The sequence below is a fragment of the Sphingosinicella xenopeptidilytica genome (assembly GCF_042676985.1).
Classification (GTDB): Bacteria; Pseudomonadota; Alphaproteobacteria; order Sphingomonadales; family Sphingomonadaceae; genus Sphingosinicella; species Sphingosinicella xenopeptidilytica.
This window is the reverse complement of sequence record NZ_JBHTIK010000005.1, coordinates 165,265-219,498: the sequence shown is the minus strand read 5'-3', so window position 1 is coordinate 219,498 and position 54,234 is coordinate 165,265. Positions and strand designations below refer to the sequence as shown.

Annotated in this window: 58 protein-coding genes and 1 tRNA gene (2 of these 59 cut by a window edge); 41 read left to right on the top strand and 18 right to left on the bottom strand. The window is 66.0% G+C overall.

All coding sequences use genetic code 11. The annotated features are described in order from the left end of the window. Window positions 1–299 carry the final stretch of a hypothetical protein gene (locus ACFQ00_RS09125; RefSeq protein ID WP_381489301.1) on the top strand. It extends 439 nt beyond the left edge of the window, so only the last 299 of its 738 coding nucleotides appear in the window; the start codon falls outside the window, past its left edge; it ends in the stop codon at window positions 297–299. Between the two features lie 91 nt (window positions 300–390). After that, window positions 391–475 (top strand) — tRNA-Tyr (locus ACFQ00_RS09120). A 35-nt stretch (window positions 476–510) separates the two neighbouring features. Here the strand turns inward: ACFQ00_RS09120 and ACFQ00_RS09115 are convergent. Together ACFQ00_RS09115 and ACFQ00_RS09110 are read right to left on the bottom strand one after the other, a co-directional pair. After that, a complete protein-coding gene (locus tag ACFQ00_RS09115; protein WP_381489298.1) occupies window positions 511–3,138 on the bottom strand; it encodes a LuxR C-terminal-related transcriptional regulator in 2,628 nt (875 codons plus the stop codon). A gap of 100 nt (window positions 3,139–3,238) precedes the next feature. Then, window positions 3,239–3,712 (bottom strand): Lrp/AsnC family transcriptional regulator, encoded by a 474-nt coding sequence (locus tag ACFQ00_RS09110; protein WP_381489296.1) that lies wholly within the window; start codon window positions 3,710–3,712, stop codon window positions 3,239–3,241. A 122-nt stretch (window positions 3,713–3,834) separates the two neighbouring features. On the opposite strand from ACFQ00_RS09110, the gene ACFQ00_RS09105 reads away from it, so the two are divergent. Next, window positions 3,835–5,022, top strand: a complete 1,188-nt coding sequence (locus tag ACFQ00_RS09105; protein ID WP_381489293.1) for a cytochrome P450 — start codon at window positions 3,835–3,837, stop codon at window positions 5,020–5,022. 18 nt (window positions 5,023–5,040) lie between these two features. Here ACFQ00_RS09105 and ACFQ00_RS09100 read toward each other — a convergent pair whose 3' ends face one another. Together ACFQ00_RS09100 and ACFQ00_RS09095 are read right to left on the bottom strand one after the other, a co-directional pair. Next, complete coding sequence (locus tag ACFQ00_RS09100; RefSeq protein ID WP_381490880.1) at window positions 5,041–6,030, bottom strand: ornithine cyclodeaminase family protein; 990 nt, start codon at window positions 6,028–6,030, stop codon at window positions 5,041–5,043. Between the two features lie 85 nt (window positions 6,031–6,115). Then, window positions 6,116–8,200 carry a TonB-dependent receptor gene (locus ACFQ00_RS09095; protein ID WP_381489290.1) on the bottom strand — a complete coding sequence of 695 codons (2,085 nt, stop codon included), beginning with the start codon at window positions 8,198–8,200 and terminating at the stop codon, window positions 6,116–6,118. 250 nt (window positions 8,201–8,450) lie between these two features. Between ACFQ00_RS09095 and ACFQ00_RS09090 the strand changes: the two genes are divergently transcribed. The 19 genes from ACFQ00_RS09090 to ACFQ00_RS09000 all read left to right on the top strand — a co-directional run bounded on the left by ACFQ00_RS09090 (window position 8,451) and on the right by ACFQ00_RS09000 (window position 25,817). Then, on the top strand, window positions 8,451–10,499 hold the full coding sequence (locus tag ACFQ00_RS09090) for a hydantoinase/oxoprolinase family protein (protein ID WP_381489287.1): 2,049 nt from the start codon (window positions 8,451–8,453) through the stop codon (window positions 10,497–10,499). 17 nt (window positions 10,500–10,516) lie between these two features. Then, on the top strand, window positions 10,517–12,253 hold the full coding sequence (locus ACFQ00_RS09085) for a hydantoinase B/oxoprolinase family protein (RefSeq protein ID WP_381489284.1): 1,737 nt from the start codon (window positions 10,517–10,519) through the stop codon (window positions 12,251–12,253). Further along, window positions 12,250–13,401: an NAD(P)/FAD-dependent oxidoreductase gene (locus tag ACFQ00_RS09080; RefSeq protein ID WP_381489281.1), complete on the top strand. Its 1,152-nt coding sequence runs from the start codon at window positions 12,250–12,252 to the stop codon at window positions 13,399–13,401. The genes ACFQ00_RS09085 and ACFQ00_RS09080 overlap by 4 nt, the downstream gene beginning before the upstream one ends. Window positions 13,402–13,499: 98 nt before the next feature. Continuing rightward, entirely contained in the window at window positions 13,500–13,898 is a 399-nt protein-coding gene (gene hspQ, locus ACFQ00_RS09075; protein WP_374597457.1) for a heat shock protein HspQ, read from the top strand. Between the two features lie 133 nt (window positions 13,899–14,031). Further along, window positions 14,032–14,475 carry a 50S ribosomal protein L21 gene (rplU, locus tag ACFQ00_RS09070; RefSeq protein ID WP_374597455.1) on the top strand — a complete coding sequence of 148 codons (444 nt, stop codon included), beginning with the start codon at window positions 14,032–14,034 and terminating at the stop codon, window positions 14,473–14,475. 16 nt (window positions 14,476–14,491) lie between these two features. Beyond that, window positions 14,492–14,761 carry a 50S ribosomal protein L27 gene (rpmA, locus tag ACFQ00_RS09065; RefSeq protein WP_121047484.1) on the top strand — a complete coding sequence of 90 codons (270 nt, stop codon included), beginning with the start codon at window positions 14,492–14,494 and terminating at the stop codon, window positions 14,759–14,761. A 134-nt stretch (window positions 14,762–14,895) separates the two neighbouring features. Further along, the gene (locus ACFQ00_RS09060; RefSeq protein WP_381489275.1) at window positions 14,896–15,462 is read left to right on the top strand and encodes a GNAT family N-acetyltransferase; all 567 of its coding nucleotides are present in this window, start codon (window positions 14,896–14,898) and stop codon (window positions 15,460–15,462) included. Next, the gene (gene obgE, locus ACFQ00_RS09055; protein WP_381489270.1) at window positions 15,459–16,502 is read left to right on the top strand and encodes a GTPase ObgE; all 1,044 of its coding nucleotides are present in this window, start codon (window positions 15,459–15,461) and stop codon (window positions 16,500–16,502) included. Before ACFQ00_RS09060 ends, obgE begins: the two co-directional genes overlap by 4 nt. Beyond that, entirely contained in the window at window positions 16,487–17,614 is a 1,128-nt protein-coding gene (proB, locus tag ACFQ00_RS09050) for a glutamate 5-kinase (protein WP_381489267.1), read from the top strand. The genes obgE and proB overlap by 16 nt, the downstream gene beginning before the upstream one ends. Then, window positions 17,611–18,867: a glutamate-5-semialdehyde dehydrogenase gene (locus ACFQ00_RS09045; protein ID WP_381489264.1), complete on the top strand. Its 1,257-nt coding sequence runs from the start codon at window positions 17,611–17,613 to the stop codon at window positions 18,865–18,867. Before proB ends, ACFQ00_RS09045 begins: the two co-directional genes overlap by 4 nt. A gap of 7 nt (window positions 18,868–18,874) precedes the next feature. Then, the gene (locus ACFQ00_RS09040) at window positions 18,875–19,852 is read left to right on the top strand and encodes an LLM class flavin-dependent oxidoreductase (protein ID WP_381489261.1); all 978 of its coding nucleotides are present in this window, start codon (window positions 18,875–18,877) and stop codon (window positions 19,850–19,852) included. Next, window positions 19,852–20,457, top strand: a complete 606-nt coding sequence (locus tag ACFQ00_RS09035; protein ID WP_381489259.1) for a nicotinate-nucleotide adenylyltransferase — start codon at window positions 19,852–19,854, stop codon at window positions 20,455–20,457. Before ACFQ00_RS09040 ends, ACFQ00_RS09035 begins: the two co-directional genes overlap by 1 nt. A gap of 3 nt (window positions 20,458–20,460) precedes the next feature. Next, entirely contained in the window at window positions 20,461–20,856 is a 396-nt protein-coding gene (rsfS, locus tag ACFQ00_RS09030) for a ribosome silencing factor (protein WP_121047477.1), read from the top strand. Window position 20,857: 1 nt separating this feature from the next. Further along, window positions 20,858–21,280: a 23S rRNA (pseudouridine(1915)-N(3))-methyltransferase RlmH gene (locus ACFQ00_RS09025; protein ID WP_381489255.1), complete on the top strand. Its 423-nt coding sequence runs from the start codon at window positions 20,858–20,860 to the stop codon at window positions 21,278–21,280. After that, entirely contained in the window at window positions 21,280–22,392 is a 1,113-nt protein-coding gene (locus tag ACFQ00_RS09020) for a murein hydrolase activator EnvC family protein (RefSeq protein WP_381489252.1), read from the top strand. The genes ACFQ00_RS09025 and ACFQ00_RS09020 overlap by 1 nt, the downstream gene beginning before the upstream one ends. A gap of 96 nt (window positions 22,393–22,488) precedes the next feature. Continuing rightward, window positions 22,489–23,814 (top strand): S41 family peptidase, encoded by a 1,326-nt coding sequence (locus tag ACFQ00_RS09015; protein ID WP_381489250.1) that lies wholly within the window; start codon window positions 22,489–22,491, stop codon window positions 23,812–23,814. 56 nt (window positions 23,815–23,870) lie between these two features. Continuing rightward, window positions 23,871–24,827, top strand: coding sequence for a divergent polysaccharide deacetylase family protein (locus ACFQ00_RS09010; protein ID WP_381489247.1), 957 nt, complete (start codon window positions 23,871–23,873; stop codon window positions 24,825–24,827). Then, entirely contained in the window at window positions 24,820–25,284 is a 465-nt protein-coding gene (locus tag ACFQ00_RS09005; protein ID WP_381489244.1) for a disulfide bond formation protein B, read from the top strand. Before ACFQ00_RS09010 ends, ACFQ00_RS09005 begins: the two co-directional genes overlap by 8 nt. A 41-nt stretch (window positions 25,285–25,325) precedes the next feature. After that, entirely contained in the window at window positions 25,326–25,817 is a 492-nt protein-coding gene (locus ACFQ00_RS09000) for a demethoxyubiquinone hydroxylase family protein (protein WP_381490877.1), read from the top strand. Here ACFQ00_RS09000 and ACFQ00_RS08995 read toward each other — a convergent pair. The 5 genes from ACFQ00_RS08995 to dnaK form a co-directional block, all read right to left on the bottom strand. After that, complete coding sequence (locus ACFQ00_RS08995; RefSeq protein ID WP_381489241.1) at window positions 25,814–26,299, bottom strand: GDYXXLXY domain-containing protein; 486 nt, start codon at window positions 26,297–26,299, stop codon at window positions 25,814–25,816. The two genes, ACFQ00_RS09000 and ACFQ00_RS08995, sit on opposite strands and share 4 nt — an antisense overlap. Beyond that, the gene (locus ACFQ00_RS08990) at window positions 26,296–27,417 is read right to left on the bottom strand and encodes a DUF2157 domain-containing protein (RefSeq protein ID WP_381489238.1); all 1,122 of its coding nucleotides are present in this window, start codon (window positions 27,415–27,417) and stop codon (window positions 26,296–26,298) included. The genes ACFQ00_RS08995 and ACFQ00_RS08990 overlap by 4 nt, the downstream gene beginning before the upstream one ends. 33 nt (window positions 27,418–27,450) lie before the next feature. Further along, window positions 27,451–28,092, bottom strand: coding sequence for a glutathione S-transferase family protein (locus tag ACFQ00_RS08985; RefSeq protein WP_381489235.1), 642 nt, complete (start codon window positions 28,090–28,092; stop codon window positions 27,451–27,453). Window positions 28,093–28,114: 22 nt separating this feature from the next. Next, window positions 28,115–29,248 carry a molecular chaperone DnaJ gene (gene dnaJ, locus ACFQ00_RS08980; RefSeq protein WP_381489232.1) on the bottom strand — a complete coding sequence of 378 codons (1,134 nt, stop codon included), beginning with the start codon at window positions 29,246–29,248 and terminating at the stop codon, window positions 28,115–28,117. 62 nt (window positions 29,249–29,310) lie between these two features. Then, on the bottom strand, window positions 29,311–31,224 hold the full coding sequence (gene dnaK / locus ACFQ00_RS08975) for a molecular chaperone DnaK (protein WP_381489229.1): 1,914 nt from the start codon (window positions 31,222–31,224) through the stop codon (window positions 29,311–29,313). A gap of 255 nt (window positions 31,225–31,479) precedes the next feature. Here dnaK and ACFQ00_RS08970 point away from each other — a divergent pair, with 255 nt between their 5' ends. The 3 genes from ACFQ00_RS08970 (at window position 31,480) to ACFQ00_RS08960 (ending at window position 33,668) form a co-directional block, all read left to right on the top strand. Continuing rightward, the gene (locus ACFQ00_RS08970) at window positions 31,480–31,977 is read left to right on the top strand and encodes a copper chaperone PCu(A)C (protein WP_381489225.1); all 498 of its coding nucleotides are present in this window, start codon (window positions 31,480–31,482) and stop codon (window positions 31,975–31,977) included. Window positions 31,978–32,002: 25 nt separating this feature from the next. Then, the gene (locus ACFQ00_RS08965; RefSeq protein ID WP_381489222.1) at window positions 32,003–32,449 is read left to right on the top strand and encodes a vgr related protein; all 447 of its coding nucleotides are present in this window, start codon (window positions 32,003–32,005) and stop codon (window positions 32,447–32,449) included. 340 nt (window positions 32,450–32,789) lie between these two features. Next, a complete protein-coding gene (locus ACFQ00_RS08960) occupies window positions 32,790–33,668 on the top strand; it encodes an OmpA family protein (protein ID WP_381489219.1) in 879 nt (292 codons plus the stop codon). Window positions 33,669–33,734: 66 nt separating this feature from the next. On the opposite strand, the gene ACFQ00_RS08955 is transcribed toward ACFQ00_RS08960, so the two are convergent. From ACFQ00_RS08955 to hrcA, 3 genes are read right to left on the bottom strand one after another with little or no spacing between them, the layout of a single operon-like run. Beyond that, the gene (locus tag ACFQ00_RS08955) at window positions 33,735–34,118 is read right to left on the bottom strand and encodes a hypothetical protein (protein WP_381489216.1); all 384 of its coding nucleotides are present in this window, start codon (window positions 34,116–34,118) and stop codon (window positions 33,735–33,737) included. Beyond that, entirely contained in the window at window positions 34,118–34,648 is a 531-nt protein-coding gene (gene grpE / locus ACFQ00_RS08950) for a nucleotide exchange factor GrpE (RefSeq protein ID WP_381489213.1), read from the bottom strand. Before grpE ends, ACFQ00_RS08955 begins: the two co-directional genes overlap by 1 nt. Beyond that, window positions 34,645–35,697, bottom strand: coding sequence for a heat-inducible transcriptional repressor HrcA (gene hrcA / locus ACFQ00_RS08945; RefSeq protein WP_381489211.1), 1,053 nt, complete (start codon window positions 35,695–35,697; stop codon window positions 34,645–34,647). Before hrcA ends, grpE begins: the two co-directional genes overlap by 4 nt. 108 nt (window positions 35,698–35,805) lie before the next feature. Here hrcA and rph point away from each other — a divergent pair, with 108 nt between their 5' ends. Genes rph through hemW form a run of 3 tightly spaced genes read left to right on the top strand, consistent with a single transcriptional unit; the run spans window position 35,806 to window position 38,237 of the window. Next, entirely contained in the window at window positions 35,806–36,522 is a 717-nt protein-coding gene (gene rph, locus ACFQ00_RS08940; protein ID WP_381489208.1) for a ribonuclease PH, read from the top strand. A 3-nt stretch (window positions 36,523–36,525) separates the two neighbouring features. Beyond that, window positions 36,526–37,122 carry an RdgB/HAM1 family non-canonical purine NTP pyrophosphatase gene (rdgB, locus tag ACFQ00_RS08935; RefSeq protein ID WP_381489205.1) on the top strand — a complete coding sequence of 199 codons (597 nt, stop codon included), beginning with the start codon at window positions 36,526–36,528 and terminating at the stop codon, window positions 37,120–37,122. Beyond that, window positions 37,110–38,237 (top strand): radical SAM family heme chaperone HemW, encoded by a 1,128-nt coding sequence (gene hemW / locus ACFQ00_RS08930; RefSeq protein ID WP_381489202.1) that lies wholly within the window; start codon window positions 37,110–37,112, stop codon window positions 38,235–38,237. Before rdgB ends, hemW begins: the two co-directional genes overlap by 13 nt. Before the next feature lie 13 nt (window positions 38,238–38,250). Here the strand turns inward: hemW and ACFQ00_RS08925 are convergent, their stop codons facing one another. Then, window positions 38,251–39,543, bottom strand: a complete 1,293-nt coding sequence (locus ACFQ00_RS08925; RefSeq protein ID WP_381489199.1) for a penicillin-binding protein activator — start codon at window positions 39,541–39,543, stop codon at window positions 38,251–38,253. A 4-nt stretch (window positions 39,544–39,547) separates the two neighbouring features. Here ACFQ00_RS08925 and rsmI point away from each other — a divergent pair, with 4 nt between their 5' ends. Genes rsmI through ACFQ00_RS08905 form a run of 4 tightly spaced genes read left to right on the top strand, consistent with a single transcriptional unit; the run spans window position 39,548 to window position 42,350 of the window. Then, window positions 39,548–40,411, top strand: coding sequence for a 16S rRNA (cytidine(1402)-2'-O)-methyltransferase (gene rsmI / locus ACFQ00_RS08920; RefSeq protein WP_381490874.1), 864 nt, complete (start codon window positions 39,548–39,550; stop codon window positions 40,409–40,411). Continuing rightward, a complete protein-coding gene (locus ACFQ00_RS08915) occupies window positions 40,408–40,767 on the top strand; it encodes a YraN family protein (protein WP_381489196.1) in 360 nt (119 codons plus the stop codon). The genes rsmI and ACFQ00_RS08915 overlap by 4 nt, the downstream gene beginning before the upstream one ends. A 34-nt stretch (window positions 40,768–40,801) precedes the next feature. Beyond that, a complete protein-coding gene (gene gshB / locus ACFQ00_RS08910) occupies window positions 40,802–41,749 on the top strand; it encodes a glutathione synthase (protein WP_381489193.1) in 948 nt (315 codons plus the stop codon). Window position 41,750: 1 nt separating this feature from the next. Further along, the gene (locus ACFQ00_RS08905) at window positions 41,751–42,350 is read left to right on the top strand and encodes a DedA family protein (protein ID WP_381489191.1); all 600 of its coding nucleotides are present in this window, start codon (window positions 41,751–41,753) and stop codon (window positions 42,348–42,350) included. Here ACFQ00_RS08905 and ACFQ00_RS08900 read toward each other — a convergent pair. Genes ACFQ00_RS08900 through fsa form a run of 3 tightly spaced genes read right to left on the bottom strand, consistent with a single transcriptional unit; the run spans window position 42,347 to window position 44,540 of the window. Continuing rightward, window positions 42,347–43,291 (bottom strand): tyrosine recombinase XerC, encoded by a 945-nt coding sequence (locus ACFQ00_RS08900; protein WP_381489189.1) that lies wholly within the window; start codon window positions 43,289–43,291, stop codon window positions 42,347–42,349. The two genes, ACFQ00_RS08905 and ACFQ00_RS08900, sit on opposite strands and share 4 nt — an antisense overlap. Beyond that, window positions 43,270–43,833 carry a DUF484 family protein gene (locus ACFQ00_RS08895; RefSeq protein ID WP_381489186.1) on the bottom strand — a complete coding sequence of 188 codons (564 nt, stop codon included), beginning with the start codon at window positions 43,831–43,833 and terminating at the stop codon, window positions 43,270–43,272. Before ACFQ00_RS08895 ends, ACFQ00_RS08900 begins: the two co-directional genes overlap by 22 nt. A 53-nt stretch (window positions 43,834–43,886) precedes the next feature. Further along, on the bottom strand, window positions 43,887–44,540 hold the full coding sequence (fsa, locus tag ACFQ00_RS08890) for a fructose-6-phosphate aldolase (protein ID WP_374597390.1): 654 nt from the start codon (window positions 44,538–44,540) through the stop codon (window positions 43,887–43,889). A gap of 107 nt (window positions 44,541–44,647) precedes the next feature. Between fsa and ACFQ00_RS08885 the strand changes: the two genes are divergently transcribed. Genes ACFQ00_RS08885 through msrA form a run of 4 tightly spaced genes read left to right on the top strand, consistent with a single transcriptional unit; the run spans window position 44,648 to window position 48,367 of the window. Next, on the top strand, window positions 44,648–46,831 hold the full coding sequence (locus ACFQ00_RS08885) for a primosomal protein N' (RefSeq protein ID WP_381489181.1): 2,184 nt from the start codon (window positions 44,648–44,650) through the stop codon (window positions 46,829–46,831). A gap of 54 nt (window positions 46,832–46,885) precedes the next feature. Next, on the top strand, window positions 46,886–47,377 hold the full coding sequence (gene msrB, locus ACFQ00_RS08880) for a peptide-methionine (R)-S-oxide reductase MsrB (protein ID WP_381489179.1): 492 nt from the start codon (window positions 46,886–46,888) through the stop codon (window positions 47,375–47,377). Window positions 47,378–47,390: 13 nt separating this feature from the next. Beyond that, on the top strand, window positions 47,391–47,783 hold the full coding sequence (msrB, locus tag ACFQ00_RS08875) for a peptide-methionine (R)-S-oxide reductase MsrB (RefSeq protein ID WP_381489176.1): 393 nt from the start codon (window positions 47,391–47,393) through the stop codon (window positions 47,781–47,783). After that, a complete protein-coding gene (msrA, locus tag ACFQ00_RS08870; protein ID WP_381489173.1) occupies window positions 47,780–48,367 on the top strand; it encodes a peptide-methionine (S)-S-oxide reductase MsrA in 588 nt (195 codons plus the stop codon). The genes msrB (ACFQ00_RS08875) and msrA overlap by 4 nt, the downstream gene beginning before the upstream one ends. Before the next feature lie 9 nt (window positions 48,368–48,376). Here the strand turns inward: msrA and ACFQ00_RS08865 are convergent, their stop codons facing one another. After that, window positions 48,377–48,673, bottom strand: a complete 297-nt coding sequence (locus tag ACFQ00_RS08865) for a hypothetical protein (protein ID WP_381489170.1) — start codon at window positions 48,671–48,673, stop codon at window positions 48,377–48,379. Window positions 48,674–48,886: 213 nt separating this feature from the next. On the opposite strand from ACFQ00_RS08865, the gene ACFQ00_RS08860 reads away from it, so the two are divergent. Genes ACFQ00_RS08860 through ACFQ00_RS08840 form a run of 5 tightly spaced genes read left to right on the top strand, consistent with a single transcriptional unit; the run spans window position 48,887 to window position 53,823 of the window. Continuing rightward, entirely contained in the window at window positions 48,887–49,504 is a 618-nt protein-coding gene (locus ACFQ00_RS08860; RefSeq protein ID WP_381490871.1) for a F0F1 ATP synthase subunit delta, read from the top strand. A 6-nt stretch (window positions 49,505–49,510) separates the two neighbouring features. Then, window positions 49,511–51,040 carry a F0F1 ATP synthase subunit alpha gene (gene atpA, locus ACFQ00_RS08855; RefSeq protein ID WP_374597376.1) on the top strand — a complete coding sequence of 510 codons (1,530 nt, stop codon included), beginning with the start codon at window positions 49,511–49,513 and terminating at the stop codon, window positions 51,038–51,040. Between the two features lie 13 nt (window positions 51,041–51,053). Further along, complete coding sequence (locus tag ACFQ00_RS08850) at window positions 51,054–51,938, top strand: F0F1 ATP synthase subunit gamma (RefSeq protein ID WP_381489167.1); 885 nt, start codon at window positions 51,054–51,056, stop codon at window positions 51,936–51,938. Window positions 51,939–51,966: 28 nt separating this feature from the next. Continuing rightward, entirely contained in the window at window positions 51,967–53,415 is a 1,449-nt protein-coding gene (gene atpD / locus ACFQ00_RS08845; RefSeq protein WP_381489165.1) for a F0F1 ATP synthase subunit beta, read from the top strand. Then, window positions 53,416–53,823, top strand: a complete 408-nt coding sequence (locus ACFQ00_RS08840; RefSeq protein WP_381489162.1) for a F0F1 ATP synthase subunit epsilon — start codon at window positions 53,416–53,418, stop codon at window positions 53,821–53,823. Between the two features lie 32 nt (window positions 53,824–53,855). Here ACFQ00_RS08840 and ACFQ00_RS08835 read toward each other — a convergent pair whose 3' ends face one another. Continuing rightward, window positions 53,856–54,234, bottom strand: the 3' portion of a protein-coding gene (locus ACFQ00_RS08835) for a DUF6265 family protein (RefSeq protein ID WP_381489160.1). Its footprint extends 53 nt past the window's final position; the window shows 379 of its 432 coding nt (coding positions 54–432); its start codon lies off the right edge, out of view; its stop codon occupies window positions 53,856–53,858.

Sequence of the window (54,234 nt, the reverse complement as noted above, 5' to 3'; positions counted from 1 at the left end):
GCCGCACGCCCCAGACGCACAAGCGGCTGATGTTCATCGCGATGATCGGCATGATGAGTCCGGCGATCGGGCGGATGCCCCTGGCCCCACCCTTCGTGGGCCCGGTAGCGATCTTCGTGTTGCCGGACCTCTTCCTGTTCGCGCTTGTGCTCTTCGACCTGATGACAATGGGCCGCGTCCACCAGGCGACCGTCTGGGGCGGGCTGCTGCTCGTCGGCTCGCAGGTTCTGCGCGTTCTTATCTGGGAAACGGAGGCTTGGCTCGCCTTCGCACGCTGGGCTTCGGGGCTCGTTGCGTGAAGCTGCACATCACGCGTTGACATCGCCGCGGCCATTCGCCATCTAGCCCGCCTTGCCGCGCCCGGCTCCACTGCCGGGCCGCCCGCCCTGTGGAGGGGTGGCCGAGTGGTTAAAGGCAGCAGACTGTAAATCTGCCCGCATAGCGTACGCTGGTTCGAATCCAGCCCCCTCCACCACACACCATCGGCGCACGAGAGGCACAGCCCGCCGTTCAAGGTGAATCGGCGTGTCTCTTCCAGGCTTCCACAGCCTGTTGCCGGGTGTGGACATGCAACTTGTGATAGATTCGCTTCAGATGATGCCGGACCGTCTCATACGAGAGGTTGAGGTGCCGGGCGGCGACCTTCGTGGGATGCCCGAGGTACAGTTCGGCCATCACCTCCTGCTCGCGCGGACTGAGGAGCCTGGCGACGCCGCGATCCGCATCGTGGGCGATGCGCGCGGAAAAGTGATTCAGGATTTCGCTCCCCGTTCCGGACCGTTCGTCCCCCGATATCTCCTGAAGCACGGCCTGAACGTCCTCATCGGCATCCAGGAAGAGACGCACCGCGCCGGTGCCTTCCACCTGTTTCATGGCCTGACGAATCGCGGCATCGGCCTTGCCACGATGACCAGAGGCCAGCGCCGCAGCGGCAGCATCGAGAAGCCCGCCGGCACCCATCAGAAGACGCCCGCTTTGCGAGGCGCGAATGGCGAATTCATGCGCGAGATTATAAGCGCGCTCGGCGTCGCCCGCGTGTAGCCAGTAGCGGGAAAACAACCGCACCAGCGCTTCTGTTTCAAGCCACGGGCGAACGAACCATGTGCGATGCTGATCGAGCACGGCATCGAGCTTTGCGGACCGGATCAGCTGCTCGCACCCGCTCCTGTCCCCGGCCGCCAACCGCAGTTCAGCACCGACCGCCGGCGCGATGACGGACATATGCGGCAAGGCCTCTTCGAGTGCGTACTGGTAGTCGTCGTCGAGATCCGACAGCGCCTGATCGACTTCGTCCGCAAGGAACAGACAGCGCGCGCGCGTGCAGATCGCATACACCTGCGTGCTGAGCAGCGAATAGGCCGTCTGCCTCGGCACGGCGTCGAAATGCGCCAGCGCCACGTCGGGCATATTCTGCTCGAAAAAGCTCTGGCCGAGAATTGCGGTGCAGTGCCTTCTCATGAAGGTGTTGCGCATCTCTCCGGTGTCCGCAAGGCGTTCCAGAACGACGCGCGAGTAATGCTCCGCATCGCGTGATTGGCCTCTGGTGACGGCGATGAAAGACAGGTGGTTGGTTATCCAGACGGTGTTGGGCGCATAATGTTCGGTCTCGAACAGGGACTGCAATTCCTGCGTCCGCCGTTCAGCGAGGCTGACCGATCCATAGTCGCATGTTAGAATCTGCTCTGCGGGCAGGCAGATGCCAAGATAGCGCGGTTCTTCATATCGCAGCGCAAGGGCTTTTTCCCGCAGCTTCGCAAGCTCAGCCCAAGGTGCGCTCAGCACGGCGTAACGTGTTTCGGAGCAATTGCGGATTGCCCTTACGAGATCCGTCGTGAACTGGAACGTCTCGTCGGCGGAATCCGCGTGCGTGATGCTGCAGAGATAGTCCAGCCGCTCGAAATCGCCCAGCCAGTCCGGCGAGGTGCCCTCCATCGCTTGCTGTATCACCCGCAGCTGTCGCAGCTTGGGCCTGGCTGTCACGACGCTCGCCGGAAGCGTGGCAAGAAAGGCTCCGGCCGCAGCGACGCCTTCACTGATCACGAGAAGTGCGCCGCCTGCCTCCTCAAGAATGTTCACAGTCAGATCATTCTGGCCCGACAGACTCGCGTGGTGAACGGCCTTGTGCAGATCGTTCAATGCGGCAAAATGCTTAGCGGCTCTGCCGTGCAGCGCATTGGGCGCAGCGGGCATCCTCACGGCAAGTTCCTGACGCAGGAAATCCCGAAACAGCGGATGCAGGCGCAGGGACAGCGGCTCTTCGGCAATCGAGGTGACGATCGGGCTGAGATTGAGCGCCGCGCGCAGGAGCCTTTCCGAGGCATCGCTTTGCGTAACGGCGCGCGCGGAAGCCACATCGACATCCGAAAGGATTGAAATCTGCAGCAGGAACTCCTGTAGCCCTTCCTCCTGCCGCGCCAGCACCTGCTCGGCGATATAGTTGAAGATGCTGACCCGGTGCTGACCTGCAGTGGGCGGGAGCCCCGTCTTCTGCAGCGCTTGCCCTTCAAGGCGCAGCAGCTGCAGGATGACCGGCCAGCCATCGCACTGCTCCAGCAGATCGCCATATTGATCCGCATCCCCCTTGTCGGCCATGAGGCACTTCGTTTCCGCCGGGTTGAACTGCAGCTCGTTCGCCTTCACCAGCCGCGTTCGTGCATCGACGAGCAGCTTGGATAAGCTGATCTTCGGAAGCTCGCGGGTCGCCACGAACAGCTTGCAGTGCGATGGCAACATGCGAATGAAGAATTCGAGGAAGCTGTCCGTCTCGTCCGAACTCGCGCACTCATACTCGTCGATGAATATCGAGACGGGGCCGCATTCGGAAAGCGACGACACGATATCGCTGAGGCCGAATTCCGACATGGACGGAAACATGCCCGCGCGCTGGAAACTTGCCGCGATATCAACAAGAAACGCTGCGGGCTGGACATGATCGACTGTGCAGTTGAGCCATGCGGACCGGAAGCCCAGAAGCTCAAGCTCATCCCTGATCTGCACAAGCAGTGTCGTCTTGCCGTATCCGGCAGGCGCCGTGATGATCGTGGAGCCTGCCGCGGCCGGGGCGCCCGTCAGCGCAAGATCGATCAGCCGCCGTCTGTCGATGGCATCGGACGCGGTTCCGAGCGGCAGGAATTTCATGCCGCCGCGGGCCTCGGGAAACCGCCGACCGTGCCAGCAGGCATGGCGCGATGGGAACGCACGGTGCGGAACAAGCCCTGGATCGGCATTCCTTTCCCCTTCATGGCGATCGCGAGGCAGCCCGTTTGATCGAGCGCATCACGATGCTCGACGTGATGCTCCTCACGCTCGGCAGTTTCAGCAACGTATCCATGGTCAGCTGCGCCATGTCTGCCATGTCGCGGACCACCGCCCTGATCAGTATGTCGTGGTTTCCCGTCAGTGCAACGCATTCGACAATACGGTCGTCGCGGGCGATCCTGTCGAAGAACATCTTGGCATCGGTTTCGATACGCTGATCGAGATCGATCATGATGTAGAGCGAAATGCTCGGCCCAAGCGCTGCCTGATCGACGACGGCGACATAGGCGCTGATGATCCCCGCCTCTTCGAGAGCGCGCGTGCGGCGCAGGCACGTGGACGGAGACATGCCGACGCGCGCTGCAAGGTCGATGTTGCTGAGCCGGGCGTTCCGCTGCAGCTCTCGCAGAATTTTCCGGTCACCTGCGTCGAGCGTTATGGCTATTTTCGTCATTTCTGACACAGATTTGATCCATATTCTCCGAAAAATAGAAAAAATATGGCATATCTGGTGGGACTCTTCAATCCACACCTCCTAATCTCGCTGAAACAACGGGATGAGGACTTCGCACCACCATGACGCACGATCGAACGCCTTGCCTTGAGATCACGGCGGAGGCCCTCGACCGCGATCCGTACCCGGCGTTCCGGGCGCTGCAGGAGGAGTCCTCCGTGGGCTGGGTGCCGGAGTTGGGCATGTGGCTCGTCGCCGGTTACCGCGAGGTGGAAGCTATCCTCCGCAACTCCGACGATTTCGTAACGGGAACCCCGGATTCGCTGATTTTCGATACGTTCGGCGAACACATGCTGACCACGGAAGGCGCGCAGCACGAGCGGTTCAAATCGCGCTTCCGCGGCGCCTTCAGCCCGGCCCGCATACGCGCGTCCATGGAGCAGAAGACGGAGGCCTGTTCGCGGCTGCTTCTCGACGGAATCGTGGGCAGCGGCAAGGCCGAGTTCCGCAAGGCCTATGCCAGCCGGCTGCCCGTGCTCTCGATCCTTTCCCTGTTCGACATTCCCTTTGAAGAAGAGCCAAAACTGCGCCTCTGGTATGATGGGTTCGAACAGGCGCTTTCGAATTTCGCGCGGCGCGAAGACGTTCGGGCGCGTGCACATGGGTACGTCAGCGAATTCCATGTCCTTATCCGACACCACATCGCGCGGGTACGAGCAGCACCCGACGACAGCCTTCTCAGTCAGGTCGTCAACGACCGTAGCGATGACCGGCTGGACGATGCAGAGGTCTGCAGGAATGCATCCATCGTCTTCTTCGGCGGCATCTCGACGGTGGAAGCGGTCGTTCTCAATTGCCTTTACGCACTCTGCACACATCCCGATGCACTTTCCAGCGTGCAGCGGAACACGGATCTCATTCCGCAGGCCATTGAGGAGACGCTGCGCTGGCTTTCGCCAGTGCAATCCGCCACACGTCACGTCGTGCGGGATTTTTCGCTCGGTGAATCCACCTTTCGCGAAGGCGACATCGTCAATTGTATGCTCGGCGCAGCCAATCACGACCCGCGTGTTTTCGATGAGCCCACTGCGTACCGGCTGGACCGTACGAACGTGCGGAAGCATCTGGGTTTCGCACTCGGCCCGCATTTCTGCCTGGGATCGAACCTTGCGCGTCTCGAAGCCATCACCGCCATTCGGCATATCCTCGAACGCTGCCCGGATATCCGCCTTTCGGCCGATCACTCCACGGATGTTCGCGGCTTCGAATTCCGGCAGCCGGCTGCGCTGCATCTTGAATGGCGTGTGTAGGCGCTTTCGCATCAGCCTTCACAAACGGATGCTTCGAAGCGCCGCCCCACTCGCCAGATCAACGAGAGTGCGTGCCGCAGCGAGATCCTGAACGATATGGCCCAGCGAGCGATAGAGCGTGATATCGTCACCACACGTTCTTCCCGCCGCGCGGCCCGAGTAAACTTCGCCGATCTCGGCAACGATGTGTGCGTCGGTAATCGTGCCGTTTCGAAGCAGCGAACGGAACTCGCCAGCTTCGGCAAGAACGGACGCGCGGCTATCCGCGATATAACGCGCGCGAAGCACCAGATCGGCATCGATTTCCGCCGCATCGCTTCCGGCGAAGCCGACGACGTTGATGTGGGCTCGGGGCGCGATCCAGCGGCCGTAGAGGATGGGTTCGACTGCCGCCGTCGTCGTGCAGACGATATCGGCAGCGGCCACAGCGCGCGCGATATCGGCAGCAGGCGTACACGGAACAGCGCACGCCGCCGCGATACGATCAGCAAAGCGCGCGCAGCGTTCGGGATCACGGCCCCACACGCGGATGTTCTCGATCGGGCGCACGGCGAGGATCGCGCGGATATGTGTCTCTGCCTGCTCGCCGTATCCCAGCACGGCAAGCGTTCGGGCATCCGGCCGGGCAAGGGCATCTGTTGCGGCAGCGCTCGCCGAAGCCGTCCTGATCGCAGTGAGCGCCGCCGCGTCGATGAGGCTGGAGAGGCTGCCATCCAAGGGATCAAACAACGCAACGAGGCCAAGGTGCGAGGGCTTGCCATGCCTGGTATTGCCGGGGAAAAGGCTGATCAGCTTGGCACCGAACACGTCGCCGCTACCAAGACTGCCCGCCATCGCGCCGAACATATTGCCGCCCGCAAGATCGAGAAAGGTTCGGGGGACACTGGGCGCGCGTCCTTCGGAGAACGTCACCATGGCATCGCGCATCGCCGCGATGCAGGCTTCGTAAGAAAGATGCTCCCACACATCGCCCGCGCCGAAAATGCGCACGTCCCGCCCCTCATGCATGGTCAAGGAACCTTCCGCATCCGGTGGAAAACGCATGGTGCCTCCGCCACGCTTGCGACGAAGGCACCATGATTGGATCTGGAAATCAAAACTTGTAGGAACCCTGAACGCCGAACTGACGCCTCGGGCTCGGAATGCGCGAATGCAAACCGTCTCCGAAGGAATTGGCGAGCGCCTGTGTCGGATAGCGCGCGTTCGTCAGGTTATCCACGTAGGCGCCGATCGAAAGCCCGCTGCGTTCGACAAACAGGCGCGCGTTGATGAGGTTCTTCGCGGGCGTCCGTAGTGTATTGGCGGCATCCCACATGATCGAGCCGCGCCGCACGAAGCTGCCGTTGAAGCGAACGTCGAACTCGTCCGCCAGCGGGATCACATAATCCATGCTGAGGCTCGCCGTGTACGCGGGGCTCTGTGGCGCGCGATTGTCCTTGTAGAGCGCAGGCGCGGCGTCGCTGAACCGTTTGATCGTCGCATCCGAAAGACCAAAGCCCGCGTTGATGGTGAGCTGCGACGTCGGGCGTGCGGCAAGTTCAACTTCAAGGCCGGAAATATCCACCTTGCCGATGTTCACGACGTTCTGCGACGGCGGGCTCACAGTGATGAAGAAGAACTGCTGATTGTCGAACTTGATGTGGAATGCCGATGCCGAGAACGTCAGGCGGCGATCCAGGAAATCGCCTTTCATGCCGATCTCGAAACTGTCGGAGGTTTCCTTGTCGAACTGACGATCGGTACCGGCGGCAAAGAACGCGTTGAAGCCGCCGGACCGGAAGCCGCGCCCATAGCTCGCGAACACGTTGAGATCGTCGGCGATCTTGTATTTCAGCTGCAGCTTCGGCTGAAAAGCCTCGAAGGTATCGCCAACCTCGGAGGCCGCACCGATCGCTGTATCCACAGACCGGCGCTTGTCACGGTCGTAGCGCATACCAAGCGTGAGTTCGAGGTCATCGGAGACATCGGCGCTCATCGAACCGAACGCCGCAATCGACTTGCTCGTGCCCGCATCGAAGCTCTGAATAGCGAAGGTGCCGTTCGATTGGCCTGTGCCGTCGTCGAAGGGGATGAGCAGGAAGTTATCAGTGTCGCGCTTCTGATAGTAGAGGCCGACGAGCCACCGCAACCAGCCTTCGCCCTGCGAAGACAGCCGCAGCTCCTGCGTGAACGCCTTCACCGTCAGGTCGAGATCCTGAAGCAGGATCGGCGCTGGCGAGAAATCCGCGTCGCCAAACAAATGTGCGTCGCTGCGACTATAGCCGGTGATCCATGTGAGCATCGCGCTGCCGAAATCATAATCGGCTTTGAGCGAGAGATCGTAGATCTCACGCTTGTCGTACGTCAGCACGTTACGGTTCAGCAGCGACGTTCCATAGTCATCGAAATTGGCATTGCCCACCATCTCAAGCGACGGCGCGCCCGCACGCTGGTGCATGTAATTGCCCCTGAGATTGATCTCCAGCCGGTCGGTCGGCGTGAAGATGAGACCCGCCTTCACGAGGTAGTTCTCGTCGTAATCCGCCTTGCGGTCGCCGTCGCGCGCGGTCTGATCGCGCAGCTGCCCTTCATAGTCGCGCATCGAGGCAGCGAGGCGGAACAACAGTTTGTCCTTGACGAGCGGGCCTGAAATCGCGCCGCCGACGCGAATGTCTTTACCGCTGGCGTAGGAGGCGCGAACCATCCCTTCAAGTTCGTTGGTCGGGCGCCGCGTCGTGATGTTGAGCGCACCGCCGATGGCATTGCGGCCATAGAGCGAGCCCTGCGGACCGCGCAGCACCTCGATCTGTTCGATATCCAGCAGTTCCTGATTGACGAAGGTTGGATGCGAAACCTGCACACCGTCGATCACCACCGCGACCGGGGCCTCCCCGCCCTGTGCCGTCGGAATGCCGCGGATCGTCATCTGCATTTCCGCCGGTCTGTACGTCGGCGTGAAGAACATGTTGGGCGTAAGGTTGGCGAAATCCGTGACGTCGTTGATGCCGGCGTTCTCGATGGTCTGTGCCGTGAAGACCGTGACGGCGTCGGGAACCTCGATCTGGCTTTCCGCGCGCTTGCGCGCCGTGATGACAATTTCGCCCTGCTCGGGCTCGGCAGCCACGGCCGGTGCAGCAGCAACAAGTAGGTCAGCCAACGAAACGGCAGCCAGAATCCGCGTTCGAACGGTATCCATCATATTCCCCCTTTTTATGTGCAACCGATACTTGTGAACGAGTATCCGCGAACAATAGTCGGGGCGAACGGCGGGTGGTCCAAGCCAAATTTTGGGTGATCCCCCATAGTCGAGGCACATGCCGGAACGGCTTTGGGGTATCCCCCATGTGCAACCTTGCAATGAGGCCCGCACCCCGCTTCCTTCGATGGACTGAGTTCATAGTTCGCAAGCCCGGCCGGGCTTGCGGACAAACTATCGAGAGCGGGAGCGCATGACACAGGATCGCTACAGGGTCGCCGTAGACGTAGGCGGCACATTCATGGACTTCGTTTTGATGGACGAGGCCACCGGTGCCGCCCGCGTGGAGAAGATTCCTTCGATTCCGGACAAGCTGCACGAGCAGTTCCTCAAGGGCATCGAAAGTCTCGATGTCGATATCGACAGCATCCAGCAAATCTTCCACGGCATGACCGTCGGCGTGAACGCGCTTGTTCAGGAAAAGGGCGCGAAGGTCGGCCTGCTGACCACGAAAGGCTTCCGCGACGTTCTGGAGATGGGCCGCGGCGGCAGAAAACCCGTTTACAATTTCCTGCACAGAGCGGCACCGCCGCTTGTCGAGCGCTCGCTGCGCCTCGAAATTCCCGAGCGTATGGCCTTCAACGGCGAAGTGTTGACGCCGATCGATTTTGAAGCGGTCGATGCACAGGTCGACCTGCTGCTGGCGCGCGGCGCGGAAGCCATCGCGATCTGCTTCCTGCACGCCTATGCCCAGCCCGCACACGAGATCGCGGCAAGGCAGCGCATCCTCGCGCGCCACCCGCACGTGCCGATCTCAGTCTCGCACGAGATCGCCTCGGAATGGCGCGAATATGAGCGGACCTCGACGACGGTGCTGAACGCCTTCATCCAGCCCACGGTCCAGACGTACCTCACCAACCTCGAAAACAAGCTCACTGACGCGAACTACATGCGCTCGCTCGCGATTATGCAATCGAGCGGCGGCGTCGTGGACGCGAAGACCGCGGGCCGGAAGCCGATCCGCACGCTGATGTCCGGGCCCGCCGGCGGCGTGATCGGCGCTAAGTTCCTCTGCGATCGCCTCGGCTATGCGAACGTCATCTGTACCGACGTCGGCGGCACCACCTATGATGTCGCAATCATCGAGGATGGTCGCGTGCTCGAACGCAGCCAGGCCGAGATCGCGCAGCGGCCGATCCTCGGTTCGCTGATCGATGTCATTTCGATCGGCGCCGGCGGCGGCTCGATCGCGTGGCTCGACCATCGCGGCGGCCTTCAGGTCGGCCCGCAGAGCGCGGGCGCTTCGCCCGGGCCGGTCTGTTTCGGGCGGGGCGGCACGGAGCCAACCGTCACCGACGCGCACCTCACGCTCGGTCGCCTCGATCCCGCCTATTTCCTCGGCGGCCGGATGCAGCTCGATACCGAAGGCGCGCGTGCGGCCATCGAAAAGAGGATCGCCGAGCCCTTGGGGCTCGACCTTCAGTCGGCTGCCCAAGGCATCGTTTCGATCGCCGAGACGAACATGGCGAATGCCATTCGCAGCAAGACGGTCGAACGCGGCCTCGACCCCCGCGAGTTCGTGCTGCTCGCCTATGGTGGCGGCGGTGGGCTGTTCGCCTGTTCTGTGGCGGAGGAGCTGGAGGTACCCAAGGTGATCGTACCCAATGCACCCGCGAACTTCTCGGCGTGGGGTATCCTTACCACCGATTACATGGAAGACGAGGTCCGCACCAAGGTCATGCCGTTCGATGCCGCGCACATCGCCGGCGCGCTCGCGACGATGAACGAGCTGGAAACGCGGGCAGCAAGCGGCATCGGCCAGTACGGCTTCGCCGCCGAAGATATCGAGCGTGTGAAACGTTTCGACCTCCGGTTCGAGAATCAGGAATACACGATCACGGTCGATCTGGAGGATGCATGGCAGGATGCCGCGTCTATTCTGGAAGGCGCGCGGCAACGCTTCGTGGACTCGCATATCCGGCTCTATGGCCACGGCGAGCCGGATGCCCCGCTGGAGCTGGTCTCTATCCGCTGCCGCGCGATCGGGCGTGTTCGCGCGCCGGAAATCGCGCCGATGCCGGAGAGGCCGCAGGGTGCGGCGATGCGGCAGCTGGAGGTCTATTTCCCGCGCACCGGCAAGGCCGTGCCGACCGACGTGTTCGACCGCGAGGCGCTTTCGGCCGGTCAGGTCGTCACCGGCCCGGCGATCATCAACGAATGGACCATGACGACGATCGTTCCGCCCGGATGGCAGTCCACCTGCGACACCTTCGGCAATCTCGTTCTCGAACCCACTCTCTAAAGGCGGGAAGACACACCATGCGCAAAGTAGACGTCGTTCTGACGGAGATCATCCGCAACCGCCTCGTGGCCGCGACCGAGGAAATGGCGAAGACCATGATCCGCACGGCCTTCAATCCGCTGCTTTATGAAGTCCAGGACTTCAGCGTCACCATCATGTCAGCGAACGGCGACATGTGGGCGGAAACGCCGGGCGTGATCGTGTTCAGCCAAGCGTTCCCGGAGGCCGTGCGCGCCGGAATCGCCAGGTGGAATGGCAATTTCGCGGAAGGCGACGTCCTCATCGTCAACGATCCTTTCGAAACCGGAACGCACATTTCCGACACCAACGTCTACATGCCGGTATTCTTCGAAGACGAGCTCGTCGCCTTCTGCGGAACCGCCGCGCACTGGGCGGATGTCGGCGGCAAGAATCCGGGCGGCTGGTGCCCGGACACGACGGACACATTTCAGGAAGGCCTCTGCTTCCGGCACCAGAAGATCGTGGAACGCGGTGTCAAGAACCAGGGCCTATGGGATCTGATCGACTGCAACGTCCGCGTGCCGGAAATCGTGAAGGGCGACCTTGAAGCACAGATCGCCTCGTGCAGGCAGGGCTGCGAGCGCATCCAGTCTCTGTGCGCCAAATACGGAACGGCGACGATCCGCGAGGCGATGGACTATGTGATCGACCAGACCGACCGCTCGATGCGCGCGACGATCGCGGCATTGCCGGACGGTGAATACGGCACCTCCATTCGGCTCGACAGCGACGGCGTGCAGGAAGACGGCGAATTCCTCGTCTGCCTGAAGGTCACGATCCAGGGCGACCGCGTGCACTTCTCGCTGAACGGTTCGAGCCCCACGGCGCGCGGGCCGATCAACCTCCCCGCGCCCTGCACCAAGGGCATATTGGCATCGTCGCTGAAGGGCATCCTACTGCCGTTCGATCCCTGCAACGCCGGCCACACGAAGTGCCTGGATTTCGAGCTGCCGCCGGAATCGATCGTCAATCCGGTGTGGCCCGCACCAACCGACTCGTACGGCTATGTCATCGAATGCCTGATGGACATGATGTTCCGGTGCTTCCTGAACATCGTGCCGGACAAGTGCCCAGCGGGCGGCTACCAGCTGACCGGTGCGTTCTTCTCGCGCAGCCAGTCGCGCCACGGCAAGCCGTTCGTGATGATGGACCCGATGCACGGCGGCAATGGCGCGCTGATCGACCGAGACGGTGCGACCAACCAACTCACCGGCAACGGCGATCTGCCCAACACGCCGATCGAGATCACCGAGACGCGTCATCCGTTCCGCGTCGAGCTGTTCGAGTTCGCGCCTGAAGTCGCGGGCGTCGGTAAGTTCCGGGGCGGCATGGGGGTTCGCAAGGACTACAGGTGTCTCACTGACGGCGTCTACGCCTCCTTCGTCATCGAAAACACCGCCGATACCACGGCCGCAGGCTTCAAGGACGGCACGGATGGCGATCACGGCAGCCTCACCGTGATGCCGGTGGACGGCGAGCACATTGTCTACAACAAGCGCATCGGCTCCATCGGGCCGTTCGGCGAGGGCACGCTGTTCCGGGTGATCACCGGCGGCGGCGGGGCGTGGGGCAAGGCCAGCGAACGCGATCCGGAGCTTGTGCTCAGCGATGTCCGCAACGAGTTCCTCACCGCCGAGGACGCCCGCACCCACTACGGTGTCGTCGTCGAGGAACGCAGCGGGGCCTGGTCGCTCGACCTGCAGAAGACGCGGGAGTTGCGGGCCGCTTCATGATCACGGTTCCCGACGCCACATTCGACATTGCCGTAATCGGCGCCGGCATGGCCGGCGCCTCAATCGCAAGCGCACTGTCCTCGACCCACAGGGTGCTGCTCCTCGAACGGGAAGATCAACCGAGTTATCACGCGACGGGGCGGTCCGCGGCGGTCTTCACGGCCATCTACGGCAATGAAACCGTTCGCGCCCTGTCGCGCGCCAGCCGGGACTTTCTCACCACGCCGCCTGACGGCTTCGCCGACCATGCGCTGGCTTCACCGCTCGGCAACATGTTAGTTGCCCGCGCGGACCAACTCGGGCGCCTGGAGGCCTTCTTTGAACGGCCGGATATCGCGCCTCTCACCACGTGGATGGATGCCGCCGCCACGCGGCGCCTATGTCCGCTGCTCGCCGAGCCTTATGTGGCAGCATCGGTTTATGAGCCCGGCGCGCTCGCGATCGATGTCGATGCCCTGCAACAGGGCTATCTGCGCGCATTCCGGCGGAACGGCGGCACCCTGGCGACGCAGTCGGGACTTGAAGGCCTCGACCATCAGGACGGCCGCTGGACGCTACGCTCGGCAGCGGGCGTTTTTACGAGCGCGATCGTCGTGAACGCAGCCGGCGCATGGGCCGACCGCGTCGCCGCCATGGCCGGATCGAGAGCCGGCTATGTGCAGCCGTTTCGGCGCACTGCTGTCCTCGTGGACCCGCCCGCGGACATGGAAATCGCGCGCTGGCCGTTCGTGATGGATATCGACGAAGACTTCTACTTCAAACCGGACGCGGGGGCGCTTCTGCTCTCGCCCGCGGACGAAACGGCCTGCGAGCCATGCGACGCGCAGCCGGACGAATGGGACATCGCCGTCGCGGTCGACAGGATCTGCACAGCGACGACGCTTCAGGCCCGACGCGTTCGGCACAGCTGGGCGGGTCTCCGTACGTTCACGCGGGACCGGCTGCCGATCGCCGGGCCGGATTGCGACCTGCCGGGCTTCTACTGGCTTGCCGGCCAGGGCGGCTACGGCATCCAGACGGCGCCGGCGCTTGCCCAACTGCTTGCGGCGCGGATTCGGGACGAGGCCTGCCCCGAGGCGCTGCGTGCCGAGGGCATTTCCTACGCGGACACGAGCCTCAAGCGCTTTCGTTTGCAGCCTGCAGCTTGAGCGAGTCGGCTGCGGCTGCGACTCTTTCGTATTGAACGGCGCCGGACAGACCGACGGGCGGCCTTTGCAGAGGAGCTGCAGGCCCTTATATTCCCTGTATGCGTACCGCGAAGTCCATTACTGCTCCCCCCGCCGCTCTCACGCCGCGTCTGCTGCCGCCCTTTGGCGAGCCTGTCACCACCGCCAGCTTCGGCATCGGCGAAGTGGTGCGGCACCGCTTTTTCCCGTTTCGCGGCATTATTTTCGATGTCGATCCGGAGTTCGCCAACACCGAGGAATGGTGGGAAGCGATTCCCGAAGACATCCGCCCGGCGAAGGACCAGCCCTTCTATCACCTGCTCGCCGAGAACGACGATCAGACCTACGTGGCCTATGTCAGCCAGCAGAACCTGCTGCCCGACGAGAGCCGCGCGCCTGTGCTGCACCCCGCGGTTTCCGAGATGTTCGAGCGGATGCCGGACGGCAGCTATCGGCTGAAATCACGGCATCGCCATTGATGGCGAAAGCTGTGCTGAATCGGTTGACATTCGCGCCCACGGCCAGTAGCTAGCTGCGCTTTCCGCAGGCATCGGCGTGTTTCCACGCGCGGGTGTCTGTTGTTCAATTTCTGGGCCTAAGGTAGCCAAAGCCATGTTCGCAGTCGTGCGCACGGGCGGCAAGCAGTATCGCGTTGCCGCCGAACAGAAGATCACAGTCGACCGCCTGAAGGGCGAAGTCGGCGAAACCGTCCAGCTGGGCGATATCCTTGCCATCGGCGAGGGCGGCGAACTCAAGGACGTGGCTGGTCAGGTCGTTTCTGCCGAGATCGTGGCGCAGCCCAAGGGCGACAAGGTCATCGTCTTCAAGAAGAAGCGCCGCCACGGCTATCGCCGCCGTAACGGCCACCGCCAGCTGCTGACGGTGCTGAAGATCACCGCGATCGGTAAGGCCGCTGCGAAGGCGCCGAAGGCCGCGAAGGCGGAAGCCGCACCGGCCGTGGAAGCCGCCGCCGAGCCGGCTGAAAAGCCTGCGAAGAAGGCCCCGGCCAAGAAGGCCGCGCCTGCGAAGGCCGCTGCCAAGACCGACGCCGAGTAAAAGAGGAGTTTGAACCATGGCACATAAGAAAGCTGGCGGTTCGTCGCGCAACGGTCGCGATTCGGCAGGCAAGCGTCTTGGCGTGAAGCGCTTCGGCGGGCAGGACGTGCTCGCTGGCAACATTCTCGTCCGTCAACGCGGAACCAAGTTCTACCCGGGCCGTAATGTCGGCATCGGCAAGGACCACACGCTGTTCGCGCTCGTCGAAGGCCGCGTAGCGTTCCACGACGGCAAGCTTGGACGCAAATTCGTCAGCGTCGATCCAATGCCGATGGCAGCGGAATAGCGAGGCGGCCCGCTTGATATACGGCCGCCGGGTAGGCGGCCTCTGAATCTGGTGCATACGCACAGGGAAAGGGAGATGGGTCGCCATCTCCCTTTTTTCGTCTCTCCCCTTCCCGATCGGGCATGGAGCGAGAGATGTTTGCAAGAACGAGACGGCTGTTTCTAAGGCCGGCGTGGCCGGAGGACGCCGCGGCGCTAGCCGCCACGATCGCCGACGCGGCGATCGTCCGCAACCTCGCGACCGCGCCGTGGCCCTACGGCATCGAAGACGCGCGCGAGAAGATCGCGAGGGACGCGGACACGCCCCCGCACGAGGCGAGCAGCCTCATCTTCCTGCGCACGGACGGCGCGCCGGAACTCGTCGGCAGTGTCGGCTTCGGAAGGTGGAACGACAAGATCACCATTCCCGAGATCGGCTATTGGGTGGCGCGGCGCCACTGGGGCAAGGGCATCGCGGTCGAAGCCGCCGAAGCGATCATCGCGGCCGCCTTCCTCGGCGCTCGCAACGACATGCTCGGCGCGGGTCACTTCATCGACAACCCGGCCTCTGGCAAGGTTCTGAGAAAGCTCGGCTTTGTGCCCACGGGAGAGATCGTGCCCCACTATTGCCGCGCGCGCGACTGCGAGATCGACTCGGTGGAATACCGCCTGTCACGCGAACGCTGGCTAGATCGCGTCGGCATGTATAGGGAAGCGGCATGAAGTTTCTCGATCAGGCAAAGATCTACCTGCGCTCCGGCGGCGGCGGCCCCGGTGCCGTATCGTTTCGCCGTGAGAAGTTCATCGAGCAGGGTGGACCGGACGGCGGCAACGGCGGCAGGGGCGGCGACATCATTTTCGAAGCTGTCGAGGGCCTCAACACGCTGATCGACTTCCGCTACCGCCAGCACTTCAAGGCGCCGCGCGGCGAAGGCGGTGCCGGCCGCAATCAGACCGGCGCATCGGCCGAGGATCTTGTGATCCCCGTCCCCGTGGGCACGCAGATTCTTGCCGACGACGAGGAGCATTCTCTGCTCGCCGATCTCACCACGGTCGGCGAGCGTATCACCTTCCTGAACGGCGGCATGGGCGGGCGCGGCAACGCCTCCTACAAGACCTCGACGAACCGCGCGCCGCGCCAGTCGCAGCCCGGCATCCCCGGCGAGGAGATGTGGGTGTGGCTGCGGCTGAAGCTGCTGGCAGACGCGGGCCTGCTCGGCTTGCCGAACGCGGGCAAATCCACCTTCATCAATGCCGTGACCAATGCCAACGCCAAGGTCGGCGCCTATCCGTTCACGACGCTGAAACCGCAGCTCGGCGTCGTGCTGCACCGCGACCGCGAGTTCGTGCTCGCCGACATCCCCGGCCTCATCGCGGGCGCTGCGGACGGTGTCGGCATCGGCGACCGCTTCCTCGGCCATATCGAACGCTGCCGCGTGCTGCTGCATCTCGTCGACGCGAGCGCGCCCTCGCCCACCAAAGCGTACCGCACCATCGTGGACGAGCTGGAGGCTTATGGCGCGGGGCTTGAGGACAAGCCGCAGGTGGTTGCGCTCAGCAAGATCGACCTCATCGACGCGCGCGGGCGTGCCGCCAAGCTGCGTGCGCTCGAAAACGCTTGCGGGCAGAAGGTCCATCTGGTTTCCGCCGCCACCGGCGAAGGCCTGACCGAAGTGCTCGATGCGCTGCTGACCGTGATCGGCGAACCCGCACGCGGAGCACAGAAAGAGGCGGACAAACAGGCAGCATGGTCACCGATCTGAGCCCCTTTTCGCCCGGCAACTGCAAGTGTCTGGTCGTCAAGGTAGGCTCGGCCCTGCTTGTCGACGAGGACGGCAAGCTGCGCCGCGAATGGCTGCAAAGCCTGGCCGCCGACATCGCGGACCGGCGCACGCGCGGCCAACGCATCGTCGTCGTCTCCTCGGGCGCCATCGCGCTCGGCGCCCGGCGGCTCGGGCTACCGAAGGGTGGGCGCGCCTGCCTTGAAGATGCGCAGGCCGCTGCTGCAACGGGCCAGATTCTGCTAAGCCAGGCGTGGGCCGAACTGCTTGGTGACAAGGGCATCACCGCTGCGCAGATGCTGCTGACCCTCGGCGACCTTGAAGACCGCCGCCGCTTCCTCAATGCCGCCGCCACGCTCGAACGGCTGCTCGGGCTCGGTGTTGTGCCGGTGCTCAACGAGAACGACAGCGTCGCGACCGAGGAAATCCGCTTCGGCGACAACGACCGTCTTGCCGCGCGCGTTGGACAGGCCGCAGCCGCAGAGGGCGTGCTCCTCCTTTCCAACATCGACGGTCTGTTCACCGCTGATCCGCGCAGCGACCCGGATGCGGAACTCATCGCGCGCGTCGACGATATCGACGCTGTGCTGAAGCGTGTCACGCTCGGCGAAAGTGCTGCAATGGGCTCAGGCGGCATGGGAGCCAAGGTCGCCGCCGCGCGCATCGCCTGCAAGAGCGGCATTCCGCTCGGCATCGCGCAGGGCACGGCCCCCAATCCGCTCGCACGACTGGAGGAAACCGGCCGCTGCACAGTGTTCGCCGCCGTCTCGGCGAGCCGCGCACGCAAGGCGTGGCTCGCGGGCCGTCTCACCTCCGCCGGGCGCCTCACGATCGATGCGGGCGCGGTAAAAGCACTTCAGCGCGGCGGCAGCCTGCTCGCGGCAGGCGTGCGGCACGTGGACGGCAAGTTCGCGCGCGGCGACGCCATCGAGATCGCCGACGAAAGCGGCCACGTGCTTGCGCGCGGCCTTGCGGGTTACGATATCGCCGATGCGCGCGCCATCGCGGGCAAGCGCACCGAGGCGCAGGCGGAGCTCCTCGGCTATGCGCCGCGCTCCGCCATGGTACACAGGGATCATCTGGTATTGTTATGAGTGAGATCGAAACCCGCATCGCCGAGATGGCCACCGCTGCCCGCGCCGCATCGCGCGCGCTCGCGGCGATGCCGACCGCGCGCAAGGCCGCAGCGCTGAAGGCCGCCGCCGGCGCGATCCGCGCCGCCGCGCCCGCGATCCTCGCGGCCAATGCCGAAGACATGAAGGCCGCCGAGGCGCGCGGCACCTCGGGTGCGATGCTCGACCGGCTGCGGTTGGATGATGCCCGCCTCGAAGGCATCGCGGCGGGCGTGGAAGCTGTGGCCGCTTTGCCGGACCCTGTGGGTGCGCCGATCAAGGGCTGGACGCAGCCGAACGGCCTGAAATTCGAGCAGGTGCGCGTGCCGCTCGGCGTCATCGGCATCATCTACGAAAGCCGCCCGAACGTCACCGTGGACGCAGGCGCACTGTGCCTGATGTCGGGCAACGCCTGCATCCTGCGCGGCGGCTCCGAAGCGCTTAGCACGTCGAAGGCGCTGCACGCAGCGTTCATCGCGGGGATCGCCAGCGAAAGCCTTCCTGCCGACGCTGTGCAGCTCGTGGACACGTCCGACCGCGCCGCCGTGGGCGTGATGCTGGGCGCTGCGGGCCTTATCGACATCATCATTCCGCGCGGCGGCAAGGGCCTCGTCGCGCGCGTGCAATCCGAAGCGCGCGTGCCCGTGCTCGCGCACCTCGACGGCATCTGCCACGTCTACATCGACCGCGATGCGGACGCGGACAAGGCCGAAGCGATCGCGCTCAACGCCAAGCTCCGCCGCACCGGCATCTGCGGCGCGGCGGAAACACTGCTGATCGACAAGGCCGCCGAGGCGACCGGCGCGCGCGTCGTGAAGGCGCTGCTCGACGCGGGCTGCGAAGTGCGCGGCGACGACGCCGTACGGGCCATCGATCCGCGCGTGGTGGCGGCGGACGATGCCGACTGGGGCACCGAATATCTCGATGCGATCATCTCCGCGAAGGTGGTGGACGGGGTGGGCGGCGCGGCCGAACACATCGCCCGCCACGGCAGCGCGCACACCGAGAGCATCATCACCGAGAACGCCGAGACCGCGAACCGCTTCCTTGCGGGCGTGGACAGTGCCATCGTGATCCACAACGCCTCCACTCAGTTCGCGGACGGCGGCGAGTTCGGTTTCGGTGCCGAGATCGGCATCGCCACGGGCCGGCTCCATGCACGCGGCCCGGTCGCGCTCGAAGGCCTCACCACCTACAAGACCGTGGTGCGCGGCAACGGGCAGGTGCGCCCCTGATCGCCGCATGACTCCGCTTTCGATCCTCGACCTCTCGCCCGTCGTTCAGGGCAGCAGCGTCCGGCAATCGTTCGCGAATTCGGTCGCGCTCGCGCAGGCGGGTGAGCAGCTCGGCTACCGCCGCATCTGGCTCGCCGAGCACCACGGAATGCCGGGCATAGCGAGCGCCGCAACCTCCGTGCTGATCGGCCATATCGCGGGCGCGACCTCAACGATCCGCGTCGGTGCGGGCGGCATCATGCTGCCGAACCACGCACCGCTGCTGATCGCCGAGCAGTTCGGCACGCTCGACGCGCTCTACCCCGGCCGCATCGACCTCGGCCTCGGCCGCGCGCCCGGCTCCGATCAGAAGGTCTCGCAGGCGATCCGCCGCGATCTCCACGCCGCTTCCGAGCGCTTCCCGCAGGACGTTCAGGAGGTGATGGCCTATTTCCGGGGTGAAGGCCCGGTCGTCGCCGTGCCGGGCGGCGGCGCGAACGTGGACGTGTGGGTGCTCGGCTCCAGCCTGTTTGGCGCCAGCCTTGCTGCACACCTTGGCCTGCCCTACGCTTTCGCCTCGCACTTCGCACCGCAGGCGCTCAGCCAGGCAATCGAGGTGTACCGCGGCTACTTCAAGCCATCCGCTTACCTCGACAAACCTTACCTGATGCTCGGCTACAACGTCATCGCCGCGGATACGGATGAGGAGGCCGCCGTGCTCGCGACCTCCCAGCAGCAGGCATTCGTCAATCTCGTCACCGGCCAGCCGGACCGCTTGCCGCCACCCATCCCCGGCTACCGCGAATCGCTCCCGGCAGAGCTGCAGGCACACCTCGCCCGCACCCTCTCCTGCTCCGCCGTGGGTAGTGTGGAGACCGTGGCGCGGCAGATGCAGGCGTTCGTAAAAGAAACCGGCGCCGACGAGCTGATGGTCACCGGCATGATCTTCGACCACGCCGCCCGGCTCCGCTCCTACGAAATCGCCGCGCAGGCAGCGGGGCTGTAGTGGCGCGGATCGGGCTTATCGGCGGGTCGTTCAACCCGGCGCATCAGGGCCACCGGCATATCAGCATCGAAGCGCTCCGGCGGCTCGCGCTCGATGAGGTGTGGTGGCTGGTGAGCCCGCAGAACCCCTTGAAAGACAAGGCGGGCATGGCGCCGCTCGCCGCGCGCATGGAGTCCGCGCGCCGCGCCGCGCGCCATCCGCGCATCCGGCCTACCGACATCGAAGCGTCACTGGGCACCGCCTACACCGTCAATACGATCGCCGCGCTGAGGCGCGCGTTCCCGCAGCACCGCTTCGTCTGGATCATGGGCGCGGACAATCTGTTGCAGTTCAGCCGCTGGAAACGCTGGCGCGACATCGCGCGCGAAGTGCCGATTGCCGTTATGGCGCGGGGCGACTACATTGGGCGAGCACGCCGGGCTCCGGCCATGGCGTGGCTTCGGCGGCATATCCGCGGCGAAGCGCGTGCCAAACTCTGGGCTGAATGGGAGTTGCCGGCGATAGTGATCCTTTCGATCCCGCTCGATCCCACCTCCGCCACGGCGATCCGCACGCGCGATCCGGGATGGGCGAGCCGAATTGGTGCAACGAACCCGAAGGGATAAGGATTGTCTCCCAGCAGCGCCGCGGCAACGCCCGGCGACCATGAAGGCGGAAGCTCCGAAGAGCTGCACGCCCTCATCCTGAAGTCGCTCGACGACGATCAGGCCGTCGATGTCATCGACATTCCGCTCAGCGGAAAAACGCAAATCGCCGATCACATGATCATCGCCAGCGGTCGCTCCACGCGGCAGGTGGCATCGATGGCGCAGAAGCTCGCCGAAAAGATCAAGGCGGACCTCGGCCGCGTGGTACGCATCGAAGGCCTGCCGACCGCCGACTGGGTGCTGATCGATGCGGATGACGTGATCGTTCACCTGTTCCGCCCCGAAGTCCGCAGCTTCTACAACCTCGAGAAGATGTGGGCCTTCGACAAGACGCCGGCGGCGGCCGCAACCGCCTGAGGTGCTTCTGCATGTCATCGCGCGCGGACGCATCGGGCGCGGCCCGGAAGCCGATCTCGTCGAACGTTACCGCGCGCGGATGAGCTGGCCGTTTCGCATCACCGAGCTTCCAGACAAAGGCGGTCGTATGCCGCCCCCAACGGGTGACTGTCGCACGGTGGCGCTGGATGAGCGCGGCGAGAGCCTGGCCTCAACGGCGCTTGCCGACCGGCTCGGCCGCTGGCGCGATGACGGCGTGCGCGAAACCCGTTTTCTGATCGGCGCTGCTGACGGCCACGATGCGGACACGCGGGAAGGCGCAGACCTTCTCATCAGCTTCGGCAAGGCGACATGGCCCCACCTGATGGTGCGCGCGATGCTCGCCGAGCAGCTTTACCGGGCGACGTCGATCCTCGCCGGTCATCCCTACCACCGCGAGGGCTGATGCGCGCCGCGGCCCTCGCCTTCCTGTTCCTCGCCGCAGCCGCGCCCGCGGACAAGGCAGAACAGGATGCGCTGAAGGCCGATTCCCGCGCCGCCGCACTGCGCCGCGATGCCGATGCGGCCGACGACAGGGCACGAAGCGCACGGCAGACGGCGATCGACCTTGCCCGGCGCATCCAGAACGGCGAGGCGCGCGTGAGCGCCATCGAGGCCGGAACCGCCCGGCTCGAACGGCTGCGGCGTGAGCAGCGCGCCCGGCTCGCCGCGCAGCACGGTGAGATCAGTCGACTCCTCGCCGTGCTTCAGACCCTGAGCCGCAGGCCGGCGGGCCTCGTGCTCCTCGAGCCTTCGTCGGCGGTCACCACCGCCCGCGTCAGTGCGCTTCTGGAAGCTGTGCAGCCGACGCTTCGGACCCGCACCGCAGAATACCGCCGCGCGCTCGTCGACTCCCGCGCCGTGCAGGCCCGGCTCATCACGTCGAAGCAGCAACTGCTGGCCGCCAACACTGAGCTTTCGCAGGCGATCCGCCAACTCGATGGCGTGCAGGCCGACCTCCGCGCCGAACGCGACTCGCTCGATCGCGAGGCCGACGAGGAGCGCGCGCAGGCGCGCGCGCTTGCCGCAAAGGCGATGGACCTGCGTGGCCTCGCGGGCGCATTCGATGATAGCGCGGGCACGAACGCCCGGCGGCTGGCACCGCCCCGGCCCGTCCGCACAGCCGCCGCGCCCCTGCCCTTCCCCTACCTGCAGCCCGCGGCGGGCAGCATCGTGGAAGGCTTCGAGGACATGAGCCGCGTCGGCGTCCGCGCGCGCGGCATCACGCTCGCAACGCGCAAGGGCGCGCAGGTCGTCGCCCCGGCAAAGGGCCGGATCGCCTACGCCGGGCCGTTCCGCACCTACGGCGATATCGTCATCGTCCAGCATCCCGGACGTCTGCTCAGCATGATGTCAGGCCTCGAACGCGTCGATGTGCTTGTCGGAGAGACCGTATCGGCCGGAACGCCGATCGGCCGCATGGGATCGTTGGAGCCCGAGCTTTACCTCGAACTCCGGCAAGGCGGCCGCCCGATCGATCCCGCGCCGCATGTTCGCAAAACAGGCCGCGATGGCTGAAATCCGTTACTCGCCAATTCATCGGCGCGCGGCTATGATGGCTGCCGATGCGCTGGGACAGAGGGCCGTACCGCCGGTCACGACAAGGAAGAAGTGATGTCTCGTAAGCTTTTGCACACGCTGATCCCCGCCGTGGCGATCGCGCTCATCCCCTCGACGACCGCCGTGCAGGCGGCGAACCCGGCGAGCACCTATCGTCAGCTCGACCAGCTGATGGACGTGTTCGAGCGCGTGCGCGCCGAATATGTGGACGAGGTGACCGACGAGCAGTTGATCGAAGGCGCGATCAACGGGATGCTCTCCAGCCTCGATCCGCACTCGAGCTTCCTCAACATGCGCAACTTCGAGCGGATGCGGACGCAGACCGAGGGCGAATACGGCGGTCTCGGCCTCACCGTGAGCCAGGAAGACGGCGTGGTGAAGGTGATCGCGCCGACCGACGACACGCCGGCCGCACGCGCGGGCATCAAGGCCGGCGACTACATCACGCACATCGACGGCGAACTCATCTACGGTCTGTCGCTTGACGACGCGGTCGACAAGATGAAGGGCCTGCCCGGCACCACCGTGAAGATCAGCGTCGTGCGCACCGGCCAGCAGAAGCCGATGGAACTGACGCTGAAGCGCGAAGTCATTTCGCTGAAGCCGGTGAAGTCCGAAGTGAAGAACAACATCGGCATCCTGCGCATCTCCACCTTCAACAAGCAGACCGGCGAAGCGACGCGGCAGGCGATCGCCAGCATGGAGAAGCAGGCTGGCGGCAAGCTGCTCGGCTTCGTGATCGACCTGCGCTCCAACCCCGGCGGTCTTCTCGATCAGGCGATCGAGGTGTCGGACGCGTTCCTCGAACGCGGCGAGATCGTCTCGCAGCGCGGCCGCCGCAAGGGCGACGTACAGCGCTACTACGCGCGCGAAGGCGACGACACGAAGGGCAAGCCGATCGTCGTGCTCGTCGACGAAGGCTCGGCGTCCGCCGCGGAGATCGTCGCGGGCGCGCTGCAGGATCACCGCCGCGCGCTCGTCCTCGGCCAGCGCAGCTTCGGCAAGGGCTCTGTGCAGACGCTGATCCCGATGACGCAGGACACGGCGCTCCGGCTCACCACGGCGCGCTACTACACGCCCTCCGGCCGTTCGGTGCAGGAAGCGGGCATCGAGCCCGACATCACCGTGCCGCAGCTTTCGGATGCCGATTACAAGGAACGCCGCGTGATCCGCGAGGCGGACCTCCGCCAGCACCTGCGCAACGACGCGGTGAAGGACAACAAGATCATCGAGGAAGACGACAAGGAGAACCCGCGCTTCACGCGGACCGCCGCCGATCTCGAAAAGGCGGGCGTGAAGGACTACCAGCTCGACTACGCGATGAAGGTTATCGGCCGGCTCGGCCCGCAGCCGGTGCAGACCGCAGAGGTGTCCCGCTGAGCGAAGACATCGCCCCGCGTCGGGGCCGGGGACTGCTGCTCGCGCTTGGCGGCGCCGTGCTGTTCATTGGCCTTGCGACCGTGTTCGTCGAGCTGCTGCGGCCGCTCGCGCCGAGCCATGCCGCCGCGCAAACCGGCGATGTGCCGCGCCGCGCGCTGCCGCCGGAAGCCAAGGTGAAAGCGAAAGACGCCGCCGCTGCCGGCACGCTGCGCCCGCCGATCGCGCAGGTTCCCGTCACCGACATCGACAAGCCCGAGATCGACGAGACCCGGCTTGCAGCAGGTGCAACGCCGCCCGCCCGCGCGGCCGTACCCGCAGCGCCGATCCCGGCAGGGCCGATCGTCGCCATCGTTCTCACGGAGCTTGGCCCCAACGCCACCGCCGCGAAGGCTGCGATCGATCGGCTGCCCGCCGCCGTCAGCCTCGCCTTCTCGCCCTATGCCGACGCCTCGCGCGACCTTGCGAAGGCCGCGAAGGCGGGCGGGCACGAGGTGTGGCTCTCGGTTCCGATGCAGCCGAAATCGTATCCGCGCGTCAATCCGGGCAAGAACGTACTCCTTACCGGCGAGGCGCCTGCCGAGAACGTGCGTCGGCTGGATTGGGCGCTGTCGCGCGTCGAGGCGCCGGTCGGCGTCACCAACATGATGGGCAGCGCCTTCACCGAAAACGCTGCTGCGATGCGCCCGGTGCTGGACGCGGTGAAGGCGAAGCGTCTGTTCTACGTGGACGCGCGCTCCTCCGGGCGCTCGGTCGGCGAGACGGAAGCCCGTGCCATCGGGCTTGCCGCCGCCACCAACGACCGCTTCCTCGATGAGCCGGAAACCGCCGCGAATATCCGCAGCAACCTCAATGCCCTCGTCGCCACGGCGAAACGCCGCGGCTATGCAGTCGGCTATGCCCGCCCCGTCTCCACCACGATCGGCGAGATCGAGCGCTGGTCGGCCGAGCTCGAAGCCAAGGGTGTGACGCTTGTGGGTGCCAGCCTCGTCGCCCGAAAGGCCAGCAATGACTGACCGGCTGCGCCTCGCGCACCTCCTGCTGCTGCTTGGGCCGTCCGCGCTTCTCGGCGGCGCCTTCGCGTTCCAATATATCGGCGGGCTTCACCCCTGCGAGATGTGCATCTGGCAGCGCTGGCCGCACGCCATCGCGCTTATCCTCGGCAGCCTTGCGCTGTTCGTGCCGGGCGCAGGCAAGCGAGGGCTGCTTCTGCTCGCCGCGCTCGCGGAGCTCGTCACTGCGGGCATCGGCGTGTTCCACGCGGGCGTCGAGCAGCGCTGGTGGCAGGGCCCAAGCGCATGCAGCGCCACCGACCTCGGCTCCGGCGATTTCTTCTCGAACGTGATGGCGACGCCGGTCGTGCAGTGCGACCAGATCGCGTGGTCGCTGGCGGGCATTTCGATGGCCGGATACAATGCCATACTTTCCGGGTTGATCGCGGGAGTCGCGCTGTGGCTGATCCTGAAACGCTGAAACGCCCCCTTCCGGGCGACCGCGGCGCAGACACCGCCTCAATGCTGCGCGTCGATCAGGCAGGCGAATATGGCGCGGCGCGCATCTATTCCGGGCAACTCGCAGTGATGGGGAACCGTCACCCGGACAGTACCGAGATCGCGCGGATGCGCGCGCAGGAACAGCGCCACCTCGACGTGTTCAACCGCATGGTCGTGGAGCGCGGCGTGCGGCCGACGGCGCTGGCGCCCTTCTGGCACGTCGCAGGCTATGCGCTCGGCGCGGCGACCGCGCTGATGGGACCGCGCGCGGCGATGGCGTGCACCGCTGCCGTCGAAACCGAGATCGACCGCCACTATGCCGAGCAGGCCGAAGCGCTTGGCGACAGCGACCCCGAGCTCAAGGCCCGCATCGAGGAGTTCGCCGAGGAAGAACGCGAGCACCGCGCCACCGCCATCGCGCATGGTGCCGAGCAGGCCCCAGCCTATCCGCTGCTCTCCGCCGCGATCCGCGCGGGATGCCGGGCGGCGATTGCGATTTCCAAGCGGGTTTAGTTTGCCGGTTCGAGCCTGTCGTTGACGAGGCGACCCTGCCGCGTGAGCTGCGCGACGACGACCATCGGCTCGCGACGCAGCATGTCCTCAAGCCTGGGCGCACTCGTTTCGGAAACGAAGATCCGGCTCGAAAACTCCGGCACCTGCCTGGGCACGCCGCCGAAGCGCCTGATGTTGCTGCCGTTCACATCAATGTAGGCTGGGCAGGCCGTGCCCGGCGCCACCATCGTCGCCACCATCTCTCCCGCCTCCTCGGACAGGCAGAGACCGCAGGCCGCACCCGTGCAAAGCGCGGGATCGCCGGCCACGCGCCAGTCGTAGCGGAACTGGATGAAGCGGCCGCGGATGGGATCGCGCGGATCGAAGCCCGCGATGGGAATACGCCATTCGGAGGCACCCGAAAGCCCCGCCTCGCGCGCGGCGATGCTGAGCACGAGCCCCACGAGCGGGAGCAGCAGGGCAAGGGCAAGCCAGCGCTTCATGCCCGCTTCCTCCCGACGAGAGCGAACACCCGCCGCCAGCCGAGCGCGAGCGCGATGAGCAGCACTCCACCGATGATGAGCCCGGCACCCGTCGTCGCCAGCGAACCGAACAGCTCGAAGTAGATGATGAAGATGCGAATGCCGATGGCTGCAATGGCAACGCCGAAGAGTGCACGCCAGCCCGAGGCGATCGCGGCGCGGGCGATGACGCCCCACATCGCCATGTAGATGAGTGCACCGACAAGCCGAGCAGGCCAACCATCCGCATGAGGAACCACGGTCGCGAGTAGCAGCGCCGCCATCGGCGCGGCGACGATCGGCAGCAGCATCGCCTGTGGGACCATTCGCCAGCGGCGGCCGATCCACACTGCCGCTGCGGCGATGACGACCGGCACGACGAGACGAACCGCCATCTCACCGGCTTCGGACGACGTGACGGTGCCCGCCCACACGAAATGCGCGAAGCTGACGCCGCCGAGCCACACGAGGACCCCGACCTCGCGCAGCCCGTCCGCGAAGCTGAGGCGGCTGCGCCACGGCAGCAGCGACAGGCCGATGAGGATCACGGGCCCCGCGATCGCGACTCCGTGGATGAAATACCAGAGGCCATCCGCGTGCTCGTTTTCCAGTGCCAGCGAAGCCAGCGTCCACAGCAGCATGCCCGCCCAGCCGTAGGCCACGAGCCGCGTGCTGCCCGCGATCAGCATCGCGGGCGTCATCAGCACGAGCCAGGGTACGAGCGCCTGCCACATCGGGCCGGTGAGTTGATAAACCTGGGAATGCAGCGCGATGCCAGCGAGGACGAGCGCTGCCAGCAGGAACAGCGCGCCTTCCTTCAGCCAACGATTGCCCCGCGCAGCGCCTATCCAGACGGCGGCAGCAGCAGCGGCGGTGAGCGCCAGATGGACGCCGAGCTTCAGCCAGTCGGCGATAACGTCCCAGTTCGCCGCGACGATGAGCGCGAGGCCGAGCGCCAGCGCGAACAGGCCAAGGCCGACGATGGCCCAGAGCACATAGGGGCGATCGTTCGCCTCCTCGTGAACACGAATACGCGCGGCGGCATCGGCATCGATGAGACCGGCTGCGACCCACGCCTCGAGCTTGCTCTCCAGCGACATGGCGCGGACTGTGGCGAAGTCGCGCTGCCCTGTCTAGGCGGCGAGAAATGCCTTTTCTTCGGCAATGGGCGCCGCGAAAGATGGCCGCGACAGGATCGTCGGCAGCCACGCGCCAAGCCGCGGGTGCGTCGCGCAATCGACATCGAGCGCGCAATGCGAAAGATTCACGAACGGGCTCGCCACAGCGATATCCGCAAGGCTGAGCGCCCCGCCGACGAGGAAACCACCCGGCTCCGGCACGACGCCTTCGAGGTAATCGAACAGCCGGGGCAATTCGGCGATGCCCTGCTGCACCATGTCTTCATTCCCCGCCTGCTTCAGAAAGCGCGGCGCAACGACACGATTGAAGAACACCTTGCCGCCCGTGAGCGCAACGATGGTGTCGCCGAACTCGTCATACCAGACCGCACGGCCGAGATCCTCGGGCGCCTGCGGAATGAGACGGGGTTCGGGATACTTCGCATCGAGATAGTGAACGATGGCGGAGGAATCAGAGATAGCGAAATCGCCGTCGCGAAACGCCGGCATCTTCCCGAACGGCGAGATCGAGAGGAAATCGGGATCGCGCGCCGGAAGGCCCGAGGGAATCAGATCGTAGTCCAGCCCCTTCTCGGCAAGCACCACGACCACCTTGCGAACGAATGGCGACAGCGTCGACCCGTAAACCTTGATCATGCGGCCCTCCCCGATTGCGATTCTACTCGGTCAGCTCATCCCATTTCGCACGAATCTTCGCGAAGAACCCCTGACTTTCAGGACAGCTCCCGGCCTCGGGCTCCAGCGCCTGGAACTCTTCCAGAAGCTCGCGCTGGCGCTTCGAAAGCCGCGTCGGCGTTTCGATCTCGACCTCCACGATGAGATCGCCACGCCCGCCACCGTTCAGCGGCGGCATACCCTGGCCGCGCCGCGAGAACTGCTTGCCGCTCTGCGTGCCGGCCGGGATCTTGAGCTCCACCGCCTCGCGGTCGATCGAGGGCACTTCGATCGCGCCGCCGAGCGCCGCGAGCGTCATCGGCACGGGCACCTTCACGTAGAGGTTGGTACCGTCGCGCTCGAAGATGTCATGCGGTTCGAGGTGCACGAAGATGTAGAGATCGCCCGGCGGTCCGCCCCGCGCGCCGGCCTCGCCCTCGCCCGACAGGCGAATGCGCGTGCCGTCGTCGACGCCCGCGGGGATGCGCACGTCGAGCGACTTGTGTTTGTCGACCCGGCCCGCGCCGTGACATTCCTTGCACGGGTCGGAGATCACGCGGCCCGCGCCGTGGCAGTTCGGGCAGGTCCGCTCCATCAGGAACATGCCCTGCTGCACGCGCACCTTGCCGTGGCCGCCGCAGGTGCCGCAGGTGTTGGCGGTGGCACCCGGCGCCGCGCCCGAGCCGCTGCAGGGCTCGCAGGCCGTGGCGACATCGATCTCGATGGTGCGGGTGTTGCCCGCGAAGGCTTCCTCAAGGCTGAGCTTCAGGTCGAAGCGCAGGTCCGCGCCGCGCATCGCGCTGCTGCGCTGCCGCTGGCGGCCGCCGCCCATGAACTCGCCGAAAATGCCTTCGAAAATGTCGGCGAAGTCGCCAAACCCGGCACCGCCCGCGCCATTGCCGGGTCCGCCGTTCTGGAACGCGGCCTTGCCGTAGCGATCATAGGCAGCGCGTTTCTGATCGTCCTTCAGGCAATCATAGGCTTCGTTGATCGCCTTGAACTTCGCCTCGGAATCGGTGCAGCCACCGTTCTTGTCCGGGTGATACTGCATTGCGAGACGCCGGTAAGCGGACTTGATCGTCGCGCCGTCGGCCGTCCGCTCGACGCCGAGTACCTCGTAGTAGTCCGCTTCAACCATAGACTCTGACCGCCCCCGCTGGCGCGAGGGCTACCCGTTTCCAGGCAGCCCTCGTTTCCAACCTACGCCTTCTTGTCTTCGTCGACTTCCGAGAACTCGGCATCGACGACGTCTTCGTCCGAAGTAGACGAAGTGGAGGCCTGTGCATCGCCTTCGCCCGACGCGGCCGCGGCTTCCGCCTTGTAGATCGCTTCGCCGAGCTTCATCGCTTCCTGCGCGAGCGCCTGCGTCTTGGCGTTGATGTCGTCGACATCGTCGCTGTCGAGTACCGACTTCAGCGCGGCGACGGCGGTTTCGATGCCGCCCTTCGTGGAGGCATCCACCTTGTCGCCATGCTCGGCGAGCTGCTTCTCCGTCGAGTGGATGAGGCTGTCCGCCTGGTTGCGGGCCTCGGCCTTCGCGCGGCGCTTCTTGTCCTCGTCGGCGAACTTCTCGGCGTCCTTCACCATCTGCTCGATGTCGTTGTCCGAAAGGCCGCCCGACGCCTGGATGCGAATCTGCTGCTCCTTGCCGGTGCCCTTGTCCTTCGCCGAGACGTTGACGATGCCGTTGGCGTCGATGTCGAACGTCACCTCGATCTGCGGCACGCCGCGCGGCGCCGGCGGGATGCCGACGAGATCGAACTGGCCGAGCGCCTTGTTGTCGGCGGCCATCTCGCGCTCGCCCTGGAAGACGCGGATCGTCACCGCGCCCTGATTGTCCTCGGCGGTCGAGTAAACCTGGCTCTTCTTCGTCGGGATCGTCGTGTTGCGATCGATCATGCGCGTGAACACGCCGCCCAGCGTCTCGATGCCGAGCGACAGCGGCGTCACGTCGAGCAGCAGCACGTCCTTGACGTCGCCCTGCAGCACGCCCGCCTGAATGGCGGCGCCCATGGCCACAACCTCATCCGGGTTCACGCCCGTGTGCGGTTCCTTGCCGAAGAACTTCTTCACCTCTTCGCGAACGAGCGGCATGCGCGTCATGCCGCCGACGAGGACGACCTCGTCGATCTTGTCCTTGTCGAGCCCGGCGTCCTTCAAGGCCTTGCGGCACGGCTCCAGCGTGCGGGCGACGAGATCGCCGACAAGCTTTTCGAGGTCGGCGCGCGTGATCGTCTTCACGAGGTGCTTCGGGCCGTTCTGGTCGGCGGTGATGAACGGCAGGTTCACCTCCGTCGCCTGCGCGGACGACAGCTCGATCTTCGCCTTCTCGGCAGCTTCCTTGAGGCGCTGCAGCGCGAGACGATCGGAGCGGAGGTCGATGCCTTCGTCCTTCTTGAAACCTTCGGCGAGCGAATCGACGATCTTGGCGTCGAAGTCCTCACCGCCGAGGAACGTGTCGCCGTTCGTGGACTTCACCTCGAACACGCCGTCGCCGATCTCGAGGATCGAGACGTCGAACGTGCCGCCGCCGAGATCGTAGACCGCGATGGTCTTGCCGTCGTTCTTCTCGAGCCCGTAAGCGAGCGCCGCCGCGGTCGGCTCGTTGATGATGCGCAGCACCTCAAGACCGGCGATCTTGCCGGCATCCTTGGTGGCCTGGCGCTGAGCGTCGTTGAAGTACGCGGGCACGGTGATGACCGCCTGCGTGACGGTTTCGCCGAGGTAGGACTCGGCGGTTTCCTTCATCTTCTGCAGGATGAAGGCAGACACCTGCGACGGGCTGTAATCCTCGCCGCCGGCCTTCACCCACGCGTCGCCATTGCCACCCTTCACGATGTGATAGGGGACGAGCGCCATGTCCTTCTTGGTAACCGGATCGTCGAAACGGCGGCCGATCAGACGCTTCACGGCGAACACCGTGTTATCCGGGTTCGTCACCGCCTGACGCTTCGCCGGCTGACCGACGAGACGCTCGCCGTCCTTCGTGAAAGCGACCATCGACGGCGTCGTGCGCGCGCCTTCCGCGTTCTCGATAACCTTGGGCTTGCTGCCTTCCATCACGGCGACGCAGCTGTTGGTCGTGCCAAGGTCGATACCGATTACCTTGCCCATATCTCCCGTGCTTCCTCTTTCAAATTCCAAGCAGGAACAAACGATTGATCCCGCCGCTGCGCAGATTTGCCGCAGCGTCGTTGATCCACGCGGGCGATGTAGGAACAGCGCCAGCGCCATACAAGAGCGTGTGCACACCCCCGATGCGATTTGCGCCTTCGATGAGGACGTGCTGCCGCATGGTGCAAACGCCCCGAGCTGTGGCATGAAGCGTTCGTGCGGAGCGTGGATGTCTCTGGCGAAGGATACAAGATCGTGGCGCGTATCGACAGAAACCTTGGAATTGCGGCGTGTGTGACCGCGCTGTTGCTGCTCGTGGCAGCGGCAGTCGGCGGACGGGCGCTTGCTGCCCCCCCCGTCCCTCCGGCCGTGAGCAATGCCTGGATTCGCCTGCCTGTCGTCGCGGGCCGTCCGGCCGCGCTGTATGCGACGATCGCGGGCGGTGCGATGGCGGACCGGCTGATCGCCGTGGAAGGCCCCAAGCCCGCACGATTCGAGCTGCACGCGACGAAGGCCGAAAACGGCGTGATGCGCATGGTCCCGCTCGTTGGCCTGCCCGTGAATCCGAGCCAGAAGATCGAGCTGAAGCCCGGAGCCATGCACGTGATGGTGTTCGGCCTGCCGGACACGAAGCCCGATTCGCGCGTGCCGCTGACCTTCGTGTTCGAGAAGGCCGGCCGCGTCGCCGTTTCCGCGCACGCGATGAGCGCAACCGCACCGGAAATGAAGGCCGGAGAGCATTCGCATCATTAGACCGCTGACGGACGGTGAGCGGACGATGGCGCGCCGCGCCTTCGGCGACGCGATCGACCTTGCGCGCGTCACCATCCGGCAGGCGAAATGGTGGTGGCTGCAACCGGCATGGGTGGTGATGGCGCCCGACGGGCACATCTGGTTCCATCCCAACAACGCCTCGTGGCGTGACGATTTCAGCCGGGCCTCGCTGTTCCTTCAGGGCCTCATCGTCCACGAGCTTACGCACGTGTGGCAGCACCAGCAGGGTGTGAACCTGATCCTCAGGCGCGGGCCGCTGGCGCGCTACGACTATCTGCCCCTGAAAGCGGGCCTCAGCTTCTCTGGCTATGGGCTTGAACAGCAGGCGGAGATCGTCCGCGACGCCTATGTGAAACGCATGGGCGGCGAGGTGCCGGGAACGCCGCCACTTGCCACGTACGACGCGCTGCTCCCGTTTCGGTCGGAGAGCGGTGGGCGGGGTATTGTCTAGAGCGGACTTGCGTGTCCCCTCATCCCGAACATTCGGGCTCTGAACAGGGTTCTTCCAATACATATCCGAAGCGCCAGCGGCGGCTCCGCCCGCACGCGGCATCGGCTCGCCGCAGGAGACTCTCGAAACGTCTCCGTAATACTAGCGTTAACCAAAATGTTGTGCCCGAGATGCTGGCCCGAACACGCAAGACGTCCGTTGCGGCCGGGTCCGGCGACAGGCCGCACGTCAAGCACGCTTGATGGGGCGGCTCCCGGCACCTGGATCGGCAATGCGTCAGTGGTCGGACGACACGCGTGATAACACGCGGTCGATGGGTCGAGTTTGAAGGAGGAACGCGATGAGTGTCATTTCCAAAAGTCCAAGACTGTTCTTGCTGCTTGCGCTTTCCGGCCTGGTGCCGGCCAGCCTGCACGCGCAGCCGCAGGATATGAACGGGGTCGACCCGTCCATAGACGTGAATGCCTATCCGCCGGCCGACCTCTCGGGGATGCCCGCAGGGCCGGAAGTCGAAGGCTTCATCGCGGCGCGCAAGGACCAGAAAATGCTGGTCACCACCCCCGGCGGCGCGAAGCAGACGGTGTTCATCAGCGAGGCGACCAAGGTGAAATCGAGCGGCGGGTTCCTTGGGGCGAGCAGCAAGAAACTGGCGTCGGACTCGCTGCTGAACGGCCTGCCGGTCACCATCAAGACCGTGCAATGGGGGCAGGGTCTGGTGGCAAGCCAGATCGCGCTCAAGAACAAGGATCTCAAGACCGCGTCGATGATCCACAATGCAACGGACCAGCGCTTTGCGGAGCAGACCGCGGCGACGGAAGCCCTTCGTGGCCGCGTGGCGGATATCGACCAGTATAATGTGAAAAGCACGACGAGCGTGAACTTCGACACCGGCAAGGCCGTGCTGTCGGAGGAGGCGAAGGCCAATCTCTGCTCGGCGGCGAGCGAAGCCGAGGCGATGGACAATGCCCTGCTGCTCGTGGTCGGCTACACCGATTCCACGGGAAGCGAGGAATTGAATCAGGTGCTCAGCGAGAAGCGGGCGGCGCGCGTCGTCAATTATCTCCAGCAGGCCTGCGGCTGGAAGCCGTATCGTATGCTCACGCCCACCGGAATGGCCGAAGCGGACCCGGCGGCAAGCAATGACTCCGTTGAGGGCAAGGCCCAGAATCGCCGCGTTGCGGTGAATATTCTGGTCAGCAAGGGTCTCGACGGGATTTAAGGCACTTGCGGGGTGGGCTGACGCCCACCCCGCGTTTCGTTTTCCCTTTGGGCGTGATCTCTGCGGTTAGACCGCGCGCACCCAGATCAGATCGTGGAAGAACTCGGCGCCCGAGCGGCTGGTTTCGGGAGGCGTGCGGAGCAGAAGCCGACCGTCGCCCGTGGGATCGAACTCAACCACGCGGCGCGTGAGCGTCGTGCCGACCCAGCGCTGGACGGTGGCGTGCTCGACGGCGTGGTGGACGTCGTCGCCCTCGCGCCGCCAGCGGCCCGCGTAGGCGATGACGAGCGGATCGCCGCCGTCCGTCTGCCGCGTCAGGATCGCGCTTACGTGACCATCGGGATGGTAGAAGATGCGCCCGCTCGCATCGAGCACGTAGGGATCGCCGTCGCGAAACTCGACCCACTGGTCGAGCTGCCACACGCCGCAGATGGGATCGGGCTCAGCCATCAGCCTTCCTTCGCAACAGTGACCATCGCGGGGCGCAGCAGGCGATCCTTGAGGACGTAGCCCGTTTGCAGCTCGGCAACGACCGTGCCGGGCTCCGCACCCTCCTGCACCACTTCGAGCATCGCCTGGTGCCGGTTCGGATCAAGCTTCTGGCCGATGCTTTCGACGCGCGCGATACCGTGCTTGTCGAAGGCTTTCAGAAGTTCCTTCTCGGTGATCTCCACGCCGGAGAGCAGCGGGCTGGCCACGACATCGTCCTTCGCGGCGGCATCGAGAGCGCGGCGGAGGTTATCGGCGACGCCGAGCAGATCGCGCGCGAAACCGGTGACGGCGTAGGCCACCGCGTCCGCCTTCTCGCGTTCGAGGCGGCGGCGGACGTTCTCCGATTCCGCGACGGCGCGGAGCAGGCGATCCTTGAGATCGGCGATCTCGGCATCCTTCTCGGCGAGCGGATCGGCCTCCGGTGTCTCCGCCGGCTGTTCGGCCGCGGCGATCTCTTCGGGGGTCAGCTTTTCGTTTTCGTCAATCATCCTATCAACCTGCTGAGTGTTCGGGCGGTATAATCCACCATGGGCACGATGCGTGCATAGTTGAGGCGCGTGGGGCCGATGACGCCCACGACGCCGACGATCCGGCCTTCGGCGCCGCTGTATGGCGCGGCGATAACCGATGAACCGGAGAGCGAGAAGAGCTTGTTTTCAGAGCCGATGAAGATTTTCATCGCCCGCGCTTCGCGCGCGTCATCGAGAACGCGCAGCATTTCGACCTTGTCGTCGAGATCGGCGAGGAGCGAGCGCACGCGCTGCAAGTCCGCCTCCGCCGCATCGTCGAGCAGGTGCGACTGGCCGCGCACGATGAGCACGGCACGGTCGGCATCGTCCGCCGACCAGCTCGCGATGCCGCGCGCGATAAGATCGCGCGTCGCCGCATCGATGAGCGCGCGTTCGGTCTCGATCTCCAGCTTCAGCAGCGCCGCCGCATCGGCGAGCGTGGAGCCGGCGAGGCGTGCGGTGAGATAGTTCCCCGCCTCGATGAGCGCCGCGGGGGACGCCGGATACTCCAGTTCGACGATGCGGTTTTCGACCGTGCCATCGTCGGCGACGAGGATCGCGAGAATGCGCGTCGGCGAAAGCGCCGTGAAGCTCGCCTGCCGCAGCACGCGCTCGGTGCGCGGCACCATGACCACGGCGGCGCAGGACGAGAGGCCGGAGAGCACGGCGGTCGCGCGCGAAAGCACGTCCTCCACGGCACGGTCGGGCGCGCTGAGGCCCGCCTCGATGGCGGCGCGCTCCTCCGCGCCCGCCTCGCTCGCCTGCATCATGCCGTCGACGAACAGGCGCAGGCCGAAATCGGTGGGCACACGCCCCGCCGACGTGTGCGGGCTGCCGAGCAGGCCAACGCGCTCCAGATCGTGAAGCACGCTGCGGATCGAGGCCGACGAGAGACCGAGACTGTCGGCACGCGCCGCGAGCGTCTTCGAACCGACCGGCGTGCCCGAGGCGATATATTCCTCGACCACCTGCCGGAACACGGCGCGCGCGCGGTCGGAAAGCTCTGATATGGTTGGGCCGCTCGTCATCGGGGGGCAATGTAGGGTGGAGCCCCGCCCCTCTCAAGTGATCTGGACCCCGGTGGCGCGAGCCGGTACACGGCGCGGCAGAACCCATTCCCCCGTACAGGAGTTTTCATGCGACCCTCCGGCCGCGCGCCCGACGAGATGCGCACCATCGAGATGACCCCCGGCTTTTCGCGCCACGCCGAGGGCTCTTGCCTCGTGAAGTTCGGCGACACGCATGTGCTGGTGACGGCGAGCGTCGAGGAACGCGTGCCGCCGTTCCTGCGCGGCAAGGGCGAAGGCTGGGTAACGGCGGAATACGGGATGCTCCCCCGCGCCACGCACACGCGCGGCTCGCGCGAGGCGGCGAAGGGCAAGCAATCCGGCCGCACGCAGGAAATCCAGCGCCTCATCGGCCGCTCGCTGCGCACCATCGTGGACCTGAAGGCGCTCGGCGAGCGGCAGATCACCATCGACTGCGACGTGCTGCAGGCAGATGGCGGCACACGCACCGCCGCGATTTCGGGCGCTTGGGTGGCGCTGCGCATCGCGATCGACAAATTAATGGCAGATGGCCTGCTGACCGCGGACCCCATTCGCGCGCAGGTCGGAGCGATCAGCTGCGGCGTTTACGAAGGCACGGCCGTGCTCGACCTCGATTACCCGGAGGATTCATCCGCCGAGACCGACGCCAACTTCGTGATGACCGACAAGGGCGGCATAGTCGAAGTGCAAGGCACCGCCGAGCGCGATCCGTTCGACGAGGAAACGCTGCTGCGCATGCTCCGCCTCGCACGCATCGGCTGCGGCAAGATCTACGCGGCGCAGGCGAAAGCCACCGGGCGCTAGGCGATGGCGCGAAAGCTCCTTCCCGGCACGCTGATCGTGGCGAGCCACAATCCCGGCAAGGTACGGGAAATCCGCGACCTGCTCGCGCCGTTCGGTATCGAGCCGGTATCGGCAGGCGACGCGGGCCTGCCGGAGCCGGAAGAAACCGAGACGACGTTTCGCGGCAATGCCGAGCTGAAAGCCCTCGCCGCCGCGCGCGGATCGGGACTTCCGGCGCTTGCCGACGATTCGGGGCTTAGCGTTCACGCGCTCGGCGGCGATCCCGGCATCTATTCGGCACGGTGGGCGGGGCCGGAGAAGGACTTCGCGCTCGCCATGCGGAAGGTGCACGAGGCACTCGCCGCTGCTGAGGATCGCAGCGCGCATTTCACCTGTGCACTGACGCTGGCGTGGCCTGACGGGCACGTTGAAACCTTCGAAGGGCACGTGCACGGCACACTCGTGTGGCCGCCGCGCGGCGAGCACGGCTTCGGCTACGATCCGATGTTCGTGCCCGAGGATCACACCATCAGCTTCGGCGAGATGGCGCCCGATGCGAAGCACGCGATGAGCCATCGCGCGCGGGCATTCGCGCAGCTGGTTGAGGCATGTCTGAAATAGCGCAGCCGCTCGCGCTTTACGTCCACTGGCCGTTCTGCGTCTCCAAGTGCCCGTACTGCGATTTCAACAGCCATGTGCGCGAACGTGTGGACGAGGCGGCCTGGCGCAAGGCGCTGATCGCGGACATGGAATACGAGGCGCGCCTGACGCCCGGGCGGCGGCTTTCCAGCCTGTTCTTCGGTGGCGGCACACCTTCGCTGATGGCACCCGGAACCGTTGGCGCGATCATCGAAGCCGCCGACCGGCTGTGGGGCTTTGCCGACGCGGAGATCACGCTCGAAGCCAACCCTTCGAGCGTCGAGGCGGAACGTTTTGCGGGCTTCGCGGCGGCGGGTGTGAACCGCGTGTCGCTGGGGCTGCAGGCGCTCGACGATACGTCTTTGAAGGCACTCGGCCGCGCGCACGACCTTGCCGAGGGGCTCGCCGCGCTCGATGTGGCGCAGAGGCATTTCCCGCGCGTGAGTTTCGACCTGATCTATGCGCGCGAAGGCCAGACGCCGGAAGTATGGGAAGCCGAACTCATGCGCGCGCTGGCGTTCGGGACAGAACACCTCTCGCTCTACCAGCTCACGATCGAGCCGGGGACGGCGTTCGCGACGCGCGCACGGCTCGGACGGCTGACACTGCCGGAGGAAGACGCCTCGCTCGGCATGTTCGAGATGACGCGCGCGATGACGGCGGCGGCGGGGCTTCCCGCCTACGAGGTTTCGAACCACGCACGGCCGGGCGCGGAGAGTCGCCACAACCTCACCTATTGGCGCTACGGCGACTACGTGGGCGTCGGCCCGGGTGCGCACGGGCGGCGCGGCGGCATGGCGACGATCCGCGAACGGCTGCCGGAAACGTGGCTGAAAACGCCGGTCGCCAGTGAAACCCCGCTCGAAGCCAATACACGCGCCGACGAGGCCCTGATGATGGGGTTACGGCTGCTGGAAGGCATCGACGAGGCGGCCTTTGCAGCGCGCACGGGTCTTGCCCTGGGCGATGTCATCAGCGCGTCGGGTCTCGCCGAGACCACACGGCTCGGACTGGTGGCGCGCACGAACGGCAGGCTACGGCTGACCGATACGGGTCAGCCGCTGCTCAATGCGGTGATCGCGCGGCTGATGGCCTGATCAGGCGGCCAAATCAGGCACCCGGGCGTTTTGCGAAGGTGCGCGGCGCGGGCGAGACGACGGTGGTGCCCGATGCACCCACCTGCCCCACTTCAAGACCTCGGTCGGCAATCCCCGAGGCGCCGAAGCGGAAGATGCCGTCGACGCCCGCGAAGCCATCTGAATCGCGCAGGCGCGCTTCGGGGAAATTCGCGCCGATCGGCCATTCGCCCGCAATGGCGTTCACCAGCAGCACCGAATCATAGCCGAGGCTGGCAAGCCGCGACGGCGCGCCGCCGAACTTCGCCCGGTAGCGGGAGGCAAGCTGCGTATAACGCGCGTCGGGAACGCTGGCGTACCATGCGCCGTGCAGCCCCTGCACGCTGCGGATGCCCGGCTCGGCGTTCCAGAGTTCGGGGCCGAGGTATCGGACCTTGCCCGGACCGGCACCATACTGGGTGAGCGGGCCGAGGAACGCGGAGGCGATCTGGCTGCCGTCCGCGATCAGCAGCGCCTGGAAGGACACCGGCCCCAAACGTTCCTGCACCGGCGCCACCGTGCCGTCGGCACGCACGATGCCGCCCTGGCTCGCCCGCGCGACACGCGCTTCGTAGTCGGTGAGGCGGCGCACGGCGGCCTGCAGCTTGGCGCGCGAGCGCTCGTAGGTTTCCACCGCCGTGACCTTGCCGCCCGATTCGCGCACGGCGCGCAGCATGGCGCCCGAGGCGCGCTGGCCGTAGTTGCCCGCCGGCACGAGCGCGCCGAAGCGCTCGACACCCTGCGCGCGCGCATAGCGCACGACACGGTCGATCGACTGATCGGGCTGGTAGCCGAGGATATAGACGCCGTTTCCGGCGACGTCGGCGTCGTTCGAATAAGAGATGATCGGGATGCCCGCCGCCTTGGCGACACCGCGCACGGCAGTGACATCCGCCGCGAGCAGCGGCCCAAGGAACAATTTGTTGCCCTCCGCAACCGCGCGGCGCGCAGCGGCCGCCGCGCCGGGTGCGGTATCATAGACGGTGAGCTTGATGTTGGTGGCCTTGACGTCGAGCAGCGCCATGTTCGCGGCGTTCGCCAGCGATTGGCCGACACGCGCGGTGCCTCCGCTCATCGGCAGCAGCAGCGCCACGCGGTTCTGCGGAATTTCCTGAGGCGTTTCCACGACCGGCGGAGGAGGCGGCGGCGCCTCGACTTCCGGCGCTTTCTGGACCGTTTGTGTACAGGCAGCGGCGGCGAGCGCCGCCATCGGCAGCAACGTCCGCTTCAGGCCGGAAAAACAGCGATTCCAAAATCGCCCGCGGCCCTCCATGCTGGTGATCGACATGTCCATGGCACCCTTACCCCCAGAATCTAGATCCGGCGAACTCGAACCCGGCCTTTACATCGTGGCGACGCCCATCGGCAACCTGGGCGACATCACGCTCCGCGCAGCCGACGTGCTGAAGTCCGCCGCCTTAATCGCCGCTGAAGATACGCGCGTGACAGCAAAGCTGCTCGCCCGCATCGGCAGCGACCGCCCGATGGTGCCCTATCACGACCATAGTGACAGCCGCGTGCGCGCACGGCTGCTGGAACGTATGCGAAATGAATCGGTTGCGCTGGTCAGCGATGCAGGCACGCCGCTCATTTCCGATCCCGGCTTCAAGCTGGTGCGGGAAGCACGCGCCGAAGGCATCGCCGTGACGACGATTCCGGGGCCATGCGCTGCGATCGCCGCGCTGACGCTCGCCGGGCTGCCCACCGACCGCTTTCTGTTCGCGGGCTTCCTTCCGACCAAAGCGAAAGCATCGGCGGACACGATCGCGGAGTTCGCGGGGCTCGATGCCACGCTGGTGTTCTACGAATCCGGCAATCGGCTCGCGCGGACGCTGGAGGCGCTGAAAGATGGCCTTGGCGACCGGCCGTCCGCCGTCGCGCGCGAGATCACCAAGGCCTTCGAGGAAACCGTGACCGGCACACTCGGCGAGCTTGCCGCACGCTATGCGGAGGCGCCGCCCAAGGGCGAGATCGTCGTCGTCGTCGGCCCGCCCGAACCGGCCGCGCCGGCGGACGCCGATACGCTCGACGCCGCGCTTGCCGCCGCGATGGCAACGCAGCCGCTGAAATCCGCCGTGGCGGAAGTGAGCGCCGCGCTCGGCCTCCCCCGCAAGCAGGTCTATGCCCGCGCGCTCGAACTCCGCGACAACCCATGAAACGTCAGGCCGCCGAACGACGCGGCCGCCGCGCCGAACGCATCGCCGCGTTGTGGCTCAGGCTCAAAGGCTACCGCATCCTCGGGGAACGCATTCGTACACCCGCCGGCGAGATCGACATCGTGGCGCGGCGCGGCCGGATGCTAGCGTTCGTCGAGGTGAAGGCGCGCGACGACGACATTGGGGCTTCCGCCGCGCTCGAACCCCCGCGCATGGCCCGCGTCGCGCGCGCCGCCAACCTGCTGCTCGGTCGTTACATGGCAGGCTGCGACGGCGCCCGTATCGATGCACTGGTCGTCTCACGCGGCCGCCTGCCCCGCCACATCGAAGGCGTGGTCGACGGCGATTGGGCTTAGCTGCTAGACGGCCCTTCGAATCAAAGGAACGCCCATGAGCCTCAACGTCGCCGTCCAGATGGACCCCATCGAGCGCATCAACATCGCGGGCGATTCGACCTTCGCGCTGATGCTGAAGGCCGAGGAACGCGGCTACACGATGTGGCACTATCTGGCCGATCAGCTTTCGTGGCGCGACGGCCGCGTGATCGCCCATGCCCGGCCCGTCTCCGTGCGGCGCGTGGTCGGCGACCATTATACGCTCGGCGAAGCGCGCGACATCGACCTCGGCAGCGACGTCGATGTCGTGCTGATGCGGCAGGATCCGCCGTTCGACATCGGCTACATCACCGCAACGCATCTCCTCGAGATGCTGGACGGCGAAACGCTCGTCGTGAACAACCCGCGCGAGGTGCGGAACGCGCCCGAGAAGCTGTTCGTCACACAGTTCGCCGATCTGATGCCGCCGACGCTGATCACAAGGCGGCTGGAAGAGGTGCTGGCGTTCCGCAAGACGCACGGCGCCATCGTCGTGAAGCCGCTGCACGGCAACGCCGGCGCCGCCGTGTTCAAGCTCGGCGAGGACGACGGCAACCTTCCCGCGCTCGTCGAGCTGTTCTCGAACGTGTGGCGCGAACCCTTCATGGTGCAGCGCTTCCTTCCCAAGGTGAGCGACGGCGACAAGCGCATCGTGCTCGTGGACGGCAAGGTCGCGGGCGCGATCAACCGCCTGCCCAAGGCGGGCGAAATTCGCTCCAACCTCGCGGCCGGCGGCAATGCGGCGAAGACGCAGCTCACGCCGCGCGAGGAGGAAATCTGCGCGCGTCTGGGGCCGGAGCTTGAACAACGGGGGCTGCTCTTCGTCGGCATCGATGTGATCGACGGCTGGCTTACCGAGATCAACGTGACTTCGCCCACGGGCATTGTCGCCATCGATCGGTTCAACGGCACCGATACGGCGGGCATGATCTGGGACGCGATTTTGAGGAGGCTCGGCCGCTGATATGGGTGAATGGGTTCAACAGCTGATCGCCGAGACCGGCTATCTCGGCGTCGCCTTCCTGATGTTTCTGGAAACGGTGTTTCCGCCGATCCCGAGCGAGATCATCATGTCGTTCGCGGGGTTGGAAGCCGCAAAGGGCGCGTTCAGCCTCGTCGGCGCGATCATCGCGGGCACCACAGGCGCGATGTTCGGCAATATCTTCTGGTATCTGCTCGCAAAGCAGATCGGCATCCACCGCTTCGATCCGATCGTGCGCCGCTTCGGCCGCTGGCTGACCGTCAGCCTCGGCGACATCGAAAAGGCACACAAGTGGTTCGATCAACACGGCGCCGCCTTCGTGCTGTTCGGGCGGATGCTCCCGACGCTGCGCTCGCTTGTCTCCGTTCCCGCGGGATTCATGGAGATGAACTTCCGGCAGTTCGTGATCTATTCGACCATCGGCACCGCCGGGTGGACCTCGCTGCTCGCGATCGCGGGCTACAAGCTGGGGCAGGACTATGCCGAGATCGAGGCCTATGTCGGCCCGGTCGGCACCGCCGTGATCGTGGTGTGCGTGGCCGGCTACCTGTGGCGCGTCATCACGTGGAAGCCGCACGCCTAAGCGCGCGGGTGCGCGTGGCGGTAAACATCGAGCAGGCGCGCCGCATCGACCTCCGTGTAGACCTGCGTGGACGACAGGCTGGCGTGGCCGAGCAGTTCCTGAATCGAACGCAGGTCCGCGCCGCGTGCGAGAAGATGTGTCGCGAAGCTGTGGCGGAGCGCGTGCGGCGTCGCTGAGGGCGGCAGACCGAGCGCCGCGCGTGCGGCACGCATCGCGGCGCGGATCATCCCCGGTGAAAGCACGCCGCCCTTGGCGCCCCGGAACAATGGTGTGCCCGGTGCTGGCGTGAACGGCGCGAGTGCGAGATAGGCCTCGATCGCCTCCTTCACCTTGGGCAGCACGGGCACGACACGCGTCTTGCCGCGCTTGCCGGTGACGGTGATCGCCGCGCCGATCGGCAGCACATCGCCGGTGAGCGACAGCGCCTCGGCGATGCGAAGCCCCGAGCCGTAGAGCAGCAGCAGCACCGCCGTGTCCCGCGCGCCGATCCACGGCTCACGCGCGCCGTCCGCCGCCGTGTCGGCGACGCCGGTCGCGTCTGCAGGCGCAAGCGGGCGCGGCACGCGTCTCTTGAGACGGGGCGAGGCAAGCCCCGCGATCGCCTTGCAATCGATGCCGCGATGCTTGCGCGCCCAGCGGAAGAAACTGCGCAGCGCCGCGACTTCACGCGCGACGGAGACGTTGGCGAGGCCTTCGGCGCGGCGGTGCGCGAGATAGGCGCGGAGGTCTGCGAGGCTAAGCGCGGCGAGTGCACCGTCATCAACAGCGGCGTCTAGATGCCCGCCCATGAAATGCACGAAGCCGTTGAGGCTTGTCTGATAGGCGCGGAGCGTGTGCGCGGAGCGGCGCTCGGCGGCTTCGAGGTGCTGGAGCCACTCCGCGACGCGGGCGTGCGCGGGCTGGTTCAGCGCCGGAAAATCTAGGGCTCGATCTGCATCCACCGCGCGATCATGCGCGAAACCACATCGCCGAGAAAGGCGAGAAGCTCGTTGCCATGATAATCGCCGAAATTGTGCGGCGCGCGCGAGCCGAGCGCGATGATGCCGGTGGGCGCGGGCGGCGTGGGTTTGAGCGCAATCAGCGCTTCCGAACGGATGAGCTCGGCCGCCGGGCCGAACACGGGCGAGCCGTGCTTCACGCTGCGCGCCTGCCCCAAGGGCAGCAGGTGACACCAGAGCTCGACCTGTTCGGGATCGATGAACTGCACGCCGCTCGCACTGGCGCGGATGCCCTGGCCGCTTGTGGTAAGCCCGAGGCCGACCGCATCGATGCGGAGGATATCCACCCAATCCTGCGTCACGACATGGATCAGGTGCTCGAAGTCGCGCGCATCCAGCGCGGCGAGCGCAGCGGCATGGATCTGCTGCACGGCACCCGCGTGACCGCGCGCATAAGCGAGCAGGTCGCTGTTCGCCTCGCCAAGCACGGCGACACGGGTGCGCAGGCGAACCAGCGCTTCGGACTGGAAATCGAGAACAGCCATGCCCGCGACCCTATCGCGGACATGGTTAAAAGAAGCTGAGCGCTAGAGGATGGCTAAAGGATGGACTGCCCGGTCTTTTCCCAGTCGGCGAGGAAGCCGGCGATGCCCTTGTCGGTGAGCACGTGGTTGAAGAGCGCGCGGATCACCGCCGGGGGCGCCGTCATCACGTCCGCGCCGATTTTCGCCGATTCGAGCACGTGGATCGGGTGGCGGATGCTGGCGACGAGGATTTCGGTGGCGAAATCGTAGTTGTCGTAGATGAGGCGGATGTCGCTGATCAGCTGCATCCCGTCGAGGCCGTTGTCGTCGTGGCGGCCCACAAAGGGCGAGATGAAGGTCGCGCCCGCCTTCGCCGCGAGCAGCGCCTGATTCGCCGAGAAGCAGAGCGTGACGTTCACCATCGTGCCGTCGCTGGTCAGCGCCTTGCAGGTCTTCAAACCGTCGATGGTGAGCGGCACCTTGATGGCGATGTTGTCGGCGATTTTGCGGAGGACTTCGGCCTCCTTCATCATCGTCTCGTGATCGAGCGCAACGACCTCGGCGGAAACCGGACCTTCGACGATCCCGCAGATCTCCGTCACCACCTCCACGAAACCGCGGCCGGACTTGTGGATCAGCGACGGGTTCGTCGTCACGCCGTCGAGGAGCCCGGTGGCGGCGAGGTCGGCAATGTCCTTGGTGTCGGCGGTGTCGACGAAGAATTTCATGGGTCGGGCTTTCGAAAGAGGCGTTTGAACAGCCCTTAGCGATTCGAATCGCGGGGCGTCCATAGCGCGGCTTTGCCTTCGCGGGCGCGTGCTTACATAAGAGCGCGATGCCCGCCCCCCGTCCCGTTTCCCGTTTGCGTGTTCTCACCCGCAACGCCGCGCTCGGCCCGCTCGATTACCGGGCGCCGTCGGAGGGCGTACCGGTGGGAAGCGTGGTGCGTGTGCCGCTCGGGCCGCGCGAGCTGCACGGCGTGGTGTGGGAAGCCGACAGGCTACCGACGACCGAAGTGGCCGACGCGAAACTGCGGCCGATCCACGGCATCGCGCCGGTGCCGCCGATCCCGGCGAGCGTACGGCGGCTCGTCGAGTGGGTCGCGGCCTATTATCTGGTGCCGCCCGCTGCCGTGCTGCGCATGGTGCTCTCGGTCTCCGCCGCGCTTGATGGCGCGCGCACGGTCACCGAATACCGCGTATCGGGCCAACTTCCCGAGCGTATGACGGAGAAGCGCGAGGCTGCGCTCACCACGCTCGGCGATGCGCAGGGGCTGGTGCGCGAGCTTGCCGAATGGTCGGGCGTTTCGGACGCAGTGATTCGCGGGCTCATCTCGGCAGGCGCGATCGAACCGGTGACAGTGTCGGTGGACCGCACGCCGCCCCTCCCCGATCCCGATTTCGGTCCGCCCGTGCTGGAGGCAGAGCAGGAAGCCGCCGCCTCTGCGCTGGTCGCGGCGGTGAAAGCGCACGACTTCGCGCCCTTCCTGCTCGACGGCGTCACCGGATCAGGCAAAACCGAGACGTATCTGGAGGCCGTCGCCGCCGCGCTCGAATCCGGCGGACAGGCGCTCGTACTGCTCCCAGAGATTGCGCTCACCGAACCCTTCCTGCGCCGCTTCGAGGCGCGCTTCGGCTGCAAGCCCGTCCAGTGGCACAGCGACCTGCGCTCCTCCGAACGCCGTACCGCATGGCGCGCGGCGGCGAGCGGCGCGGCGAAGGTGGTGGTGGGCGCGCGCTCGGCGCTGTTCCTCCCCTACCCTGACCTGCGCCTCATCATCGTCGACGAAGCGCACGAGACGAGCTTCAAGCAGGAGGACGGCGTTCCCTATCACGCGCGCGATGTGGCGGTGATGCGCGCTCAGATCGAAGAGATTCCCATCGTCCTCGCCACCGCCACCCCCGCCATCGAAACGCTGGCGCAGGTCACGCGCGGCCGCTACCGCCACCTCGAACTCGCGAGCCGCTTCGGCGGCGCGCAGATGCCTGAGATCGAGGCGATCGACCTGCGCGTCACGCCGCCCGAGCACGGCCGCTGGCTGGCGCCGCCGCTCGTCGAGGCGATGAAGGTAACGCTCGCACGCGGCGAACAGTCGCTGCTGTTCCTCAACCGACGCGGTTACGCCCCACTAACGCTCTGCCGCCATTGCGGCACGCGCATCGAGTGCCCGAACTGCACGGCGTGGATGGTTGAGCACCGGCTGGTGAAGCGCCTGCAATGCCACCACTGCGGGCTTGTCGAAGCCGTACCCGAGGCCTGCCCCGAATGCGGCGAGGAACATAGTCTCGTTGCCTGCGGTCCCGGCGTGGAGCGCATCGCCGAGGAGGTCGCCGCGCTGTTCCCAGACGCGAACGTCGCGCTCGTCACGTCGGACACGATCCACTCGCCCGCGCAGGCGAAGGCGCTGGTGGACAGCGCGCTCGCCGGCGAGATCGACATCTTCATCGGCACGCAGCTCATCACCAAGGGCTACCACTTTCCCGAGCTGACGCTCGTCGGCGTCGTCGATGCCGACCTTGCGCTGAAAGGCGGCGACCTCCGCGCGGGGGAGCGCAGCTTCCAGCAGATCAGCCAGGTCGCCGGGCGTGCGGGGCGCGGCGAAAAGCCGGGGCACGTCTATATCCAGACGCACCAGCCCGAAGCGCCCGTGCTCGCCGCGCTCGTCGCGGGCGATGCGCCCGGCTTCTACGCCGCCGAGACGGAGGCGCGCCGCGCCGCCGCGATGCCGCCGTTCGGGCGGCTCGCCGCGATCATCGTTTCCGGGCCGGACGAGGCAGAGGTCGCGGCAACCGCCCGCGCGATCGGTCGCGCCGCACCCACGGGCATCGACGGTCTCACCATCCTCGGCCCCGCCCCCGCGCCGCTCTCGCTGCTGCGTGGGCGTTTCCGGCACCGGCTTCTCGTCCACGCCGCGCGGCGGGCGGATGTGCAAGGGCTGATCGCGGACTGGCTGGGGGGCGTCGAGGTGCCCCGGAACGTGCGCGTTTCCGTGGACATCGACCCTTACAGCTTCGTTTAGAAGCTTGTAACCTTTTGGGCGGCTCATACGTATAGTCCCACGGAGGATGTGTGCATGATCCGACGTGAATTTCTTGGGCTCGGCGCAGGGTTGCTGGGTGCTGGCCTCATGGGACACCGGGCGCTTGCCGGGGACGAGAAGCCGGTCGGCGACTTCCCCGTCCGCTACAGCGACGCCGAGTGGAAACGCCGCCTGACGGGCGAACAATATTATATCCTGCGCAAGGCGGGCACCGAACGCGCCTTCACGAGCCCGCTGCTCAAGGAAAAGCGCAAGGGCACCTTCACCTGCGCAGGCTGCGCGCTGCCGGTCTACCGATCGGCCGACAAGTACGACAGCGGCACCGGCTGGCCGAGCTTCACGCGCGCGATACCGAATGCGGTCGCCACGAAGACCGACCTGACGCTCGGCATGGTCCGCCGCGAGGTGCATTGCCGCCGCTGCGGCGGGCACCTTGGCCATGTGTTCAGCGATGGACCACCGCCCACCGGCACGCGGCACTGCATCAACGGCGACGCGCTCGGCTTCGTGCCGGCAACAACCTGAAAGGACGATGACGATGGACAGGAGACTGACGGAAACCGAGTGGAAGGCCCGGCTGACGTCAGAACAATATCGCGTGCTGCGCGAGGCGGGCACCGAACGCCCGTGGTCGAGCCCGCTCAACGACGAGAAGCGCGAGGGCGAGTTCGTCTGCGCGGGCTGCGGCGCGGTGCTTTACGGCTCCGCCGACAAGTTCGACAGCGGCTGCGGCTGGCCGAGCTTCACGCGCGCCGAGGGCGATATCGTGGAGCGCCCCGACCATAGCCACGGCATGGTACGAACGGAGCTGCTGTGCGGCCGCTGCGGCGGGCACCTCGGGCACGTGTTCGACGATGGGCCGCTCCCCACCGGCCAGCGCCACTGCATCAACGGCGTCTCGCTGGCGTTCGTGCCGGAAAAGACGGAATGAGACACGCCGCGCTCGGCCTGCTGCTTCTTGGCCTGCCGCTTCTTGGGGGCTTCGCGCCCGCCGAGGCGCCGGCGCGTGCGGAGGCGATCTTCGCCATGGGCTGCTTCTGGTCGGCGGAGGCCGCGATGGAAAAGCAGCCGGGCGTGATCGAGGCGATTTCCGGCTTTGCGGGCGGAACCGTGGCGAACCCCTCGTACCGGCAGGTCACGCGCGGCGGCACCGGACACATCGAGGCCGTGCGCGTCGTCTACGATCCCGAAAAGACCACCTATGCGAAGCTGCTCGCCGCCTTCTGGCACAACATCGACCCGTTCGATCCGGACGGCCAGTTCTGCGACCGGGGCGCCTCCTACCACACCGCCGTCTTCGCGATGAACGCAGGGCAGCGCACGATCGCCGAGACCACGCGCACGCAGATCGAAGCGCATTTCGGCAAGCCGGTGACGACGGCGATTCGCGGCAGTGCGACCTTCTACCCTGCCGAAGGCTACCATCAGGATTTCGCGAAGCGGAATGCACTGCGCTACCGTGCCTACCGCTCCGGCTGCGGGCAAGACCGGCGGCTCAAGGCCGTGTGGGGATAGGCTGCCCGCTCAGTAGCGGACGGTTTCCTGCGCGATCGGGCACCATTTCTCGTCATATTCGCCGCGCTTGCGGGCATCCTCGCACTTACGGCGCGCCTTGCCGATACGCTCTTCCTGCTTCCGGATCTCGCGGCCGCGCTTCTCGTCAGCCTCCGACTGGCTGGTGGTAACGGCGTCGACCCCGGCGCTCGCCGCCTTCACGGGCAGTGTCACGATGTCGACCGCCGTGCGGGCGATGCAGGCCGGAAGCAGCAGCGCGGCGAACGGCAGCATCAATCGGACGGACGCGAATCGGGTGAAGCTCACGGCGACAAACCTCCAGCGGAAGACAGGCCTGTCCTTACGCCCATGGTGATGAACAATCGCCGATCCGCGGCGCTGTCCAGCGCGCATCAGGGGCATTTCGTCGCGTGCCCGGCAGGCCGTGTTTTCCGCCTCTTGCTGCCTTGCAACAAGAAGGGGTGCGTGCTAGTCGGCCCCCGCCAGTCGTGAAGGGGGTGCATTCGCGTGCCCTTCGCTATGCGCAGGCAATTCGACATCCGGGCTTACACCGAACGAGACCCAAGAGGACGCGTGGATACAGGCGGCAATACAGGGAGCAGGGCACACGGACTTTCGGGGCGTTATGCCACCGCATTGTTCGATCTGGCCCGTGACGGCAAGGCGATCGAAGCTGTCGAGACGAGCCTTGCTGCGGTTCGCGCAGCGCTTTCCGAATCGGAAGACTTCCGCGGGCTGACGCTGTCGCCGCGGATCGGACGCAGCGAAGCGGCGAAGGCTGTCGCTGCCGTAGCGAAGGCGCTGAAGCTCGATCCGCTGACCACGAAATTCCTCGGCGTGCTCGCCGAGAACCGCCGCCTCGGCGCGCTGTCCGCGATCATCCGCGACTATAACGGTCTCGCCGCCGCCCACCGGGGCGAGGTGACCGCCGAAGTCACGGCCGCGCACGCGCTCACCGTGAAGCAGCAGGACGCGCTGAAGGCGAAGCTCAAGGCCGGCCTCGGCCGCGACGTGGCACTCGATGTCAGCGTCGACCCCGCCATTCTCGGCGGCCTCGTCGTGAAAGTCGGCAGCCGCATGATCGACAGTTCAATCCGTACCAAGCTTGGCGCGATGGCGCAGGCGATGAAAGGCTAAGGCAAGATGGATATCCGCGCCGCCGAGATTTCGGCCATCATCAAGGACCAGATCGCGAACTTCGGCACCGAAGCGCAGGTCTCGGAAGTCGGCCAGGTGCTGTCGGTCGGCGACGGCATCGCGCGCGTCCACGGTCTCGACAACGTCCAAGCGGGCGAAATGGTCGAGTTCCCAGGCGGCATCAAGGGCATGGCGCTGAACCTCGAAGTCGACAACGTCGGCGTCGTGATCTTCGGCTCGGACGCGTCGATCAAGGAAGGCGACACCGTCAAGCGCACCGGCGACATCGTCGACGTGCCGGTCGGAAAGGGTCTTCTTGGCCGCGTCGTCGACGCGCTCGGCAACCCGATCGACGGCAAAGGCCCGATCGATTCGACCGAACGCCGCCTCGTCGAAGTGAAGGCGCCGGGCATCATCCCGCGCAAGTCGGTGCACGAGCCGGTGCAGACCGGCCTCAAGGCGCTCGATGCGCTCGTCCCCGTCGGCCGCGGCCAGCGCGAGCTGATCATCGGCGACCGCCAGACCGGCAAGACCGCCGTCGCGCTCGACACGTTCATCAACCAGAAGGCCGCGAACGCCGGCACCGACGAATCGAAGAAGCTGTACTGCATCTACGTCGCCGTCGGTCAGAAGCGCTCGACCGTGGCGCAGATCGTGCGTGCGCTCGAAGAGAACGGCGCGATGGAATATTCGATCGTCGTCGCCGCGACCGCGTCCGATCCCGCGCCGCTGCAGTTCCTCGCGCCCTACACCGGCTGCGCGATGGGCGAGTTCTTCCGCGACAACGGTATGCACGCCGTGATCGTGTACGACGATCTTTCCAAGCAGGCCGTCGCCTACCGCCAGATGTCGCTGCTGCTGCGCCGCCCGCCGGGTCGCGAAGCCTATCCGGGCGACGTGTTCTATCTCCACTCGCGCCTCCTGGAGCGTGCGGCCAAGCTGAACGACGCCAACGGCAACGGTTCGCTCACCGCGCTTCCGATCATCGAGACGCAGGCGGGCGACGTGTCCGCGTACATCCCGACGAACGTGATCTCGATCACCGACGGCCAGATCTTCCTTGAAACCGATCTGTTCAACGCCGGTATCCGCCCGGCCATCAACGTCGGCCTCTCGGTCAGCCGCGTCGGTTCCGCCGCGCAGACCAAGGCGATGAAGAAGGTCGCGGGCTCGATCAAGCTGGAGCTCGCGCAGTACCGCGAAATGGCGGCGTTCGCGCAGTTCGGCTCGGACCTCGACGCTTCCACGCAGCGGCTTCTCAATCGCGGCGCGCGCCTCACCGAGCTTCTGAAGCAGCCGCAGTTCTCGCCGATGCCGGTGGAAGAGCAGGTCGCCTCGGTGTTCGCGGGCGTGAACGGCTATCTTGACGGTATCCCGGCGAACGCCGTGACCCGTTTCGAAGGCGCGTTCCTTTCGGACCTGCGCGCCAACAACGGTGAAGTCCTGCGCAGCATCCGCGAATCGGGCGCGCTCTCCGACGAAACCACGGCCAAGCTGCACGAGATCCTCAAGGAATTCGTGCGGACCTTCGCATAAGGCCGGCACCTAGATGGCAACCCTCAAATCCCTCAAGCTTCGGATCGCCTCGGTCAAATCGACCCAGAAGATTACGAAGGCGATGAAGATGGTGGCTGCCGCCAAGCTTCGGCGCGCGCAGGAAGCCGCTGAGGCGGGCCGTCCCTACGCGAGCCGGATCGAAGCGGTCGTCGCCTCTCTCGGCGCGCGCGTGACGCCGGGCCCGCAGACCTCGAAGATGCTGACGGGCTCGGGCAAGGAGGAGACCTACCTCCTCGTCGTCTGCACCTCGGATCGCGGTCTCGCCGGTGCGTTCAACGCCAACATCGTGAAGGCCGCACGCCTTCGCGCCCAGGAGCTGATCGCCGCAGGCAAAACGGTGAAGTTCTACCTCGTCGGCAAAAAGGGTGGCGCAGTTATCCGCCGTCTGTTCCCCGGCACGATCATCGCATCGACCGAGTTCGCCGGCGTCAAGCAGATCGGCTTCGAAAACGCTGCGCCGATCGCCGACGACATCACCGCGCGTTATGAGGCGGGCGAATTCGATGTCGCCTATCTCTATTACGCGAAGTTCCAGTCGGCGCTGGTGCAGGAACCGACCGAGCAGCAGATCCTCCCCGTTCCGGTCACGGCCGGCGGCGGCGAGGTGGCGGCGGGCGTGTCCGCGGCCGTCGAGTACGAGCCGGACGAGGAAGGCATTCTCGCCGACCTGTTGCCGCGCAACCTTTCGGTGCAGCTCTTCCGCGCGCTTCTCGAAAACGCCGCGTCCGAGCAGGGCAGCCGCATGACCGCGATGGACAACGCCACGCGCAACGCCGGCGACATGATCAACCGCCTGTCGATCCAGTACAACCGGCAGCGTCAGGCAGCGATCACCACCGAACTCGTCGAGATCATTTCGGGCGCCGAAGCGCTCTAGTCAGATACGAAGGCAAGGATAGAGACCCATGGCCAAGACGACCAACAACACCGGCCGCATCGCGCAGGTCATCGGCGCCGTCGTCGACGTGCAGTTCGACAGCGCGCTGCCGGCGATCCTTTCGGCGCTCGAAACGACGAACCAGGGCAAGCGCCTCGTCCTCGAGGTTGCACAGCACCTCGGCGAGAACATGGTCCGTACGATCGCCATGGACGCGACGGACGGCCTGACGCGCGGCCAGCCGGTCACCGACACGGGCGCGCAGATCAGCGTGCCGGTCGGCCCGCAGACGCTCGGCCGCATCCTCAACGTCATCGGCGAGCCGATCGACGAGCGCGGCCCGGTGAACACCGATCTCCGCGCACCGATCCATGCCGAAGCCCCGCTGTTCGTCGATCAGTCGACCGAAACGAGCATCCTCGCCACGGGCATCAAGGTCATCGACCTCCTCGCGCCTTATGCGAAGGGCGGCAAGATCGGCCTGTTCGGCGGCGCCGGCGTCGGCAAGACCGTGCTCATTCAGGAACTGATCAACAACATCGCCAAGGGCCACGGCGGCACCTCGGTGTTCGCGGGCGTCGGCGAGCGCACCCGCGAGGGCAACGACCTTTATCACGAGTTCCTCGACGCGGGCGTCATCGCCAAGGACGCCGACGGCAATCCGACGCCGGAAGGCTCCAAGGTCGCCCTGGTGTTCGGCCAGATGAACGAGCCGCCGGGAGCCCGCGCGCGCGTCGCCCTTTCGGGTCTGACGATTGCCGAATACTTCCGCGACGTCGAAGGCCAGGACGTGCTGTTCTTCGTCGACAACATCTTCCGCTTCACGCAGGCGGGTTCGGAAGTGTCGGCGCTGCTTGGCCGTATTCCTTCGGCGGTGGGCTATCAGCCGACCCTGTCGACGGACATGGGCCAGCTTCAGGAGCGCATCACCTCCACGAACAAGGGTTCGATCACCTCGGTGCAGGCCATCTATGTGCCCGCCGACGATCTTACCGACCCGGCGCCTGCCACCTCGTTCGCCCACCTCGATGCGACGACCGTGCTTTCGCGCGCGATCTCCGAGCTCGGCATCTACCCGGCCGTCGATCCGCTCGACTCCACCTCGCGCGTGCTTGAGCCGCGCGTCGTCGGTCAGGAGCACTACGAGACGGCCCGCCGCGTTCAGGAAATCCTGCAGAAGTACAAGTCGCTGCAGGACATCATCGCCATTCTCGGCATGGACGAGCTCTCGGAAGAGGACAAGCTGACCGTCAGCCGCGCCCGCAAGATCCAGCGCTTCCTGTCGCAGCCGTTCCACGTCGCCGAAGTCTTCACCGGCATCCCCGGCAAGTTCGTGGCGATCGAAGACACGGTCCGCTCGTTCAAGGCGGTTGTGGACGGCGAGTACGACCACCTGCCGGAAGCGGCCTTCTACATGGTCGGCGGCATCGACGAAGCGGTCGAGAAGGCCAAGAAGATGGCGGCGGAAGCGGCCTAAATGGCGGACAACCTCCACTTCGAACTGGTGAGCCCCGAGCGGCTTCTGCGCTCCGGCGACGTCCACATGGTGGTCGTGCCGGGCACGGAAGGCGACTTCGGCGTGCTCGCGGGCCACGCGCCGTTCATGTCCACGATCCGCCCCGGCGCGATCGAGGTGTATGAAAGCGCGAGCAGCCCGGCGACACGCATCTTCATCGATGGCGGCTTCGCCGAGGTGAACGACAGCGGCCTCACCATCCTCGCCGAGAACGCAGTTCCGGTCGCGGAGATCAAAGCCGACGAAGTTTCGAAGAAACTCGCAGACGCCCGCGAGGACGTGCGCCTCGCGAAGACGGATGCCGAACGCGCCGTCGCTGAGAAGCAGGTCGCCCGCTACGAGGCGATGCAGGCCGCCGCGGCAAACTAAGCCCTCCCCCTGCCGCGCAGGGGGACGCGCTTTCACATCCTGACGAAACGCCACGACATGGGCTTCGTGCCTTCGGCGCCCGAGATTTCCGCATTCAGCGTTTCGCCCTCGCGCCAGTAGCGCACGCGCGTGGGGAAATCGTGGTTCGGGTTCTCGAACGCGATCTCGCGGTCTCCCGCGCTCACCTGCCGGAACGGCACCGCCGAGCCGCCGCCCGGTGCGCCCCAGAACACGGAAACCCCATCCGCACCCGGCGCAATGCGCATGAATTCGAAGCTGCGCACGCCCTCCGCATCACCCGTGCGGCTTGAGCCCATCAGCTGCCCGGCGCGGGGCACGGTCCAGCATTCCTCGGTCCAGCGCTCCTGCTGGACCTGCTGCCAGCACCCGCTCATCCACGAAAGATCGGCC

Excerpts from the sequence above, each read along its gene's own strand:
- ACFQ00_RS09005 (WP_381489244.1), top strand. The coding sequence starts at position 24,820 with ATGACTGACCGGCTGCGCCTCGCGCACCTCCTGCTGCTGCTTGGGCCG.
- ACFQ00_RS09000 (WP_381490877.1), top strand. The coding sequence starts at position 25,326 with ATGCTGCGCGTCGATCAGGCAGGCGAATATGGCGCGGCGCGCATCTAT.
- rplU (WP_374597455.1), top strand. The coding sequence starts at position 14,032 with ATGTTCGCAGTCGTGCGCACGGGCGGCAAGCAGTATCGCGTTGCCGCC.
- proB (WP_381489267.1), top strand. The coding sequence starts at position 16,487 with ATGGTCACCGATCTGAGCCCCTTTTCGCCCGGCAACTGCAAGTGTCTG.
- grpE (WP_381489213.1), bottom strand. The coding sequence starts at position 34,648 with ATGATTGACGAAAACGAAAAGCTGACCCCCGAAGAGATCGCCGCGGCC.
- gshB (WP_381489193.1), top strand. The coding sequence starts at position 40,802 with ATGAGCCTCAACGTCGCCGTCCAGATGGACCCCATCGAGCGCATCAAC.
- msrB (WP_381489179.1), top strand. The coding sequence starts at position 46,886 with ATGATCCGACGTGAATTTCTTGGGCTCGGCGCAGGGTTGCTGGGTGCT.
- rph (WP_381489208.1), top strand. The coding sequence starts at position 35,806 with ATGCGACCCTCCGGCCGCGCGCCCGACGAGATGCGCACCATCGAGATG.
- atpD (WP_381489165.1), top strand. The coding sequence starts at position 51,967 with ATGGCCAAGACGACCAACAACACCGGCCGCATCGCGCAGGTCATCGGC.
- ACFQ00_RS08925 (WP_381489199.1), bottom strand. The coding sequence starts at position 39,543 with ATGTCGATCACCAGCATGGAGGGCCGCGGGCGATTTTGGAATCGCTGT.
- ACFQ00_RS09110 (WP_381489296.1), bottom strand. The coding sequence starts at position 3,712 with ATGACGAAAATAGCCATAACGCTCGACGCAGGTGACCGGAAAATTCTG.
- hemW (WP_381489202.1), top strand. The coding sequence starts at position 37,110 with ATGTCTGAAATAGCGCAGCCGCTCGCGCTTTACGTCCACTGGCCGTTC.
- ACFQ00_RS08985 (WP_381489235.1), bottom strand. The coding sequence starts at position 28,092 with ATGATCAAGGTTTACGGGTCGACGCTGTCGCCATTCGTTCGCAAGGTG.
- obgE (WP_381489270.1), top strand. The coding sequence starts at position 15,459 with ATGAAGTTTCTCGATCAGGCAAAGATCTACCTGCGCTCCGGCGGCGGC.
- ACFQ00_RS08965 (WP_381489222.1), top strand. The coding sequence starts at position 32,003 with ATGGCGCGCCGCGCCTTCGGCGACGCGATCGACCTTGCGCGCGTCACC.
- ACFQ00_RS08905 (WP_381489191.1), top strand. The coding sequence starts at position 41,751 with ATGGGTGAATGGGTTCAACAGCTGATCGCCGAGACCGGCTATCTCGGC.
- ACFQ00_RS09080 (WP_381489281.1), top strand. The coding sequence starts at position 12,250 with ATGATCACGGTTCCCGACGCCACATTCGACATTGCCGTAATCGGCGCC.
- fsa (WP_374597390.1), bottom strand. The coding sequence starts at position 44,540 with ATGAAATTCTTCGTCGACACCGCCGACACCAAGGACATTGCCGACCTC.
- ACFQ00_RS09040 (WP_381489261.1), top strand. The coding sequence starts at position 18,875 with ATGACTCCGCTTTCGATCCTCGACCTCTCGCCCGTCGTTCAGGGCAGC.
- msrA (WP_381489173.1), top strand. The coding sequence starts at position 47,780 with ATGAGACACGCCGCGCTCGGCCTGCTGCTTCTTGGCCTGCCGCTTCTT.
- ACFQ00_RS08895 (WP_381489186.1), bottom strand. The coding sequence starts at position 43,833 with ATGGCTGTTCTCGATTTCCAGTCCGAAGCGCTGGTTCGCCTGCGCACC.
- ACFQ00_RS08885 (WP_381489181.1), top strand. The coding sequence starts at position 44,648 with ATGCCCGCCCCCCGTCCCGTTTCCCGTTTGCGTGTTCTCACCCGCAAC.
- rsmI (WP_381490874.1), top strand. The coding sequence starts at position 39,548 with ATGGCACCCTTACCCCCAGAATCTAGATCCGGCGAACTCGAACCCGGC.
- ACFQ00_RS08840 (WP_381489162.1), top strand. The coding sequence starts at position 53,416 with ATGGCGGACAACCTCCACTTCGAACTGGTGAGCCCCGAGCGGCTTCTG.
- ACFQ00_RS08960 (WP_381489219.1), top strand. The coding sequence starts at position 32,790 with ATGAGTGTCATTTCCAAAAGTCCAAGACTGTTCTTGCTGCTTGCGCTT.
- ACFQ00_RS09115 (WP_381489298.1), bottom strand. The coding sequence starts at position 3,138 with ATGAAATTCCTGCCGCTCGGAACCGCGTCCGATGCCATCGACAGACGG.
- dnaK (WP_381489229.1), bottom strand. The coding sequence starts at position 31,224 with ATGGGCAAGGTAATCGGTATCGACCTTGGCACGACCAACAGCTGCGTC.
- rdgB (WP_381489205.1), top strand. The coding sequence starts at position 36,526 with ATGGCGCGAAAGCTCCTTCCCGGCACGCTGATCGTGGCGAGCCACAAT.
- dnaJ (WP_381489232.1), bottom strand. The coding sequence starts at position 29,248 with ATGGTTGAAGCGGACTACTACGAGGTACTCGGCGTCGAGCGGACGGCC.
- ACFQ00_RS09095 (WP_381489290.1), bottom strand. The coding sequence starts at position 8,200 with ATGATGGATACCGTTCGAACGCGGATTCTGGCTGCCGTTTCGTTGGCT.
- msrB (WP_381489176.1), top strand. The coding sequence starts at position 47,391 with ATGGACAGGAGACTGACGGAAACCGAGTGGAAGGCCCGGCTGACGTCA.
- hrcA (WP_381489211.1), bottom strand. The coding sequence starts at position 35,697 with ATGACGAGCGGCCCAACCATATCAGAGCTTTCCGACCGCGCGCGCGCC.
- ACFQ00_RS08990 (WP_381489238.1), bottom strand. The coding sequence starts at position 27,417 with ATGTCGCTGGAGAGCAAGCTCGAGGCGTGGGTCGCAGCCGGTCTCATC.
- rpmA (WP_121047484.1), top strand. The coding sequence starts at position 14,492 with ATGGCACATAAGAAAGCTGGCGGTTCGTCGCGCAACGGTCGCGATTCG.
- ACFQ00_RS09060 (WP_381489275.1), top strand. The coding sequence starts at position 14,896 with ATGTTTGCAAGAACGAGACGGCTGTTTCTAAGGCCGGCGTGGCCGGAG.
- ACFQ00_RS08850 (WP_381489167.1), top strand. The coding sequence starts at position 51,054 with ATGGCAACCCTCAAATCCCTCAAGCTTCGGATCGCCTCGGTCAAATCG.
- ACFQ00_RS08860 (WP_381490871.1), top strand. The coding sequence starts at position 48,887 with ATGCGCAGGCAATTCGACATCCGGGCTTACACCGAACGAGACCCAAGA.
- ACFQ00_RS08995 (WP_381489241.1), bottom strand. The coding sequence starts at position 26,299 with ATGAAGCGCTGGCTTGCCCTTGCCCTGCTGCTCCCGCTCGTGGGGCTC.
- ACFQ00_RS09015 (WP_381489250.1), top strand. The coding sequence starts at position 22,489 with ATGTCTCGTAAGCTTTTGCACACGCTGATCCCCGCCGTGGCGATCGCG.
- ACFQ00_RS08955 (WP_381489216.1), bottom strand. The coding sequence starts at position 34,118 with ATGGCTGAGCCCGATCCCATCTGCGGCGTGTGGCAGCTCGACCAGTGG.
- ACFQ00_RS09090 (WP_381489287.1), top strand. The coding sequence starts at position 8,451 with ATGACACAGGATCGCTACAGGGTCGCCGTAGACGTAGGCGGCACATTC.
- atpA (WP_374597376.1), top strand. The coding sequence starts at position 49,511 with ATGGATATCCGCGCCGCCGAGATTTCGGCCATCATCAAGGACCAGATC.
- ACFQ00_RS08915 (WP_381489196.1), top strand. The coding sequence starts at position 40,408 with ATGAAACGTCAGGCCGCCGAACGACGCGGCCGCCGCGCCGAACGCATC.
- hspQ (WP_374597457.1), top strand. The coding sequence starts at position 13,500 with ATGCGTACCGCGAAGTCCATTACTGCTCCCCCCGCCGCTCTCACGCCG.
- ACFQ00_RS09105 (WP_381489293.1), top strand. The coding sequence starts at position 3,835 with ATGACGCACGATCGAACGCCTTGCCTTGAGATCACGGCGGAGGCCCTC.
- ACFQ00_RS09100 (WP_381490880.1), bottom strand. The coding sequence starts at position 6,030 with ATGCATGAGGGGCGGGACGTGCGCATTTTCGGCGCGGGCGATGTGTGG.
- ACFQ00_RS09045 (WP_381489264.1), top strand. The coding sequence starts at position 17,611 with ATGAGTGAGATCGAAACCCGCATCGCCGAGATGGCCACCGCTGCCCGC.
- ACFQ00_RS09085 (WP_381489284.1), top strand. The coding sequence starts at position 10,517 with ATGCGCAAAGTAGACGTCGTTCTGACGGAGATCATCCGCAACCGCCTC.
- ACFQ00_RS09020 (WP_381489252.1), top strand. The coding sequence starts at position 21,280 with ATGCGCGCCGCGGCCCTCGCCTTCCTGTTCCTCGCCGCAGCCGCGCCC.